We start from the raw sequence: 55006 nt of genomic DNA, 5'->3' as shown, positions 1-55006 counted from the left end.
GCCAGTGAGTTTGCGGCTGAGTTGCTCAAGGCTGTGCAGCGGGACAAGCCGCCACGCTTGATTCGTATCGGTAATGGCAGCCGCGCGTTGCCGTTGCTGGCGACGGTGTTGCCCAAGGGGTTGCTGGAGTCGACGTTGATGCGGCGGTTCGGGTTGCGTGGGAAGCTCTGAGACCGGGTTGACGCTTTCGCGAGCAGGCTCGCTCCCACACTGGATCTGTGACACATCGAAGATCCCCTGTGGGAGCGAGCCTGCTCGCGAAGGGGCCAGATCAGCCAACACTCAGCCCCAGCCCTTCATGAAATCAATGAACGCCCGCACCTTCAGCGGCAAATGCCGGGTATCCGGGTACAGCGCATACACCCCCCTGCTGAGCAAAACGGTAATCGGCCAGCAACCGCACCAATCGCCCCGCTTCCAGATCATCCTGAATCAGCCACTGCTGCTCAGTTCGCTGTTGGGCGCATTGGGCGGCAATGATTTCCGCTTACTGCTTTCTCGCCGCCGCTCTGCTGAAGCTGTTGCCGATGGTCGCCGCGCTGCGTTTCGACGCCTCCAAAGTGCTCGCCCTACTGAGCCCACCTTCCCTTCAGGAAAAACCCACATGATTGACTACAACGAATATTTTGATGAAGTGATCCAGGCCCACCTGGTCATCGAACGCTGGTTTGCCGTGGAGCAAAATTCGGCGGAACTTGCGCGCTTGCTGAGCCGGTTCTCGGCGGATTTTTCCATGGTCACGCCGCTGGGTCGGGCGCTGGATATCGAAGCCTTGCGCGGGCTGTTTCAGTCAGCAGGCGGGAAGAAGCCCGGGTTCCGGATCGAGCTCAGTGAGCTGCGCGGGATTGCCCTGCATGCGCATGGCGCAACGCTGAGTTATCGCGAGCAGCAGAGCGATGCGAGCGGGTTGCACACTGATCGCCGGTCGACAGTGGTGTTTGAAAAGAGCGAAGACGGGCGGGTGCTGTGGCGGCATTTGCAGGAGACGTTTTGCAGCGAATAGATTTCCTGAGAAACCGCGTCGCCCCAATCGCGGGCAAGCCACGCTCCCACAGATATCACGGCGTTCAAAGAATTTGCGCACGCCACAACATCTGTGGGAGCGTGGCTTGCCCGCGATGGCAGCGACGCGGTCTGTCAGTTGTCCACCGACTCTTGCTTCACCACCACCGTGCAAGTGATCCCCGCCGCCAGCAACACCCCCTCCGGCACTTCATCGATGTGAATGCGCACCGGTACCCGCTGTGCCAGGCGCACCCAGTTGAACGTCGGGTTCACGTCGGCGATCAGCTCGCGGCTTTCCGGGTTGTCGCGGTCGTAGATGCCGCGGGAAATGCTTTCCACGTGGCCCTTCAACACTTCGCCGCTCATCAGTTGCATGTCGGCTTTGTCACCCACGCGCACATGCGGCAGTTTGGTCTCTTCGAAGAAGCCGTAGACCCAGAACGAGTTCATGTCGACCACGGCCATTTTCGCTTCGCCAATGCGCGCGTAGTCGCCGCGATGCACGTTGAGGTTGGTCACGTAACCGTCCACCGCCGCGCGCACTTCGGTGCGTTTGAGGTTAAGTTCGGCGGCTTCCAGTTGCGCTTGCGCGTGTTGGTAATCGGCCAGCGCGGCGTCGGCGATGTTGCTGGCGTCGTCGCGGTTTTCCTTGGAGATCACCAGGTTGTCGAGATCGGCGCGGCGATGTGCGTTGACTTTGCGCATCTCCCACGTCGACTTGCGCGAAGCGACCAGCGACTGCGCCTGCTTGACCGCGATGCGGTAGTGCTCGGGGTCGATCTGCATCAACAGGTCGCCCTTCTTCACCAACTGGTTGTCGCGCACCGGCACATCGATGACTTCACCGGTGACGTCAGCCGCAACGTTGATGATGTCCGCCCGCACCCGGCCGTCGCGGGTCCACGGGGTGTTCATGTAGTGCTCCCACAGGGTCCGGCCAATCCACAGTGCCAGGGCCAGCACCAGCAGGGTCGCGAGCAGGCTGAAAAACTTTTTCATCAGAACGTTCTCAACGGTAGACAGTCAGCGCCATGGCGCCGAACAGACAGGTAAACAGACTCAGGCGCAGCAGCGCCGGGTGCCAGAAAAAACGGTACAGATCGAACCCCGAAAGGAACCGGTCGAGCGCCCAGGCCAGCGCCGCAGCGACAAAGAACATCAGGGTCATGGTCGGCATGTACACGCCGTGGAAGGCGATTTCACGAGGCATGGAAAAGTCCTTCTGGCTTGGCGATGGCGTAGGCAGCGAGTGGTGATTGCGGGTCGAGCAATGAGGTGCGGATGAAGTGCAGGTAACTCTTCACCCGACGCAGCGCGGAGGTGTCGAAGTGCGGCGCGAACGGCTCGTCGGTCGCGGCGACCCGGCTGATCGCGTGATCGACCGCCACCAGTGCACGCTCCAGATTGCTCGGGTTCGGTTGCAGAAACAGCCGCACCAGCGCCCGGCCCATCACCCGAATGGCCTGGCGCCACGGCTGCGATTCGGCATACGCCGGGTGCACCGGGAGAATTGCCTGTTCCTTGCGCAATTCGATGATCGCGTGGCCGACTTCGAGCACCACGAACATCCAGCGCAGCAGGTTTTTTTGTACCTTCGGCTGACCGGCAGCGAGGCCGTATGCCTGATGCAACAGATCGCGGGTGCGACTCTCGAAACTCGACGCCAGCCCCTTGAGTTTGCCGCTGATGGCGTAGACCACCTGACCGCGCAGGTCCTGCTCCAGCCGCTTCCACAACCAGCGGCTGTTCGGCGGCAGAATGATTGCCCCCGCCGCCGCGCACACCAGCATGCCCATGACCATGGCGATGTAGTCGTTGATGAAGGTGTAAGGGTTGTAGACGGTCAGGTTGTCCGGCACGGAACCTGTGCTGAAGAAGATCAGCAACCCCAGGCCGACCCCGGCATATTGCGGCCGCGACGTGAGGAACGAACCGAGCACGATCACCGGCGCGAGCATCACGCACAACAGCGGAAAACCGTCGATCCACGGGAAGATGAAAAACATCTCGACGAAGCCGATCAGCGCCCCGAGGAACGTCCCGCAGGCCATCTGGAACGCCATGCGTTTCGGGTTCGGTGTGGCGGCGGACAAACCCACGGTGGCGGCGGCAATCAAGGTCATGGTCGCGCCACTCGGCCACGCGGTGGCCACCCAATAGCTGCCCAGCACAATCAGGATGAACGACGCGCGGATCCCCGAAGCCGCCGCGGCCCACCAGTTGGTTTGCGGGGTGAACGGCTCGTCCCAGCGCTCACGCTCGTGGCGGTGATCGGCCAGCGAGGCGTGGGTCTGTGCATAACTGTGCAAGTCATCGACGAAGCGATAGAGCAATTCGTAGGCGGTGTGGAAGTCCAGTTGCTCGGCTTCACTCGGAGCGGTTTCCTGGAAAATGCCGCGCAAGGTTCGCACGCGTGTCGGCAGGCCTTCCTTGTAAGTCGCCAACGCCGTCGCCAAGCGTGCCGCGTCCGGGCTGGTCAAGGCACGGCCACTGAAGCCGTCGAGCACTTCGGCCAGGTCCTGCAGGCCCGGTTTGATCGCGGCCACCACATGTTCTTCGCCATTGCCGCGCAGGCGCTCGAGCAACTGATGCAGGGCGTTGAAGCGTGTGGTGATGCCCATGAACTCGCTGTTCAAACGACTGAGGCGACCGTTGCGCCGACGCATGTGCGGGTCTTCGAACACGGTCACGCTGCGCAGCCCTTCCAGGCCTACGGCTTCGGCGATGAAGCGCACGTTGCTCGCTTCGAACGACTCGGCCTTGCTGCGCCCGCGCAGGCCATCGGTGACAAACAGCGCGAACACACCGAAGCGCTGATACAGCGCGTTGCGCATGGCTGCGCTGGCGGTTTGCGGCAGGATCGCGGCGCTGATCACGGTCGAGCAGAGAATCCCCAACGAGATTTCCAGCACCCGCCACACAGCGGCCATGAACGCACCGTCCGGATGCGCCAGCGCCGGCAGTCCGACCATCGCCGCGGTGTAGCCAGCGAGGACAAAACCGTAGGCACGAAAATTACGGCAGCGCGCCGCACCCGCCGAACAAATGCCGACCCAGATTGCCAGCGAGCCCAGGAACAATTCGGTGTTCTGCGCGAACAGCGCGATCAGCGTGACCATCATCGCCGACCCGGCCAGAGTGCCGAGAAAGCGATAGAAACTCTTGGCGAACACCTGCCCGCTCTGCGGCTGCATGACGATGAACACGGTGATCATCGCCGTACGCGGTTGCGGCAACTCCAGGCGCATCGCCAGCCACAGCGTCAGGAACGCGGCGAGCAATACCTTGAAGATGTAGACCCAGGTCACGCCATCGCTGCGCGCCCAGTCAAAGAAGCCACGGCGCCATTCCAGGGAGGCAAGCCAGCGTAGAGGTGCGGGCAAGGGAGTCATTAAATCTGCTCAATGATTGAGGACTGAAGAGTTATCTGTGGCAAACATCAATTTTTGTGGTGAACACAAACTCTGTGGTGAGGGGATTTATCCCCGATGGGTTGCGCAGCAGCCCCAAGAAAAGCCAATGCGGTGTGCCAAGCAGAACCGGTTTGCAGGTTTTGGGGCTGCTCCGCAGCCCATCGGGGATGAATCCCCTCGCCACAAAGGTTTTGTGTAGTGAGTTGTGTGTTCACCGCAGCAGAGTCGGGGTTTTCGGGGCTGCTGTTTGCTCGGCAGTCGGCACGTCATTACCCGCCCCGAGGCCGCCACCCAACGCCGTCACCAGCTCGGCATGCGCACTCAAGCGCGCCGCCTGCACTTGCTGCTGCACTTGCTGTTGCTTGAACAGCAAGGTCTGCGCATTGAGCACGTTGAGGTAATCGGTGAGGCCGCGCTGATAGGCGATCATCGCGATGTCGTAGGTCTTCTGCGCGGTGGCCACCGACTCGGCGGCGAAGGCTTGCTGCTTGTCCATCGACTCGCGGCGGATCAACTGGTCGGAGATGTTCTTCAGCGCATTGACCAGCGTCTGGTTGTAATGCGCCACGGCGATGTCATACCCGGCGGACGCTTCGCCCAGCTCACTGCGCAAACGTCCACCGTCGAAGATCGGCAACGAGATCGCCGGGCCGACGTTGTAGTTGAGCTTCTTGCCAGTCAAAAACTCCAGCGCCCCGCCGCCGGTGGCCATGTAGCCGAGGCTGCCGACCAGATCGACGTTGGGATAAAACCCGGCGTGCGCCACGTCGATCCCGCGTGCCTGCGCTGCCACTTGCCAGCGACTGGCAACCACGTCCGGGCGTTGACCGAGCAACTCGGCGGGCAATGCCGACGGCAGTTTCAACGCAGCACCCAGGGCCAAAGTCGGGCGCTGCAACTGCGCGCCGTCGCCCGGGCCCTTACCGGCCAGCGCGGCGATCTGGTTGCGGCTCAGGGCGATGGCTTCGTCGAGCGCATCCAGTTGCCGATGGGTTTCCGGCAACGGTGTTTCGGCCTGACTGACTTCGAAGTGCGTGCCGATCCCGCCATCCAGACGCTTCTGCGCCAGATCCAGAATCTGCTGTTGCTGCTTGAGGGTCGCGGCGACGATATCGCGCTGGGCATAGTGCAGCGACAGCTCGATGTAGGCGCGCACGATATTCTTCTGCAATTCCAGCTGCGCCAGCCGCGCTTCGGCGGCGCTCATGTGCGCCAGATCCACCGCGCGTTCGCTGGCATTGCTTTCACGCCCCCAGAGGTCGAGGGCGTAGCTGAAACCCAGCGCGGCGTTGTTGTCCCAGGTGGTGGTGTTGGCCAGCTCGCCCGGGCCGTAGAACTGGTCGGTCGGCCAGTTGTGGCGCTTGAGCGTCGACTCGCCATTGATCTGCAACGACTCGGCCGCTTCGGCGACACCGGCCAGCGCCTTGGCCTGACGCACCCGCGCCGCGGCCATGGCCATGCTCGGACTGCCCTGCACGGCGAGGTCGATCCAGCGATTGAGTTGCGGGTCGCCGTAGGCTTGCCACCATTGTGCGGTGGGCCAATTGGCGTCTTTGGCGGCGTGGGCAATCGCGTCGTCGGTGGCCAGGGTATTGGCCTCCAGTGCCTTGCCCTGCGGGGCAATTCCTCCGGTACCGATGCAGCCGCCAAGACCCAAAGTAAAAGCCAGAACACTGAGCGGCAAAAGCGCTCTGTTGATGCGACGCGGCACAGCTGCGAATTCCTGAAAGAGGATAAGGCGGGACGTGTTCCCTTCTGCAGGAGCTGCCGAAGGCTGCGATCTTTGATCCTGATTCCCTTAAAACAGAATCAAAAGATCGCAGCCTTCGGCAGCTCCTACAGGGAACGGCGCAATTCTAGGGAACGCCCTGTTCGGCGATAAGCTGGGATTCCTGTGAATCTTTGTTACCGTTAACGAGATAATCCCTTGGTCGGGGGTCTCAGCCCCTGAAACTTCGTGTCACAATTTGCCATCTCCCTTGAGAGCACCCCATGGACACATTGCAAAACATGCGCGCCTTCAGTTGTGTGGCCGAAGCCGGCAGCTTCACCGCCGCCGCCGTGCAACTCGACACCACCACGGCCAACGTCTCGCGCGCGGTCTCCAACCTGGAAGCCCACCTGCAAACCCGCCTGCTCAATCGCACGACCCGGCGCATCGCCCTGACCGAGGCCGGCAAGCGCTACCTGCTGCGTTGCGAGCAGATCCTGGCCTATGTCGAAGAAGCCGAAGCCGAGGCCAGCGAAGCCCACGCGCGCCCCGCCGGCCAACTGAAAGTGCACACCATGACCGGCATCGGTCAGCACTTCGTGATCGACGCCATCGCCCGCTACCGCAAGACCCACCCGGACGTGACCTTCGACCTGACCATGGCCAACCGCGTGCCGGACCTGCTCGACGAGGGCTACGACGTGTCCATCGTGCTGGCCAGCGAACTGCCGGACTCGGGCTTCGTCTCGCAACGCCTGGGCATCACCTACAGCATCGTCTGCGCCTCCCCGGCCTACGTGAAAGCCAACGGCTGCGCGCAAAAACCCAGCGACCTGCTGAACCACGCCTGCCTGCGCCTCGTCAGCCCGGTGATCCCCCTGGAAAAATGGGCCTTCAACGGCCCCGACGGCCAGGAAATGGTCACCATCAACAGCTCGCCGTTCCTGGTGAACTCCGCCGACGCCATGAAAGCCGCGATCATCAGCGGCATGGGCGTCGGCGTCCTGCCGGTCTACGCCGCCATCGAAGGCCTGCGCAACGGCACGCTGGTGCGGATGATGCCCAACTACCGCTCGCAGGAACTCAACCTGTACGCGATCTACCCGTCCCGGCAATACCTGGACGCGAAGATCAAGACCTGGGTCGAGTATCTGCGCGGGTCACTGCCGGAAATCCTTGCCGCGCACCAGGCAGAACTGGCGGCTTATGAGTTGAGTGGCAGCCTCGCCGGAGCCCGTGTCGCCAACTGACTTAAACAAACCGCCAAACCTGTAGGAACTGCCGCAGGCTGCGATCTTTGCCTTTGATGTTTAACAATCAAAAGATCGCAGCCTACGGCAGCTCCTACAGAAGCGGTGATTTGAAGGGAGTTTTCCGACAGGTTTTGACGGTTGTGGCTCGGAAGTGGGGTGGATAGGCTCAGGGGGTCGTTGACGAATCAACGACCGGACTTGGTCGTCCGGGTTTAGAATGGCGCACTTTTTAAGCTTGCTTAATGGCGAGCTGTGCGTGGGAGGGCCTTGGCCCTGCCGGGTTTCCATTCCCTGGTCGACCAACCTGCGTACGGTTCGCCACCCTATTGCTTGGTCGCAGTACGTGGCGAACTCCACATCCCGAATGGAGTTCCAGCATGATCAAACCCACACCCAACCCGCCCCCAGCGGAAAGCACCTCCCCCTACGAATCCCTCGATTCAAAAAAGCTCCACGACGCCGCCGAACGCGCCCTCGACCACTACCTGAAACCTTCCGCCGCCGCTGTGAGATTCCACAAACCCAGCAGCATGTTCCAGGTCGCCCCCGACATGGACAACGAAAGCCTGCTGGTTCACGCCTGCGAATCACTGGCCTCGGCAAGCATCATGACCAGCGACATTGCGGCCTACGTCGACAGCCCGCAGCGACAAACGATACTGGCGATCCAGCAAATCATCATGCTCGCCGAACTGGCGGTGAACCGGGTGCTGGATAACGTGGAAATCAGCCAATCTGCAGCACACAGCTGAGCCATTGTGGGAGCGGGCAAGTCAGTTAGAGGCTGGTCGGCTGTCAGGCCGCCATCGCTGGCAAGCCAGCTCCCACAAGGACTGAGTGGATTCAGTTAGATCCAGGTCGGCTGTCAGGCCGCCATCGCGAGCAAGCTCACTCCTACAGAAAAGCAAAGCAGTTCAGGCAGACCGCATGCTTTTCACCACTCAACAGGATGAGCGTTAGCTCGGCTGCAGCTCTTGATCTTGCCGTGCCGGCCCCTTCGGCAGGCTGAGTGGAGGGGTTTATCCGGGGGTGGGAGCGCAGCGACCGTTTGGCGCAGCCAAAGGCATCGAGAGGAGGTGCAGCGAAGCAAACCGGAGGCGATGCCCCCGGATAAACCCCGCAACGAAGGAACCCGAGCCTGAGCGAGGGCCGTACGCCGGGGCCCAGCGTTTTGGTTACTTTTGGGCGTCTGCAAAAGTGACTCGCCGTAAGGGCGAAACCGCCAGCCGCAACACCCGAAGCAACGGATAAACACCCAAAACCCCAGGAGCATGGTCGGCCCGGAGGCCGCCAAGACAAGCCAAACCCCACAAAGAAATGTTAGCGTGCTTGGTAATAAAGACAGCCGAGCCCAAGCCCAATGAAAAAAACAGTCCTGGCCTTCAGCCGCATCACCCCACCCATGATCGAACGCCTGCAACAGGAATTCGACGTCATCGTTCCCAACCCGAAGAACGGTGACATCAACGCCCAGTTCAACGAAGCCCTGCCCCACGCCCACGGCCTGATCGGCGTCGGCCGCAAACTCGGCAAAGCCCAACTCGAAACCGCCACAAAACTCGAAGTGGTCTCCAGCGTCTCCGTCGGCTACGACAACTACGACCTCGACTACTTCAATCAACGCGGAATCATGCTCACCAACACCCCGGACGTGCTCACCGAAAGCACCGCCGACCTCGCCTTCGCCCTGATCATGAGCAGCGCCCGCCGCGTCGCCGAACTCGATGCCTGGACCAAGGCCGGGCAGTGGCAAGCCAGCGTCGGCGCGCCATTGTTCGGCTGCGACGTCCACGGCAAGACCCTGGGCATCGTCGGCATGGGCAACATCGGCGCTGCCATCGCCCGCCGTGGCCACTTCGGCTTCAACATGCCGATTATCTACAGCGGCAACAGCCGCAAGCCCGAACTGCAACAACAACTCGGCGCACACTTTCGCAGCCTCGACCAGTTGCTCGCCGAAGCCGATTTCGTCTGCCTGGTGGTGCCGCTCAGCGACAAGACCCGCCACCTGATCAGCCATCGCGAACTGGGCCTGATGAAGCCGGGCGCGATCCTGGTCAACATCTCCCGTGGTCCGGTGGTCGACGAGCCGGCGCTGATCGAGGCGCTGCAGAACAATCGCATCCGTGGCGCCGGTCTGGACGTCTACGAAAAAGAACCGCTGGCCGAGTCCCCGCTGTTCCAGTTGAAAAATGCTGTGACATTGCCGCACATCGGCTCGGCCACCGGAGAAACCCGCGAAGCCATGGCCAATCGCGCGCTGGCCAACCTGCGCAGCGCCTTGATGGGCGAGCGTCCACGGGATCTGGTAAACCCGCAGGTCTGGCGCGGTTAAACAAAATCGGGCAAGTGCCAAAAGACACTTGCCCGACACGTTATGCACGCCCACATACTTTGCAATTCAACCCGACACCAAAACAATAGACCCCGCTATAAACTCTCCCGACATATCGAACCCTCGACAAATGTTATGGAGAACACACTTGAACGCTCTGACCATGGATAAAATTATCCGCTACAGCAAAGTCATACTGATGGGTTACTTCAGTTTTTTTGGCTTGCTGATGATGTTCAGCAATTTCACCGACTACGGTTCAAACTACGAATATGTCGCGCACGTCCTGAGCATGGACACGACCGAACACAACCCCAACCTGCGCTACCGCGCCATCACCTCGCCAACGCTGCACCACCGTATCTACTGGCTGATCATTACCCTGGAAGTCACTTTCAGCGCATTTTGCATGTTGGGTGTCTATCAATTACTCAAGAACATCAACGGCTCCAGCGAGGAATTTCATGAAGCCAAGAAGTTTTCGATCATTGGCCTTTTAATAGCTGTTTTCATCTACTACGTATGTTTTCAAGTTGTCGGTGTCGAATGGTTCGACATGGACACTTCAAACATCTGGAACGCCAAGGATTGGGCCCGGCATATTGTCGACTTTATCTTGCCGCTGCTGATTTACATCGCGATAAAAGTCGAGCGCTGAACATCAGCGCTCGCACAGTGACAGGCTCAAGCCAACTTGCCCTGACGGGGCAAAGCCAGGGCACGAGGTTTGCGAAACACCAAGACGTTGCCAAGCATGACCAACACCAGGCCGAGCAGCGCCGGAGCCGTCCACTGGTAGCCTTCGGCAAACGCCGAAACGTTCAGCGCCACCACCGGGAACAACACTGTGCAATAGGCCGCGCGCTCCGGGCCCATGCGCCCGACCAGCGTCAGGTAGGCGGTGAAACCGATCACTGAACCCGGGATCACCAGATACAACAGCGCGCCGACGTAACGTGGCGACCAGTCCATGTCGAACGCAATGCCTTTGACCAGGCACCACACCGACAACATCGCCGCCCCGTAGGCCATGCCCCAGGCATTGGTGGTCAACGGTTTCAGACCGGCCTTCTGCTGCAGACTCGACAGCATGTTGCCCGCCGAGAAACACAGCGTGCCGCACAGGGCCAACGCCAGACCGAGCAAGGTCTGCGGACTGGCTTGATGGCCGGACAGTTCCGGCCAGAACAACATCCCCAGCCCGAACAAACCGAGCGCGCCCCCCATCAGCACATTGCGCGCAATGCGCTGACCGAAGAACACCCGCGCATTGAGCGCGTTCCACAAGGTGGCGGTGGAAAACACCACCGCCACCAGACCGCTGGGAATCCACTGACTGGCCGTCAGAAAGCACATGAAGTTGACACAGAACAGGCACAACCCCTGCGCCACGCAGATCAAATGACCACGGCGATTCATCGGTTGCAGGCGCCGACTGAGCAGCAACAGCACGAACAGCACCAGCGCGGCGAGGCCGAAGCGATAGACGATCGACACCGGAATCGCCACCACCCCCAATTGCCATTTCAGGGCAATCCAGGTGGTGCCCCAGATCAGCACAGTCAGCAGATACAGCGAAAGGTTCATGACGAGACTCCTGAGGACACCGGACACTCTGTGGCGAGCGAGCTTGCTCGCGCCGGGCTGCGCAGCAGCCCCGTTCATGAGTGCTGCGCACTCGACGGGAGCAAGCTCCCTCACCACAGGGTTGTGTTGTATGGAGATTCAGGGTGCGGCAGCAACGATCGGGGCGCTTGCAGATTCTTGCGCTTTTGTCGCCCGACAGGCTGGCAGCGCCAAGGCTACGGAGTAGGATGCAAGGCGTTGGAGAGAACCGCACATGGCCGCTATCGATACCCTGCAAGTCTTTCAAGCCCTCAACCGCTCGCCGAACGCACGCCTTGTGCACAGCGCCGAGCTCGGTGACGGCTTGTCTGCGGCTTTGTGGACCAACCATCATGATGCCCAGGAATACGAAGCGCCGAGCCACCACACGCTGTCCTGCTACATCGCCGGTGGCACCGGCACCTTTCGGCGCGGGCAACCGGGGCACAAGGGCGGGCCGGACAAGTTGTGCATCCTGCCCGCCGATCACCAATCCGGCTGGGTGATCAACGGTGACATTCGCCTCGCTCACCTGTATTTCAGTGCTGAGCAATTTGCGTTGGGCTGCGTCACCTTGCTCGATCGCGAGCCGCGAGAAATGCAGTTGCGCGAGCAGACGTTTCTCGAAGATCCGCAACAGGCACAGCGCTTTCGGCAATTGCTCACGCTGAACTGGGACGAGCCGGCCGAACGTTTGCTGACCAGCAGCCTCGCTCACGAATTGATCAGCCACACCCTGCTCAGCCAGGTCGGCGCCCGTCAGGGTGTGCGCCTCAAGGGCGGACTGGCGCCCCACCAGCGCCGGCAGTTGGTGGAGTTCATCGACAGTCAATTGGCCGAACCGATCAGCCTCGGGCAACTGGCCGGTCTGTGTGCGTTGTCGGAATACCACTTTGCGCGGATGTTTCGCGTGAGCTTCGGCTTGCCGCCGCATCAGTACGTGCTGGCGCGACGCATGAGCCGGGCGCGGGAGTTGCTGCGCGGGACGGCGTTGCCGCTGGGGGAAATTGCGCTGGCGTGCGGGTTTGCCAGTGCCAGTCATTTCACCAACCGGTTTCGCCAGGTGTTGGGTGGGACACCGGGGGAATATCGGCAGGCGTTTTTGCGTTAGAGCCGAATGTTTCCGCTATCTGTCAGGGCCTTATCGCTGGCAAGCCAGCTCCCACAATGTCTCCGCCCGTTCAAGACGTCTGTGTCCCGACCGAGAACCTGTGGGAGCTGGCTTGCCGGCGATGAACGATGACGCGGTCCCCGATCAGAACTCCAGCGTGCTGGAGAGCGAAATCTGCCGCGAATCACCCATCGACACAAAGAACCGGCTCGCCGCCGAGGTGTAGTACGTGCGGTCGAACAGGTTCTTCACGTTTAGCTGGAACTTGACCTTCTGCCCTTCGAGTCGGGTGTCGTAAGTGGCGAATGCATCGGCCACGGTGTAGCTCGGCAGGTCGAAATCATTCACCGCGTTGCCCGCGCGCTCGCCGACATACCGCGCCCCGGCGCCGACCCGCAGTTGGTCGCCACCGATCACGCTGCCGAAGTCATACACCGCTGACAATGAGCCGCTGTTTTTCGCCACGTTCTGCAGGCGATTGCCTTTGTAGTCCGGGTCTTCGGTGACCTCGGCATCGGTGTAGGCATAGGCGCCGATCAGGCTCCAGCGATCGCTCAACTGGCCGGTCAGGTCCAGTTCCAGACCACGGGAACGCACCTCGCCCGCGGCGCTGTAGATCGTGGTCGGGCCTTCGGCGTTGGCCACCAGCACGTTACGTTTCTTGATGTCGAACAGTGCAATGTTGCCGGTGATGCGCCCCGGCATATCCAGACGCGCCCCCAATTCCCACGACTTGGCTTCTTCCGGCGCAATACTGCCGTCGAGCACAGTGCTGCTGCCGCTGAGCGGGGCGATGGTCGAGTTGGGTTTGAACGATTCGGTGTAGCTGCCGTAGAACGACAACTCGTCGGTGTAGCGATACACCAGACCGGCGCGCGGTACGAACTTCTGCCCGTTGCTGTCGGTGTTGGCCTTGAACGGCACGCCTTTGCCGGCATACTGGTCGTACTCCTGGAAGCGCCCGCCGGCGACCAGAATCCACTGATCATTGAGATGGATCGAGTCCTGCAGGAACACCGAATCGCTGCGCAGCAGATCGGTCTGCGCGCTGTCCGCCGGGCTGACCGTGGTGCCTTCGACTTCACGGCCATACACCGGATTGACGTAGCTGAAGGTGCTCAGGCTTTTCTGGCGGATCAGGTCGGCGCGATAGATTTTGCGGTACTCGTCGTCGACGCCGAACACCAGGTCATGTTGCATGCCCAGCAGGTTGACCTTGCCCTCAAGGCTGGCGGTGGTGAAGCGGTCGGTGCTGATCGCGCCTTGCGTGCCGTCCATGCTGCGGGTCAGCGTGCCTTTTTTGGTATCGATGGCGGTCACGCGCACCTGGCTGGCGTCGTAGGTTTCGCGGTTCCAGCTGTAGCCGAAGTGGGCTTTCCAGTCGTCGTTGAGTTCGTGGTCAGCCTCGAAATGGTACAGATCCGAGCGGCCTTCCATGTCGTTGAACGGCTCGTCCAGACGCTCGTTGCGCGAGATGTCCAGCGGATGGTTGGTGCGCGGATCGATGACCGTGCCCCGGTCGAACGGGGTGAGAAACTCGCGGTGTTCATAGCCGAATGACAGCTTGGTACGCTCGCCGAACCAGGCCAGCGAAGGCGCGATCAGCGTCTCGCGGTGGGTGCCGTAGTTGCGCCAGTAATCTTCGTCTTCATGGTCCAGCACCAACCGGTAGGCCAGCCCGGATTCACCCAGTGCCCCGGTGCTGCCGAAGGTGCCGCCGCTGCCATTCTTGCCGTCGCCGTAGCTCGAACCGCGCAGGGTCAGCGCGTTGTATTGGGTCAATTCCGGCTTTTTGCTGACCAGGTTGACCACCCCGCCCGGGTCCTGAATGCCGTAGAGCAACGAGGCCGGGCCCTTGAGCACTTCGACCCGATCGACCGTCGCGTTCATCCCGCGGCCCTGCACGATCGGCATGCCGTCGCGCATGATCGAGCCGTTGCGGTTGTCGCCAAAGCCGCGGGTCATCACCGAGTCCTGAGTGCTGCCCAAGGTGTTGCCCTGGGTGATGCCGCTGACGTTGGCCAGCGCATCGTCGAGATTGCGCGGGGTCTGATCGCGGATGACCTGGGCCGGAATCACGTTGACGGTCTGCGGAATCTCCTGCAGCGAAGCCGAGGAGCGCATCACCGAACTGGTCTGCGGCGGCTGGTAGCTCATCGACTCGTCGCGGGTCGAGGTGATGGTGGTGGCGCCGAGGTTAAGCGCACCGGCGGTGGGCTGCGGTTCCAGCGCCAGGGTGTGGCTGTCGGTGCGGCGGAAGGTCATGCCCGAACCGCTGAGCAGGCGTTGCAGCGCTTGTTCGGCGCTCATCTGGCCGCTGACGGCCGGGGCGTTGATGCCGTACGGTGCCTCATCGGTGTAGACCACGCTCTGCCCGGTGACGCGGCTGAAATCGCTCAGGGCCTGGGGCAGCGGTTTGGCGCTCAGGGAAAAATTGAACTGCTTCTGCGCGGGGCTGCTGACGGCTTCCGCGGCGAGTGCAACGCTCATCGGCAACAGCGCCAATGCGGAAAAACTCAATGCCGAAACGCCTAACCACTGTTTGACCGAACCCGATTTTGCCCTGGACTTCATTGCTCAATGACCTGTGTAGAACCGCAACGGATGCGAATGAATCGCAGTTTCAGTCACTACACGGATGGGGCTGTGGTTTACCTCACCACAATTTTGAAAATTTTTTTGGAGATCAAAAGATCGCAGCCTGCGGCAGCTCCTACAGGTTACGCGATCCCCTGTAGGAGCTGCCGCAGGCTGCGATCTTTTGACGTTGATTCAACGCAGAATAATCAGATGCCCCAACACCTGATGCTGCTCAAACCCCATCACCCCTTGCAGCGAACTCAACACCGCCTGCGGATCCTTGCTCGGAAAACTGCCGCTGACCTTGCGCGCAGCCAACTCATCGTTGAGCACAACAATCCGCCCTGGGTAATAGCGCCGCAAATCCTGCACCACATCGGCCAGCGACGCCTTGTAGTACGTCAGCCAGCCTTGCCGCCAGGCCAATTGTGCTTCGCTGTCCACGGCGTGCAGTTTTTCTGCGCGGCCTTGTCCGTAAGCCACTTGCTGGCCGGCGGTCAGAATCTGCTGTTGCGCATTGCGATCCGCCGTCACGCCAACGCGCCCGGACAACACCGTGACCTGCGCGCCCTGCGGTTGCAGACGCACTTCGAACTGCGTACCGAGGACCCGCGCCTGGCCTTTCTCGGCTTCGACCACAAAGGGATCACCGGTGTGCGTCACATTGAAAAAACCAGCGCCACGCCGCAACTGCACATGCCGCTCACCTCGACTGAAATCCACGGCAATAGCGCTGTCGGCGTCCAACGTGACTTGCGATTGGTCGGCCAGGGTCACCGTGCGGATTTCCCCCGGCGCCGAAACGTAATCGGCGCCCAGATCGTCGATCCAACGCTGCGGCTGCCAGCCCGTGCCGAGGCTGAGCATCAGCAACAGACACGCGGCCATTGCCAGCGCGCCCGACCAGCGCAACAGCGGCGAGCGACGCGGACGCTCCATTGCGTTGAGGTAGCCCTGCAACGCAAACGCGTCCTCATCGGCCAGGGCGCGCGCCGGACTTTCGCTCAACTCCCACACGACTTGCGCCTGGGCGTAGGCCTCGGCGTGGGCCGGGTCGGCGCGCAGCCACTGGCTGAAGGTCAGTTGACCGCCAGTGCTCGGGCGGTCGTGCAACAGGCTCAGCCAGGCGAGTGCGGCCTGTTCCTGAGCGGGTGTAGGGATGATGCGGTCGATGGCTTTCACGGTGCTTTCCCTGGCAGGCGTGGTGCGGGTTCGCGCAGGCTGGCCTTGCAGGCCTCGAGGGCGCGCATCATATGTTTTTCCACGGCACTTTGAGACAGGCCCATCGCCTTGGCGATGTCTGCGTACTTGCGACCGTGAATGCGATTGAGCAAAAAAATCTGCCGGGTGCGCTCGGGCAAGGCGCGCAACGCCGCTTCGACATGGCGCAGGTCATTGCCCGCTTCGAGCGCGGCTTGCGGTTCGCAGCCGTGGCTGTCCGGCGCATCCGGTTGCCAGCCCTCGTTGACCCGCACCCGCGTGCCTTCGCTGCGCAAATGATCAATGGCGATGTTGCCGGCGCAACGCAACAGGTAGGTGCTGAGTTCTTCGACCTGCACCAGCGGCCTGCGCCAGAACCGCAGGAACAGGTCCTGCACCAGATCCGCTGCCGTGGCCCGGCAACCGACGCGCCGGTTGACCAGCGCTTCCATTTGCGAGCGCTGCGAGAGGAACACCTGAAGAAAATGCGCACGCGCGCCATGGGGCTCGTCGTCGCGGGACTCCGGCGGATGACCGATCAGCATATCAGCACCGCGCCCAGGCGGCGACCGGGCTGGCGAGCAGGCTCAACCCGGCCAGTGCGAGGGCCAGACGTGGCCGATAGGGCAGCAACAACACCAACGCCAAGGCGCTGAGCATGAGCACCGCGAACCAGTCGACCAGACCGAAACCCCAGCCGTTTGCCCCGACAGCTGACCAGAGCGATAACCCGAGCAACAGCCACCCGGCGAGTTTCAGAACCCGTGCACGTCGGGCCGAGGGTTTGTTGCCGAGCAGCTCATCGTGATGCCGAGGCATCGACAGACACAACGCGCTGAACCCGGCATAGCACAGCAACAACGCCAGCAACATCAGCTCACCTCCTGCTCAAGCGTGATCGGCCGCGGCTTTTCGCGGGGAGTTTTTTTCACGCTGACGGCGCTGCCGGCACGCTGCATTTTCCAGGCGGCCCAACCAAGGAACAGGCCTGCGCCCAGGCACGTCAGATCGAAACCCGCCAGCGTCCAGTCGCCTTGCGCCAGCGTTACGCCGAGACTCCATGGCGTGGCCAGATTGATCAGTGGCACCGCGATAAACAGCACGCCAGCCAGCCCCAGCTGTTCGACCCAGGCCGTTCGCCCCTTGCGCAGCAGCGCATGCACCACGCTCAAGGCCCAGGCGATAAAAAACGCATTCACTTCTTGATCGGCGCGCCCGGCCAGGTCCGCCGGCAACAGGCGATTGGCCAAAAAGAACACCGCCACCGCCGCTGTCAGCCCGGCCATGCTGGCGATGTTCAGCACCTCCACCACGCGCAATTCGAATGGGAGCACACCGCTTTTGGCATGTTTGAGCTGGCGCTTGCCGAGCCAGATCACCAGCCCGGTGCCGATCATCGCGGTACTCGCCAGACCGCAGATGAAGTACAGCCAACGCAGGATCGGGCCGGCGAAATGACCGATGTGCAAACCGTAGAAACCACTGGCGATCGTCATCGGCAGCGACTTGTCGGGCGTGGCGCCGAGCATCTGCCCGGTGACGCCGTTGAAGGTCAGGTTGCTGCCGTACTCATAGGCGATCCGGTCGGAACTCGCGCGCGACAGTTGCACCGTGGCATTGGCGTCGCCGGGGTTGATGACGCTGACCCGCGCCGTATGCCCCCCCGCCCACTGCTCGCTCGCCCGTACCAATAAGGGTGCCAGCGGTGGCAGCGAACTCGCTTGAGCGGCGCGTTGCGGGGTTGGCGTTTCGGGAAACATCTCTTGGTAAAACGCTTCGCGATCAGTGCCGTAGGACGCCAGAATGCTGGCCGGCATGACCATCGCCATGAAAATCACCAGGCTGCTGTAAGTGATCATCAGATGAAACGGCAGCACCAGCACGCCGACCGCATTATGCCCGTCGAGCCATGAACGCTGGCCTTTGCGCGGGCGAAAGGTGAAGAAGTCTTTGAAGATTTTCTTGTGGGTGATGATGCCAGTGATCAGCGCAATGAACATTACCATCGCGGCCGTCGTCGCCAGCCAGCGGCCCCACGGATACGGCATTTGCAGCTGGAAATGGAAGCGGTAGAAGAACTCGCCGCCCCGGCTGTCCCGGGCCTTTATTTCTGCACCGGTCTGCGCATCGAGCGCTTTTTGCGTGAAACCTCCGCGCTTGCCGGCTTCGACCGGTGTGTTTTGCCAACGCACAGTCAACGCAGGATCACGGGCATTCGGCAAATCAATCAACCAACGCGAAGCAGCCGGCGCGTGCTGCTGCAGATAGCCTTGCGCCAGGCTCAGGCTGTTCGCTGAATCGATGGCGTGCACGGGAATTTCCGGCTGCATCCAGTGGCTGATTTCAGCCTTGAAATAGGCCAGCGTTCCGGTCAGGAAAATCGCAAACAGCAGCCAGCCAAACACCAGTCCCGTCCAGGTATGCAGCCAGGCCATCGACTGACGAAAGCCCTCCTTCATGCGTAGCCCAAGCCCCGCGCGGCGCCGGACACTGTCGCCAGAATCACGCTGGGCACCAGCAGACCGACCCACGCCGACCACGCCGTGCGACAGGCGAAGCACCAGAGCACCGCGACCAGATAAACCAGAAAGGAAATGGTCATGCCGGTCACCACCGCTTCGGCACGACTCAACGGTAGCCACAGCGTCAGGGCGACACTGGCCAGCGCCGCAACCAGATAGCCGCCGAACACCGCCGCCAGCACCCGCGAGGTGATGGCCAGACGATAGGACATGGGAAGTGAGGCGAGTTTGCCTTTCATGTTTCGACCCTGAAACGAAAAAACGTCCAGCCGATAAAGCCGAACCAACAGGCGAGCAATATTAATGATAAATATTCTCATACGCAAAAGCATCTGATTGCCGGGCAGCGCTACACACCCCTACAATGCGAACAGTTCTTGTTCTCTAACGCATCGATCATGCGCCCGGAGTAATACCCTTGTCGTCCGCCCATCCCGTCGAATCGCTCTACCTTGACCACCACAGCTGGCTCACCGGCTGGTTGCGGCGCAGACTCGGCTGCCCGGACAGTGCGGCGGATCTGGCGCAGGACACCTTCATCCGCGTGCTCAGCGCTCGTGAACAACCGGTGATCATCGAGCCGCGCGCCTTCCTGACCACCCTCGCCAAACGCGTGCTGTTCAATCATTACCGTCGCCAGGACCTGGAACGCGCCTATCTCGAGACCCTGGCGCAGATGCCGGAAATGGTTGCGCCATCGGAAGAAGACAAAGCGATCATCCTGCAAACCCTGATCGAACTGGATCAGTTGCTCGACGGCTTGCCGCGCCTGGTCAAACGCGCCTTTCTGCTGGCGCAGGTTGATGGCCTGACCTATCCGCAAATCGCCGCCGAACTGGGCATCTCCGTAGCCACAGTCAAACGTCATCTGCACAAAGCCGCCCTGCGCTGCTATTTCGCCCTATGAACCGCAACCCGGATTTCTCTGCGCAAGTGGCCGAGCAGGCCGTGCACTGGTTGATGGAAATGCAGCAAGGGTCGCTCTCCCCGCGCCAGCAACACGCCTGGCAGCAATGGCTGGACGCCCACAGCGAACACCGTCGGGCGTGGGAGCACATGCAGCGGGTCAACCAGCGCTTGCGCGGTGTTTCTTCGCCATTGGCCCATACCGCGTTGAACGGGCCGAAGTCCTCCAGCCGCCGTCAGGCGCTCAAATTGCTGCTGCTTCTCGGTGCCGGTTCCGCCGTCACCTGGGGCATGCGCGAGCACAATCCGCTGCCGACACTGCTCGCCGATTACCGCAGCCCGCTGGGTCAGCGCCGCAAGGTGGCGCTGGGTGCGGGCAGCCAGTTGCAGCTCAACACCGCCAGTGCAGCGGACGTGGACAGCACGCAACGACTGATCCGTCTGCTGGAAGGCGAGATCCTCCTGAGCACCGCCCAAGCGTTCGAAGTGCGCACGGCGCAAGGCACTCTGCACACCCGGGCGGCACGCCTCAACGTGAGGCAGTTCGCCGATCGCACGCAGGTGGCAGTGTTTGAGGGTCAAGTGGAGTTGAATGCCCAAGGGCGTGCGCCGATGTTATTGCCCATCGCCCGTCAGCTGAGCTTCAGCGCCACCTCGATCAGCGAAGCCAGGCCACTGGACGCCAACAGCGGCGCCTGGGCCGACGGCATGTTGATCGCCGCGCACATGCGCCTGGGCGACTTCCTTGAAGAGCTCGGGCGCTACCGGCGCGGCCAGTTGCATTGCGATGCAAAAGTGGCCGATCTGCTGATCTCCGGGACTTATCCACTGGACGACAGCGAGCGGATTCTGGATCTGCTGCAAATCAGTCTGCCGGTGAACGTGCGGCGGTTTACCCGCTATTGGGTGAGCGTCGAAGCGCGGGTTTAAAACAAAACTGTGGCGAGGGAGCTTGCTCCCGCTGGCCTGCGCAGCAGGGCCTCAATACAGGGGCCGCTTCGCGCCCCGACGGGAGCAAGCTCCCTCGCCACAAAAATCAGTCATTCGAAAAATATTCGTAAACCATGAGCCGTTTTTCAGATCTGGCGTGACAGAGAAGGAAAGCCCCCTTGATTCAACCTTCTCAGGATCACCCTTCATGCACCCCACCCGCCTCACGCCACTGGCCCGCCACCTGCGCAACCTCGTACTGGGCGCCAGCCTGAGCTTCAGCGCTCTGCCAGCCATGGCCGCCGAAACCAAGGTTTACCACATCGCCCCGGCCTCGCTGGAAAACGCCCTCAACCAGTTTGGTCGTGAAGCCGGCGTGCTGATCTCCTTCGGTTCGCAGATCACCAGCGGCGTGCAAAGCCGTGGCCTGGAAGGCAGCTACACCGCCGCCCAAGGTCTGGAGGCACTGCTCGAAGGCACCGGCCTGCAAGCCCGCGCCGAAGGTAACAACGCGTTCAGCCTGCAACCGGTCGGTGACACCGCGCTGGAGCTGGACGCCTCGAAAGTCGTCGGTGACTGGCTCGGTGACGCGGCGCAGGTCAACGTGTTCGAGCATCCGGGCGCCCGCGACGTGATCCGCCGTGAAGACTTCGAACGCCAAGGCGCGACCCAGGCGCGCGATGTACTCAACCGCACCCCCGGGGTCAACGCGCCGGAAAACAACGGCACCGGCAGCCACGACATGGCGCTGAACTTTGGCATTCGCGGTCTTAACCCGCGCCTGGCGGCGCGCTCGACGGTACTGATGGACGGCATTCCCGTGCCGTTCGCCCCTTACGGCCAGCCACAGTTGTCGTTTGCGCCGATCAGCATGGGCAACATGGACGCGGTGGATGTGGTGCGTGGCGGCGGCGCGGTGCGTTACGGCCCGCAAAACGTCGGCGGTGTGGTCAACTTCGTGACCCGCGCCATCCCCGATGAGCCGACGGTCAAGGGTGGGTTCCAGACAGAAACCAGTCCGTCGTCGAGCCATGACGGCTTCAAGACCAGCGCCAATCTGCTGGCCGGCGGCACCAATGCCAACGGTCTGGGCGGCGCGTTGCTGTATTCCGGGACTCGCGGTGGCGACTGGCGTGAACACAGCGACAGCGAAATCGACGACCTGATTCTCAAGGGTAAATACCAGCTCGACGAGGCCAACAGCTTCAACGCCATGGCCCAGTATTACGAAGGCAAGGCCGACATGCCCGGTGGCCTGAGCGTCGCCGATTACGATGCCAATCCGTACCAGTCGACGCGATTGAAAGACCAGTTCTGGGGTCGCCGGACGATGTTCAACTTTGGCTATCGCTATCAGGAAGATCGCCGCGAATTCACCGCCAACACCTTCTTCACCAAAACCCTGCGTAGCGGTTATCTGGATCAGGGCAGCTTTCTCTCGCTGTCGCCGCGCGAGTATTGGGTACGCGGTTTCGAAACGCGCTTCGCCCAAGGTTTTGATCTCGGCCCGACCAGCCATGAAGTCGGCGTCGGTTATCGCTACATCAACGAGGCTGGCCACGAGTTGCGCTATCGCACGCCGATCAGCAGCAACCAATACCCGACCACTAACAGCCGCAACGACCGCGACACCCGCGGTGGCACCGAAGCCAATGCGTTGTTCGTCGACGATCGCATCGACCTCGGCAAATGGACCATCACCCCGGGCGTGCGCTACGAGATGATCGAGTCGCAGCAGACCAACAACCTGACCAACGTCAAATACCAAGGCGACTACAACACCGCGCTGCCGGCACTGAACGTGCTGTATCACCTGACTGACAGCTGGAATCTGTACGCCAACACCGAAGGCTCGTTCGGCAGCGTGCAGTACAGCCAGATGCCTAACCGCGTGAGCAGCGGCGAAGTGAAACCGGAGAAGGCCCGCACCTGGGAACTCGGCACCCGTTACGACAACGGCGCACTGCGCGCAGAAATTGGTGCGTTCCTGATCAACTTCGACAACCAGTACGAAAGCAACCAGACCAATGATTCGGTGATCGCCCGTGGCGAGACCCGCCATCAGGGAATCGAGACCAGCGTCAATTACGCACTGGATGACTTGAGCCCGGCACTGGCCGGTTTCGATGTGTACGCCACTTATGCCTATGTTGACGCGACCATCCGCGAAGACGGGCCGAACAAGGGCAACCGCGTACCGTTCTCCTCGAAACACAAAGGCACAATTGGCGTCGGTTACACCGAAGGGCCGTGGAAGCTCAACGTTGACAGCAGCTTCCAGAGCGACCAGTTCGCCGACAACGCCAACACGTCCAAGGAAAGTGCCGACGGCAGCACCGGCAAAATCCCCGGCTACATGCTGTTCAGCAGCCGCGCCGGTTACGACTTCGGCCCGCAACTGTCGGATCTGAACGTGGCAGTGGGGGTGAAGAACATCTTCAACACGCAGTACTTCACCCGCTCGTTTGATGACAACAACAAGGGCAACTACGTGGGTGAACCGCGCACGGTGTATGTACAAACGTCTGTAGCTTTCTGAAAAACTGTGGCGAGGGAGCTTGCTCCCTCGCCACACTGCTCAGCAACACAAACAAAAACGGGCCTGCTTGCGCAGGCCCGTTCTCATGGGGTGGCTTGAAAAATCAGCGCATCAACTGTTGATCGCTGCCTGTTCGTTCTCCAGAAACTCTTCTTCCAGCAGTGCGTCGTTCGCCTTGCTGAATGGCACGATGGCAGCGCGCGGTTTACCCCGCAGTTTGCCAAACAGGTGCTCCAGCGCATGTTCCAGTTTTTCGGCTGCACCGTCGATCGCCTGTTCCAGCGAATCGGCTTTATGGGTGACGGAAATCGGTTGATGGCCTTTTGGCCGCGCTTCCAGTTGGCAGCGCAAGTCATGGGGACCTGGTTTGTCGCCGTTCTCGTCGCTCAGGTGGACTTCGACACGGGTCAGGTCTTCTTCATAACGGTCGAGCGTGCTCTCAATGGTTGTACGTACCCACTCCTCCAGTCGTTTACTGCTTTGAATATGGTTATCGCTGTTGACTTGGATTTGCATAGTTCATCCCTTATTTCAGCTAGCTCGCGAGAGGCCTTGAATTGAATTTCCTGACCCCTTGGTTACAACAATCGGCCCGACTGACGAACATTTCAACCCCTGAAAAAAGATAAATATTCATTCGCAAAAAAAGCCGGACAACCGAGCAAGTCACTGGTAAGGTCGGGAGTTGGGTTGCCTCGCAACCCTGCAAAATCTGCTCACAATTGCCCGTCGTTCAACGGATGTAAACTGCGGAAAATCCCCGCTTCCTCCACCAGCCAGTCATGCACCGCACGCACGCCCGGATGGCTCAACGCCCCCGGCGCATACAGCAGCACGTAGCGTTTGTGGTTGGGCACCGACAGGCCGAATGGAACAATCAACGTCCCACGCTCCAGCTCATCGTTGAGCAACGTGCGCCGGGCAATCGCCACGCCCATGCCGGCGATCGCCGCTTCGATGGTCAGGTGATTGCGATTGAACGTGTGCCCCCGCCGTACGTCGGCGCCTTCAAAGCCAATCGCATTCAGATAGAACTCCCACTCCGCGTATTCATAACTGCCGCGCCAGGCGGTGATGTCGTGCAACAACGGGAAATGCACCAGATCCGCCGGCCCATGCAGCGGCGGGCGCCCGCGCAACAGGCTCGGCGCACACACCGGAAAAATCTGCTCATCGAGCAAGGCTGTGGATAACAGCCCCGGATAGCTGCCGTCGTTCAGATCGATCGCCAAATCGAAGTCACCCTCGTGCAACGGCACGCTGCTGTCCTCGGCCACCAGCCGTAACTGGATGTCCGGATAGCGCTGTTGCAGGCGCGGCAGACGCGGAGTCAGCCATTTGCTCAGGAACGACGGAATCGAACGCACGCGCAAAATCCCGCTGATCATCCCGGCATCCAGACGACGCAATTCAGCATCGATGTTGCCGTAGGCCTCATTGACGGTGATGGCCAGCCGCTGGCCTTCCGCACTCAACTCGACACCCCGCGCCCGGCGATGAAACAGGCGAAAGCCCAGACGCTCTTCCAGCTGGCGAATCTGCTGACTGACCGCCCCCGGGGTGATGTGCAGCTCTTCCGCGCAACGGGTGAACGACAGGTGCCGCGCGGCACAGGAAAACACCTGCAGCCAGACGTAGGTCTGGGCGTGCAATTGACGACTCATCGTTTAGTCCTGCTAAAGGCTTTCTTAGGAAGTTTCGTTGGTCACGTAGGACCGAGGTAGGCAGTATCGCCGACATTGCGCTTGTCCTACAAAAAATGGCAGCGATTCCTACTCCATTGCTTGTAAGGGTTTAGCATGGCTATCAGTGTTTTTGATCTATTCAAAGTCGGCATCGGTCCGTCCAGTTCCCACACCGTCGGCCCGATGCGCGCTGCTGCGACCTTCGCCCAGGCGCTGATCGAGCACCGCCTGCTCAACGATGTGCGTCGGGTGGAAATCCGTTTATACGGCTCGTTGTCGGCCACCGGCGTCGGCCACGCCACCGACCGCGCCACCGTCATGGGCCTGATGGGCGAATGGCCGGACAGCATTGATCCGGCGACCATCGACCCACGCATCCAGCAACTGCGCGAAAGCGGCCAGTTGCTTCTGGCGGGTCAGAGAGAAATTTCCTTCAACTGGCAGCACGATCTCCTGCTACTGGACGAAAGCCTGCCCTACCACCCCAACGCCATGTCGCTGACAGCCTTTGGCGAAAGCGCCGAGCTGTTCACGCAAACGTACTACTCGATTGGCGGCGGTTTCATCATCGAAGCGGCGCAAGCCGAGTCCGGTGTGGCGCCGGCCGGCGACGTGGTGCTGCCGTACGATTTTTCCAGCGCCGCCGAATTGCTCAGCCTGTGCAAGCAGTACAACTTGCGCGTATCGGAGCTGATGATGGCCAACGAACGGGCCTGGCGCAGTGACGCTGAAATCCGTAACGGTTTGCTGCACATCTGGTCGGTGATGCGCGAGTGCGTCGAACAGGGCCTGCGCCACGAAGGCGTCCTCCCCGGCGGCCTGAATGTGCCGCGCCGGGCGGCGAAACTGCACCGCAGCCTGCTGGAAATCGGCAAGCCGAACGTGATCAGTTCAACGCTGTCGGCGATGGAGTGGGTCAACCTATTCGCCCTTGCCGTTAACGAAGAGAACGCGGCCGGCGGGCGCATGGTGACCGCGCCGACCAATGGCGCGGCCGGGATCATTCCGGCGGTGCTGCACTACTACATGAAATTCAACCCGGACGCGTCTGACGATGACGTGGTCGCGTTCTTCATGGGCGCCGCCGCTGTCGGCATTCTGTGTAAGAAAAATGCCTCGATCTCCGGCGCTGAAGTCGGCTGCCAGGGCGAGGTCGGTTCGGCCTGTGCGATGGCCGCGGCGGGCCTCGCTGAAGTGCTGGGTGCGACTCCGGAACAACTGGAAAACGCCGCCGAAATCGGCCTGGAACACAACCTCGGCCTGACCTGCGACCCGGTCGGCGGCCTGGTGCAGGTGCCGTGCATCGAGCGCAATGCCATCGCCGCCGTGAAGGCGATCAATGCCACACAAATGGCCCTGCGCGGCGACGGCAAACACTTCATTTCTCTCGACCGGGTGATCCGCACCATGCGCGACACCGGCGCCGACATGCACGACAAATACAAAGAGACTTCACGGGGCGGCCTGGCCGTGAGCTGGGTGGAGTGCTGACGCGCATTCCCTGACCGCCCCGGCAGGCCGCAACTTGCGGCCTGCCAACCGTGAGCCCGAGCAAAAATAATAACGAGGCAAAAACGATGACCGATGTACGTACACCTGCTGCCGAAAATCCCGCTGTAGATCGCACACGCAACACCGACGTTGCCCACAAGGGCTGGAGCAAATCCGACACCACCTGGATGCTCGGTCTGTACGGCACCGCGATTGGTGCCGGCACATTGTTTCTGCCGATCAATGCCGGCGTCGGCGGTTTCTGGCCGTTGCTGATTCTGGCGCTGCTGGCCTTCCCGATGACCTTCTTCGCCCACCGAGGCCTGACCCGCTTCGTGCTGTCCGGGCGTTCCGGCGACATCACCGAAGTCGTCGAAGAACACTTCGGTATCGGCGCCGGCAAGCTGATTACCCTGCTGTATTTCTTTGCGATTTTTCCGATCCTGCTGGTGTACAGCGTGGCGCTGACCAACACCCTGAGCAGTTTTCTCGAACACCAGTTGCACATCGCCCCGCCACCTCGGGCAATCCTGTCGCTGGTGCTGATCCTCGGCCTGATGGCGATCGTGCGCTGCGGCCAGAACGTGATCGTCAAAGCCATGAGCGTGCTGGTTTACCCGTTCGTCGCCGCGCTGCTGTTACTCGGCCTCAGTCTGATTCCGAACTGGAATGGCGCGTTCTTCGCCAGCGCACAAGAGGCAATGCCGCTGTCGACATTCCTCAAGACCCTGTGGCTGGCGATCCCGGTGATGGTGTTCTCGTTCAACCACTCGCCGATCATCTCCGCCTTCGCGGTCGATCAGAAACAGCGTTACGGCGCGGAGGCCGAACGCAAGAGCAGCGGCATCCTCGCCATGGCCCACGGCATGATGGTGGTGACGGTGATGTTCTTCTGCTTCAGTTGCGTGCTGGCGCTATCGCCGGCCGATCTTGCAGCAGCGAAGGCGCAGAACATTTCGATCCTGTCGTACCTGGCCAACCACTTCCAGACCCCGGTCATCGCCTACGCCGCGCCGCTGATCGCGCTGGTGGCGATCACCAAATCCTTCCTCGGCCACTACATCGGCGCCAGCGAAGGCTTTCAGGGCATGATCGTCAAGAGTTTGCGTGGCCATGGCAAGGTGATGTCGGCGAGCTGGCTGAACCGTGCGACCGCGCTGTTCATGATCCTCAGTTGCTGGGCCGTGGCCACCTTCAACCCGAGCATTCTGGGCATGATCGAAACCCTCGGCGGGCCGGTGATCGCCTGCCTGTTGTTCCTGATGCCGATGTACGCCATCCGCCGGGTGCCAGCCTTGCGCCAGTACTCGGGACAGGCCTCCAACGTGTTCGTGGTGCTGATCGGCCTGATTGCACTGTCGGCGATCATCTACTCGGTTCTGCCCTGAAACGGGCCATAAATGACGAAGGCGAGCCAGGGGCTCGCCTTTTTTACGCCGTATCCATTGTCCAACAATTTTCCCGGCACAGCCCTTGCTATGACCTGTGCAGGAGCTGCCGCAGGCTGCGATCTTTTGATCTTTGTGACCGAAATCAAAACACTGAAGATCAAAAGATCGCAGCCTGCGGCAGCTCCTACACGAAGCAACAACACAGGCCACGGAATGGCCGATGGTCCGGTATGGCGAACCAACCCGATCACGGCCGGTCAACAACTGCACGTTCAATCAGGCGGTGACGCATCATGGACAACCCTTTTCAGATCATTACCGATGCCTTCGCGCCGGACTATCAGATCAACCTGAGCATTCAGGGGCTGGACGGCAGCATCATGCTGACCCTGTCCAACAGCGGCCGGATCGTGGCCAAACGGATGATCAGCGCCGAACAGCGCAACGACCCGTTACGGCTCAAGCGGCTGGTGCAAAGCATTCAATTCGGCATTGCAATCGAACAAGGCCACAGTGCCATGGCGATCCTCGAAGCGATGACCAGCGGCGACGGGCTGCCCCCGCCACCGCAGCAGAACAACGGCCAGCCTCGGCCGTCGATGGGACTTTAAAGCTCGCCCTTCTCGATCTCGGGGTGTTCACCGGAACCGGCGCCGAGTTTGCGTTGCGGTTTTTCGATCTTCACCGACGGGAATTGCGACGAGGCGTAGCGCACCACCAGAATCGAGAACGCCAGCAGCAGAATGCCGCCGCACAGGTAGATGATGCCCATGTCCGGCGGGTTGTGGTGCGAGACGTTGGAGATCAGCAGGCGGGTCAGCGCAGTGATCGCCACGTAGATCAGAAAGCGCACTGGCATGTGGTTGGTCTTGAAGTAAATTCCGACCATTGCGCCCAGTTCCAGATAGATGAACAGCAACAGAATGTCATCGATCTTGATGTGGCCTTCTTCGAGCATGCCGAGAAATTCCATCACCGCCGCCCACGCGGTCACCGCACCGATGGCGAACAGCGCCAGGTAGTGGAAGGTTTCGACAAACAGGTTGCCCAGGGACTCGGCCAGTTGATGCACGTTTTGCCGCAATTTCTCGGCCCAGTTGATTTTCACGATGATGTTCCTTAGCCCGATGCGAGCGGATGATGCCGGTTGGACGTGACGGTTTTCCGTATGCGCTGTGCGCCATGCAGAAACGAGGCCACGCATCATGGCGAGCCGGCATGAAACCTGCGCCGTGGCGTTTGGTCGCACCGTTGAACAGACACCGTCGACAGGAATGATTGTGACGATCCAACTAAAGTTTCTTGATAAGTTCGTTACGCTGAAAAGGCATTAGCTTATAAATGAAATATTATTAACCGGGTCATTCTGTGAACTCGCGCACACCCTCCCCGGTAATTCACCAGTTAGTTATCGAATAAATTACTCGTGTAATTATTTCCAGAGCAGACCCATCAACGAAGCTTTAACGGCAGCAGCAATCTTGTTTTGGCAACCGAGTTTCTTCAGGCAATGGTTTATATGGAAGTTTACGGTCCTTTTGCTGATGCCGAGGATCACCGAAACATCGTCCGATGATTTTCCGTCAGCGGTCCATTGCAGAATTTCCTTTTCCCTTTGCGACAGTTCTATGGGTACCGGGATTACCGAATCGGCGCCGCGCATCTGCAGGCGCGTCAGGCCCAGATGGGTGATCTGGGCCAGCCATGAAAGCGCTGCCTGCTTGGTTTCGAGTTCCAGTGCGGTGATCGCTTCGCTGCCCCGGGCAAACGTCACCAGCCCTTGAGTTTCGCTGTTCAGCAGCGTCTGCCCCCAACCTTCGCAGATTCCATGAGCATGCGCTTCCTGCCAGAATTCGGGCGCTTGAGCCTTGAGTTCAGCATCCCACAACACCGGTCTCACGCTGCGCATTGCGCGCATCACGTAAGGGTCGATGTCCAGGTAACGATTGGCGGAATAGGCAGCTTGCCAGGCCGGCGAATAGTTATTGGCGAGAAACAGGCAAGGTTTGGTGATGGGGAAAAGCCTGCGTGAACCATAGGCCACATAATCAAACTCCAACTGCCTGGCAACGGTCTTGATATTGTCGAACAACAACTCGACATCCGTTACAGACATGGCGTTTTCCAACAGTTCAGCCTGCCAATACGACATAGAGATTCCTTTCCCACAGTTATTGCTGTCGGCCTCTTGCCAACATGCCTAGCATATTTCCAAATGTTTCCGCTAGCTGTCAAGGGTGACAGGTAGTCTGCGAGCGCAGTGTGCACTTTAATCGCCACCCAACCAATCACTAAACGGAATCTGTGATGGATTACTTGTCAGGACGTTATGACCAGTTGACGACAGTAAAGCGTCAACGCTTGGCTCAATATCGCTATCAGGTCTTTGTCGAACGCCTCGGCTGGCAATTATCAACACCGGACGATTTCGAGTTTGATCAGTTCGACCACAGCGGCACCCATTACATCGTTGCGCAAGAACAAGACGGCAACATCAAAGGTTGCGCACGCCTGTTGCCGACCACCCAGCCGTATTTGCTGAGTGAGGTGTTCACCGCGTTGCTCGGTGACCAGCCTGCACCGTGCGGTGATGACATCTGGGAGCTGTCGCGCTTCACCTCACTGGACCTCGATGCCGAGGGCGGCAAAAACGAACAAGTGATGTCCGACGAAAATACCGTCGGCCTGTTCATGGCCACGCTCGAGTACGCCCGAACCTGCGGTGTTTCACATCTGGTGTCGGTGTCCCCGATCGCCATCGGCCGCCTGCTCAAACGTGGCGGCATCGACTACAAATGGCTGGCACCGCCACAGGTCCTGGACAACCGAACCCTCGGCGCCTGCTACATCACGGTGCAGTAAAACTGTCCGACACGCGATAACAAAAAACACATCAACTGAAGCTGCTGACACGCGTCGAGCAGCACCTTTCGGTGTGGGTCGATTTCACGCCATGGATAGCAACTGCCTTAAACCAACGTTCAACACAGAGGGATGATCATGATCGACATGCACAGGAAAGTTGCCAAAGACATCGTCCACAAGGGCCACGACGACGATGTGCTGATTTACGACGCTCACCACTTGCTGCCGGCCTGGTTGCCTGCGGCCATCGTGCAACGGGCCAACCTTGATCCGATGGATCTGGAGGTTATCAATCAGGCCTATCGGCTGGACAGCGAGCGTCTGGTGCTGCGTTCACTGCCAACCATCATCGACCTGCAGGCGCTCGAACAGGCGGGCCTGTCGGACTGTCTGCCGGAGTTGCTGACCCACTACGAAAAGACCACCGACCACCTGATCCTCAGCGGCGTCTGGGTGCTGGAAAGCACCGAAGCCAAACTGGCTCGACTGCCCGGTTGCGGCAATGGCCTGAGCCTCGATCAGCGCCGACAGGTGCATGACGTCCTGAAAACCCTGGACGGCTGCCCGCAGCAGGGCCTGCTGTATTTCACCCTGTTCAACGACACCGCCAATTACTTTTTCTACCGCAAGCATCACGAGCACGTGCCGGGCCTGATGCTGATCGAAGCGGCACGCCAGGCCATGTACGCGCAGTTCTACGAGCACAGCGGTTACGCCCGCGGCGAGGTGTCGATTTCCATCGTTGATCTGCTGTCGAGTTTTCCCCGTTACACCGAGTCTTCGTTTCAGGTGGATGTGCTGGTCGGCGACTACGAAGGCATGGCGCAGCCACGGGCGCGCAAGGTCGACAAGCGTGCACGCTTCTTTCAGCGCGGCGAACTGGTGGCCGACATTCGCCTGCATGGCGAAGTGATCAAGATGCCGGTGTTCAAGCGCATGCGGAATATCAACATCGACCCGGCCTGCTGGTTCCGCCCGCTCAAGGGCATAAGCCATGAAGTGCTGGTGCGCCTGGATTCCGGGCGTCACCTCTCCGCCCGTCTGGAGCTGCTGTCGATGGCCGGCCTGCAAGTGCAATGCGACAGCCCGCTCGACGCCTCCGAGCGCGGCCACGTTTACCTGTATCTGGAAAGCGAAGGGATGCTCAGTCTGCCGCTGCAATCGCTGCACGCCAGCGACGCGACAAAGGCCGGCACGCTCAAACTGCATCTGGCAGAGCTGGATTCGCCGTTGCGCTTCAAGTGGCGCGAAGTGCTCAAACAGTTCGCTTACTTCTCCCACGAAGAAACCGCTCCGGCCCCGGCGCCCGCTCTCGGACAACCGGTGTGGATGACCTTCGATCAGACCAGCGCAATGCCCGAACACAGGAAGGAAGCATGATGACGCGCTATCCCCACGTGCTGGAGCCGCTGCGGCTGGCCGGCGGGCTGGAGTTGCGCAATCGGCTGTTCTTCGCGTCGATGGGCGTGGACCTGGCCGATCACAGCGGGTGCGTGACACCCGCCATGATCGAGTTTTATCAGGGCATCATGGAGGGCGGCTGCTCCATGGCGTTTCTGTGCAACGCCACGGTCTCGCCGCAGTCACGCTTGCAGAGCACCGGGCTCGGCCTGTTCGAGGCGCATCAGGGCGAATCGCTCAGGGCGATGTTCGCCATGGCCGAGCAGGTCAACACGCCGGTGGGTGTACAACTGCAGCATTACGGTGGTCAAGGCACCACCACGCACACCGGGGTTGCCGTGTTGACCCCGAGCGGCGTGCCCTGCCCGCGCGTGTCGAAACTTGATCCGGATTATCGCGTGCGGATCATGGACGAAACCGACATCGCCTTGGTGATCGAGCAGTTCGCCCATTCCGCCTGGTTGGCCTGGACCAACGGCGCACGTCTGGTGCAGTTGCAGGCGTCCAACGGCTACCTGCTGAGCAGCTTTCTTTCACCGCACACCAACAAGCGCACCGACCGCTATGGCGGCAGCGAAGAGAACCGCGCGCGGCTGTTGCTTGACGTGGTCAGGGCCATTCGCGAGCGCACCCAGGGCCAATTGATCGTCACCATTCGTCTGGGCATCGACGACCGCCTGGGCGCGGAAGGGCTGCAATATCCGGACATCAAGGAAACCGTTCAAGCGCTCTGTCAGGCCGGCGTTGCCGCGCTGGAATGTTCGATGTGCATGGGTGCGACCTTCGGCCAGTTGATCGTGCACTCCGAGACCATGGACCACTACCTGCAAGCCGGCGTGCGGGCGATCAAGTCCGTGGCGACAGTGCCGGTGGGTTACGCCGGTTTCATCGACGGTCTGGACAAGGCCGAGCAGTTGCTGGCCGACGGCGTATGCGATTGGGTGGGCATGTCGCGGGCGCTGTTTGCCGACAACGACCTGATCAACAAAACCCTGCAGGGCCGCTCCGCCGATATCCACAAATGCCGGTGGGACAGCCAGTGCTTCAGCGACAAGAGCAATCCGCGACTGGATAGGGTGTATTGCTGCGTGAACCCGAAATATTTACGCCCCGCGTTGGCATAAGGAGATGCGACATATGTACGATTTTCTGGGAAAAGTATGCCTGGTCACCGGCGGCACCAGCGGCATCGGCGAGACCGTCAGCGAACGCCTGATCAAGGCCGGCGCCGAGGTGATCGTGTTCGGCCGGGACGAGGAAAAAGGCGCGGCGCTGGCCGATCGGCTGGGTGAACACTGCCGCTTCATCGCCTGCGATGTCGGGGATCCGGCGCAGGTCGAGCAGGCGTTCGCGAGCATTCGTTCGGCCTACGGCCGCCTCGATTGCGCGTTCAACAATGCCGGCGTGACCGCCAAGTACGCAGCGCTCGCGCAATCGTGCCCGGATGACTGGATGAAGGTGATGAACATCAACGTCAACGGCACCTACCACTGCATGCGCCATGAACTGCAACTGATGCTCGACCGCGGCACCGGGGCCATCGTCAACACCTCGTCCTGCGCCGGCGTGGTACCGATTGGCGGCCAGGTGGCCTATGTCGCCAGCAAGCAGGCGATCAACGGCATGACCCAAGTGGCGTCGATCGAAAATGCGCGGCTGGAAGACGGTGGCTGCATTCGCGTCAATGCGGTCGCCCCGGGACCGATCCTCGGCGGCATGAACAGCGAGGCACGCCTGAAAGCCGCACCGGAAAACACCCAGCGCAAAATCAACGTGACGTCGATGAAACGCTTCGGCACGGCGGACGAAGTGGCCAACGCGGTGCTCTGGCTGCTCAGCGATCAATCCGCTTACGTCACGGGTGTGATCATGCCCATCGATGGGGGGTACGCCAGCGGCAAGTTCTGAAATCAAACAAACCAACGACCCGCCGCGTGCGGGTCGTTTTGTTTGAGGGGCGTGAATCAGGAAAATCGCCGAATCCGGTCTACATTGAAAAGCCACTACCCAAAGCGCAGGGATTCGCTTATCCTTTCGCTGTATATAAATACAGTAGTCGCTAAGACAACTAAATGTGAAGGCATGTGAGGTGGTGAATGGCCGTCGAAGTGGTATACCGCAGCAGCCGAGATCTGGAGCGCTTGTTCATGGATAAAGCCGAAGCTGACCGTCATGACAAAATGCTCGAACTGGCCGAGATGCTGTCCGAAGTGTTGCAAAAAGCCGTGCCGTCGCTGAACGAGCAACAGGTTGAAGAAGTCGGGATCTACATGGCGAAGAACCGCGATGTGTTCGCCAAGGCGTTCAAGAGCCAGCCTGATGCGCTGTCGGAGCTGATCAATGCACCGGCCGAGCCAGTGGCTGAAGAGACTGGGCCGGCAGAATCCGATGAAGCGCCGGTCAAACCGGCAAAAGCGGCGAAAGCTGCCAAGTAACAACGTTTTAATCGAAAAGATCGCAGCCTGCGGCAGCTCCTACAGGGAATACGCATTCTATTGCAGGAGCTGCCGCAGGCTGCGATCTTTTGCTTTTCAGCGATACAGGACTTTCTCCGCCAACTCATCCGCTACTCGCGCCGGCGAGCGTTTCTCGGCCTGCGCATGGGCAAACACTTCGGTCAGTCGCGAGGAAATCTTCGACAGATGCGCAGTGATCGTCCCCAGCTCCTCACCGCGATGCTTGAGCGAAACATAAATCAACCCACCCGCGTTGATCACGTAATCCGGCGCATACAGAATCCCCCGACGCTCCAGTTGATCAGCCACATCCAGATGCGTCAGCTGATTGTTCGCCGAACCCGCCACCGCCGAGCAACGCAGTTGCGTCACTGTGTGGCTGTTGAGTACCCCGCCGAGGCCGCACGGTGCAAGGATGTCGCACGGTGTGCTAAGCAACGCATCGTTGGCGATCGGATGCGCGTTGAGTTGCTCCATCGCCAGTTGCACCTTGCCGTGATCGATGTCGCTGACCAGCAATTCGGCGCCCGCCGCATGCAGTTGTTCCGCCAATGCATAACCCACATTCCCCAGCCCCTGAATCGCTATGCGCAATCCTTCGAGATTGTCGCTGCCCAGCCGCGCCATGGCGGTGGCGCGAATGCCGGTGAACACTCCCATCGCTGCGTGCGGTGCCGGGTCACCGGCCGAGGTGGTGCTGGTAACATGCCGGGTCTGCTGGGCGATGCAATCCATGTCCGCCACCGACGTGCCGCTGTCGATGGCGGTGATGTAGCGACCGTCGAGCTGCTCGATACAGCGCCCGAAAGCCTCGAACAGCGCACCGCGGTTTTCCACATGCGCCGGGCGTACGATCACTGCCACCCCGCCGCCCTGGGCCAGTCCGGCCAGCGCCGCTTTGTAGCTCATGCCCTGCGCGAGGCGAATGGCGTCCTCGACTGCGGATTCGTCGTTGGGATAGGCAAGATAACGGCAACCGCCCAGGGCAGGCCCGAGGCGACTGTTATGAATGGCAATGACCGCCTTCAACCCGGTGACCGGGTCAACGCTGAGGTGCAGCGATTCCAGGCGAGTGCTTTGCATGAGAGCGAACATCGGCAGGCTCCCGAATCACTTCTGGTAGTCGCCAGTATAGGCTTGCGCCCAAAAATTGCTGAAGCGCACCGGAATAAGCGTCGGCGCCAACGGCGACTTTGCGGCATAACCTGGCCGGTACTGGACGAATGGCACGGACGGGGCTAAAACGAGGCATGCCCCGGAGATTTCGATGAGCCCGCGCCAACGTTTTTTCGAGTGTCTGCACCGTTCACCGCCCGCACTGTTCGAAGCGGCGTTGTGGATGGCTGCCGAGCACGAAAAAGGCCTGGATATCGAAGCGCTGCAACAGGACTTCAAGGAGCTGCAACAGCGCGTCAGCTACGGCTTGCCGATGCTGCCAGTCAGCGAACTGGCGCAACCGTTGCTGCGGCGGATGAATGATCTGGGGTTCGCCCAGGATGATTTTTTGCCGTTGCGCCCGCAGGTCGCGTTGCTGCACAAGGTGTTGCAGACCCGTCGCGGCCAGCCACTGAGCCTGTCCCTGATAGCCCTGGAACTGGCGCGCAGCCTGGAGATTCCGCTGGTCGGCGTGAACTTTCCCGGGCATTTCCTGCTGCGGGTGCCCGGCGCTGATCACTTGCTGGATCCCTGCGGCGGTCGGCGGCTTTACCCGAATGATTGTCGTGAGTTGTTGCAGCGTCAGTACGGCGCGCACATGAAACTCAACGCCGAGCATCTATTGGTCGCCAGCCCGGTCCAAATGCTGCAGCGCCTGTCACGCAACCTGCGCCAGCTGCATCTGGCGCACGAGGATTACATTCCAGCGTTGATCGATGCCGAACGCGTGCTGGAACTGGGCGGTGCCAGCGCTGCCGATTATCTGGCCCGCGCCAGCCTGTATCAGCGCCTCGACTGCCCGAACGCCGAGCGTTTCGATCTGGAGCATGCACTGCTGCTCAGCGACGATCCGATCCAGCGCCTGCGCCTGACGGAACGGCTCGGGCACCTGCCTCCGAATTCCGTCGTTCATTAATCCCTGTGTGGGAGCGAGCCTGCTCGCGAAGCAGGCGCCTCGGTTTATCCTTTAAACCGCGTTATCGTTCTTCGCGAGCAAGCTCGCTCCCACATTGGGTTGCGGGATATCTGAGGGCGAACGCACCTGGATGATCAGCAGTGCCGCAATGACCGCCGGAATCGCGCAGAAGAAGAAAATCTGCGCCACCGGAATGTGCATCGCCAGCAGCAGGCTGCCGAACAGCGGCCCGAGGATCGAACCGAAGCGCCCTACCCCCAACGCCCAGCCCGTGCCCGTGGCACGCACCTGCGCCGGATAGAAGTTACTGGCGAAGGCGTTCAGCGTCAGTTGCCCACCAATGATGCAAAACCCGGCGGCAAACACGCAGGCCACCAGATAGCGCGGATTGTCGTGATTCAGGCCCAGCAGAATCGTGCACACAGCCGCCCCGGCCAATACCGCGCAGAGCAGGCGCACCTTGCGCTTAAGCCGGTCGGCGAACCACGCCATGCACACCGCGCCCAAGGTGCCGGCGAACAGGAACATCGAGGTCACCAAGTTGGCTTCATTGAGTTTCAGACCGCTTTCGAGCAACAGCGTCGGCAGCCAGCTGATCATGAAATACAGCAGAATCAGGCTGACAAAAAACGTCGCCCAGATCAGCAGGGTCGGTCGTGCATAACCGTTGCGGAACAGCTCGATCACGGTCAGTTTGCTGCCCTGCTCGCGCTCGTTCTGCTCGACCGAGGCGGCCGGTGGCTGCCAGTCCGGCAGCATTCGCGCGGTGACTTTGCGCAGGCGCGCATACGGCGGTGCGTCACGCAGCAGACGCGGCAGCGATTCCGGAAGCATCCACCACAGGAACGGGAACAGCAGCAACGGCGTGACACCACCGGCGAGGAACACCGCTTGCCAGCCAAAGCGATCAATGAAGCCCGCCGCAACAAAACCACCCGCCGCACCGCCAAAGGAAAAGCCGCAAGCGGCCAGCGTGACCATCAAGGTGCGCAGGCGCGGCGGCGAGTACTCCGACATCAAGGCCATGGCGCTGGGCATCGCGCCACCCATGCCGATGCCGCAAATGAAACGCGCGATCATCAGGGTATTCAGGGAATCGGCGAACACCATCAGCACCGTGAGGGTGGCGTAGATCAGCACGCACGCCAGCAGAATCCGCCGCACGCCGAAGCGGTCAGCCAGCGGCGTCACCGCAAGCGAACCAAGGGTCAGGCCCAACAGGTTGGCACTGAAAACCGGCCCGAAGGCGGCTTTCTCCAGGCCCCAGTCCTGCGCCAGGGCCGGCACCACGTAACCGAGCACCTGGGCGTCGTAGCCGTCGGTGACCAGCAACAAGGCGAGCAGGATCAAGAGCAACCACTGATAGCGGGACACAGGACGGGCGTCGAGTGCCGCCCGGAAGCTGGCAATCTGGTTGTGCATCGCAAGGTACCTGTTTTGTTTTTATGATTTTTTAGGGGCAACACGGACCTCCTGTGGGAGCGAGCCTGCTCGCGAAAGCGGTGTGCCAGCTAAAAGAATGTCTGCTGATACGACCTCTTCGCGAGCGGGCTCGCGCCCACAGGGTCTTACGGTGTATCGGGCTGGTTGGCCGGATGCGCCTTGATGAACGCCGGATGCTCGGCCGCCAACGCGGCTACGCGACAAATCCGTGGATAAGCCTCCAGCGAAACACCGAAGCGCTCCGCCGCGTACAACTGTGGAATCAGGTACACGTCCGCCACACACGGCCACTCGCCGAAACAGAAACCGCTGTCGCCGATCAACTGCTCGACGGTCGCCAGCCCCTGACTGATCCAGTGCGCAATCCACTCCACCACCTGCGGCTCTTCGTGGCCCAGCTGGCGCAGACGATTGAGCACGCTGACGTTGTGCAGCGGATGCACGTCGCAGCCAATCACCGCCGCGACGCCACGCACATGGGCGCGGGCGGCGAGGTCTTCCGGCAGCAGCGGCTGCTGTGGATAACGCTCTTCCAGGTACTCGATGATCGCTGGCGACTGAATCAGCAACTCGCCGTCATCCGTACGCAAAGCCGGCACCCGGCCCTGCGGATTGATCGCCAGATACGCCGCCTGCCGATGCTCGCCCCCGGACGGCGCAATCAGGTTGACCGGCAGCGCGTTGTAGTCGAGCCCCTTCAGCGCCAGAGCGATACGCACCCGGTACGACGAGGTGGAACGGTAATAGGTGTAGAGATCCATGAGCCGCTCCTGTCAGCGCGCCGCCAGCACTGTGCCGCGGCATTCGCCGAAGCCGATCGAGGCAAAACCGTCCCGGGCGCAACGGGCGCGCAGGATGATTTCATCACCGTCTTCGAGGAATTTGCGCACTTCGCCGGAAGCCAGTTCGATCGGCTTTTTACCGCCCTCGGTGATTTCCAGCAGGCTGCCGAACTGACCGCTTTGCGGACCGGACAAAGTGCCCGAACCGAACAGGTCGCCGGCCTGCAACTGGCAGCCGTTGACGCTGTGATGCGCGACCATTTGTGCGACGGTCCAGTACATGTAGCGCGTGTTGCTCAGGGTCAGGCGATGAGCCGGCAGATTCTGCTCGCGCATGGCTTCGGTGAGCAGCAGCACTTCCAGTTCGATGTCAAAGGCACCGCCCTCCTGATCGCGCTTGTCGAACAGGTAAGGCAGCGGCTGCGGATCACCTTCAGGGCGCGCCGGTTGTGCCGTGCGGAAAGGCTCCAGCGCTTCGGCCGTCACCACCCACGGTGAGACGCTGGTGATGAAACTCTTGGACAGGAACGGGCCCAGCGGCTGGTATTCCCAGGCCTGGATATCGCGGGCCGACCAGTCGTTGAGCAGGCAGAAACCGGCAATGTGATCAGCCGCGTCACCAATGGCAATCGACTCGCCCATCTCGTTGCCCTGACCGATCCAGATGCCCAGTTCCAGCTCATAGTCCAGACGGGCGCAAGGACCGAAGGTCGGCTCGCTGGCACCGGCTGGCAGGGTCTGGCCTTTCGGGCGGCGCACGTCGGTACCGGAGGCGCGCACGGTGGAGGCGCGACCGTGATAACCGATCGGCACGTGCTTGTAGTTCGGCAACAACGGGTTGTCCGGGCGGAACAGTTTGCCGACGTTCTGCGCGTGTTCGATGCCGACGTAGAAGTCGGTGTAATCGCTGATGCGGGCCGGCAGGTGCATCTGGCAATCGGCAGCCAAGGGCAGCAGTTTTGCGCCTTGGGCTTCGATGGCGCCGCGATGGCTGCTGCCCTCGCTGAACAGTTCCAGCAAGCGCGTACGCAAGGCGACACGGGCTTCGCGACCGAGGTCGAAGAAGGCGTTCAACAGGCCGCCGTGCATGGCCTCGACCGCACTGCGCGCGGCGCCGTCAAACAGACCGGCTTCAAGCGCCACTTGCAGATCGAAAATGTGTTCGCCAATCGCCACGCCCGCGCGCGGCGCCGAGCCGTTGATGCTGAATACGCCCAGCGGCAGGTTCTGCAACGGGAAATCCGCGTGGCCGTTGGCCGAAGCGACCCAGCTGCGGGTGATGGAATTCTGCGTCATGGGTTATCTCCGGGTCGGGTCGAACGTGGCGGGCAGCGTGGCCCAGCAGGCGTCGTAATTGGATTGCAGTTGCGGGCAGTCGAGGGCGAAACGGCTTGGGCGCAGCACCTGACTGGTCTCGAACATGAAGGCCATGGTGTTGTCGATCTTCGCTGGTTTGAGTTCGGCGTTGATCGCTTTGGTGCAGGTTTCGCCGTCCGGGCCGTGGGCACTCATGCAGCTGTGCAGCGAGGCACCGCCGGGCACGAAGCCTTCAGCCTTGGCGTCGTATTCGCCGTGGATCAGGCCCATGAACTCGTTCATCAGGTTGCGATGGAACCACGGTGGACGGAAGGTGTTCTCGGCGACCATCCAGCGTGGCGGGAAGATCACGAAGTCGAGGTTGGCCATGCCATGCACGCTGGTCGGCGAGGTCAGCACGGTGAAAATCGATGGGTCAGGATGATCGAAACTCACGGTGCCAATGGTGTTGAAACGGCGCAGATCGTATTTGTACGGCACGTTGTTGCCGTGCCAGGCGACCACGTTCAGCGGCGAATGATCGAGTTGGGTGCCCCACAACTGGCCAAGGAATTTCTGCACCAGCGTCGTCGGCTGCTGCAGGTTTTCGTAGGCAGCGACCGGCGCGAGGAAGTCCCGTGGATTGGCCAGACCGTTGCTGCCGATCGGCCCCAGGTCCGGCAGGCGCAGCGGCGCGCCGTGGTTCTCGGCAACGTAGCCGCGCGCCTGCGGATCAAGCAGTTCGACGCGGAATTTCAGACCGCGTGGCAGCACAGCAATTTCCAGCGGCGCGACTTCAAGCACACCGAGTTCGGTGGCAATGCGCAGTCGCCCGAGTTGCGGCACCAGCAGCAGTTCGCCGTCGGCGTTGTAGAACACCCGCTCCATCGAGCGGTTGGCGGCGTAGTTATAGATGCTGATGCCGGCCGGTTTTTCCGCTGCCGAGTTGGCGACCATGCCGACCAGGCCGTCGATGAAGTCGGTTGGCTCGGCGGGCATCTGCAGTGGATTCCAGCGCAGACGATTCGGGGTTATATCACCCAGCGGGCCGCCGGCCAGTTGCCGCTCCAGTTTGACGAACGCCGGGTGATTGGCCGACGGTTGAATCCGGTACAGCCACGTACGCCGCGCTTCACTGCGGGTCATGGTGAACGCCGTGCCGGAGAGCAATTCGGTGTAGAGGCCGTAGGGCGCTTTTTGCGGGGAGTTCTGGCCGATGGGCAAGGCGCCGGGCAACGCTTCACTGCAAAATTCGTTGCCGAAACCGGACTGGTACGCCAGCGCCGACGCGTTTGAATCGAGGTTCATGGAGCCTCCTGAACAGGGAGTCGGCAGTGGCCCATCGCTCTGGCTCAGAGCTTTGCGCACGCCGGGGTTGTTATTATCGTAATTCGATTACGCATAACGTAATTTGCTCGCTAACCAGCGTCAAGCTATAAAGACGCCCATTCGTTTTCGGATCCCGGCCGCACCATGGAAAAAACCAGCGACAGCAACGGCAAACAGAAAGTCCGCTCCGCCGAGGTCGGCACCGACATCCTCAAGGCGTTGGCCGAGTTGTCGCCCTCCACCTCGTTGTCGCGGCTGGCCGAACATGTGCAGATGCCGGCGAGCAAGGTGCACCGTTATCTTCAGGCCCTGATCGCCAGTGGTTTCGCCGAGCAGAACGCCGCCACCAACCATTACGGACTCGGCCGTGAAGCGTTGCGCGTGGGCCTGGCAGCCCTGAACAGTATGGACGTGCTGAAAGTCGCCGCCCTGCCGCTGTCGGAGTTGCGTGATGAACTGAATGAAACCTGCTTTCTGGCGGTGTGGGGCAATCAGGGCGCGACCGTGGTGCACATCGAGCCGGCGGTGCGCGCGGTGACGGTGGTCACGCAATTGGGTTCGGTATTACCGCTGCTCAGTTCATCCACTGGCTTGGTGTTCAGTGCCTATCTGCCGCATCGCGAAACCGATGAACTGCGCGTACTGGAAACCGCCATCGCCGACCATCCGCTGGCCGATGAAAAAAACTACGTCAGCCTGTGTGAACAGATCCGTGAACGCGGTCTGCATCATGTGCACGGTTTGTTGATGCCGGGCGTGGATGCGTTGTCGGCGCCAGTGTTCAACGCCGTCGGGCAGATCGCAGCGGTACTGACGATTGTCGGCCCGACTTCATTGTTCCACGCCGATGAAAACGGCCCGGCCGCCCGGCGATTGCTGGCGGCGGCACGCGCCGTCAGTTGGCGCATGGGCTATCAGGCCGACGACCTGCGCCCTTGAAACAACAGCCACAATCCCTTCAGTGACCCAATAGCGTAGCCGGACACGACTGTTGCATGCCCCGTAACAGTGCATGTCCGGAATCGCTCTGTTTCCTTCGATCTCAAGTGCTTATTCTGAGCGGGCTTTCACGGCACACGCCGCAAAGCCCCGGCCTTGGCTGCCGAGCAACTCGCGCCAGCGCTGACCGATTTCAGATGAGTCGATGCTTCGATTGATCGCCCCGGTGTTCACTGACGTTGATTTGTAGCTCCTTGATCCAACGTCTTACCTTGGCCGCTGCGTTTGCAGCGGCCTTTTTTATGGGCGGTATTTATGCCGGCGGGACAGGTCGCTTGACGGTCATGGCAGATGTCACAGTGAATACTTCTGCAGATTCGCCATCATTTCCTTCAGCGCTTCAATGTTGTCCTTGGGATGCGCCGCCCCTTCGAAATCGCAGATCTGCTGCCAATGCGCCGCGACGTCTTCCGGAGAGAAACCGCTGCGTGGATCGAACCCGGCGCCGAGGCTGCGCTCCCAGCGCACCTTGCCCATCCAGCCACCACCGACTTCAAACAGACCGGACGTTTCCTGGCACTGTTCACTGGTCAGGTACACCACCAGCGGGCTGACCAGTTCCGGTTTCAGCTGTTCGAACACTTGCGGCGGGATCAGCCCCTCGGTCATGCGTGTGCCGCCAGTGGGCGCGATGGCGTTGACCAGAATGTTGTTCTTGCGCCCTTCGATGGCCAGCGTCCGGGTCAACCCGTACAGGCCGAGTTTGGCCATGCCGTAATTGGACTGACCGAAGTTGCCGTAGATGCCTGAGGTCGATGCCGTGAAGATCACCCGGCCATAGTTCTGCTCGCGCAGGTGCGGCCAGGCGGCGCGGGTCACTTTGTAAGCGCCTTCGACGTGAACGCGATAGACCAGATCCCAGTCGGCGTCGTCCATCTTGTGAAAGGTCTTGTCGCGCAGGATCCCGGCGTTGTTCACCACCACGTCGACACGGCCAAAGGCGTCGAGGGCGTTCTGCACCAGTTTGTCGCCGTCGGTGACCGAGTCGTGGTTGGCCTCGGCAATGCCGCCGGCTTCGCGAATTTCCGCCACCACACGGTCGGCGGCGGAGGCGTTGGCGCCCTCACCCTGGGTCGAGCCGCCGAGGTCGTTGACCAGCACTCTGGCGCCGTGCCGCGCGAACAGCAAAGCATGCGCCCGGCCCAGGCCACCACCGGCGCCGGTGACGATCACGACTTTATCTTCGAAACGTACGGACTCATTCATCGCAGGAACTCCAGCAGGCCAGTATTGAGTCCGAGTGTCAGGCACAGGGCTTTGGGTCACAACAAATACGGCTGAGGCTGAATGGTGCGCGATAAGGGTGGGGGATGATGAGGGCGTCAAAAGATCAAAAGATCGCAGCCTGCGGCAGCGCCTGCATTAATTTGTGCAGGAGTTGCCGCAGGCTGCGATCTTTTGATCTCTCAGGAGCACGCCACCTTGCGCGGCGGCAACGCCAGGCGGTCACGAAACGCCAGATAATGTTTGAGCACCTGCACCGGCGCCTCGATCTGTGGATAGTGGCCGATGCCCGGCAACAACACCGTGTCGGCGCCCGCGATCAACTGGCGGTAACGCTCGACCATGTGCGCACCGGAGACCGGATCGACTTCGCCATCAATCACCCGCAACGGGATGTCATCACGCTGCATGGCCGCTACCCAGCGGTCGCGCTGCGCCCGGCGCTCGGGGATGTAGCCAATCAGTTTGTGCAGGATGCGCGGACCGCGATGGGTCTCGATCAGGCTCCAGAAATCATCCAGCTCACTTTCGCTGGGGCCGGTCTGCGGACCGAAAATCTGCCGAAAGCTTTTCACCAACGCATCACGGCTGAAGGCCCGGCCAATCATCCAGCCCAAAGGGCTGAGCAACAGCTTTTGCATCAACACCGGGCGATGGGTTTCCGGGAACAGCCCGCCGTTGAGGAACACGCAACTGGCGACGGCGAGCCGGTTTTCGTAATGCCGCGCGAGCAGTTCCTGGGCGACGCTGTCGCCGTAATCGTGAGCCAGAATATGCAGGGGTTGCTCGACCTGCAGATGGGCCAGCAGTGCCTGTTGCAAATCGGCCTGTTCCAGCAGGCTGTAGCTGTGACTCAACGGTTTGGCCGAATCACCGAAACCGAGCATGTCACAGGCGATCACCCGATAGCGCTGGGCCAGCGGCTGCCACAAGTAGTGCCAGTCCCAACTGGCCGTTGGAAAGCCATGGATCAGCAACAGCGGCTCACCCTGCCCCGCCGTCCAGTAACGGATCGACTGGCCGCGAAAGACAAACGTCCGGCTGCGTTTGCGCCAGACACACAGAGGAATCTCGGCAAGAGGCATCAGAGTTTATATCCGGGGTCTTGTTTATCGAGTTTGCGCAGCAACGCCGGCCAGGCCAGCGCGCCGCCCATGCCTTGAGCGCTTTTGGTCACGCCGGCGATCATCGCCTTGGCGCCCGCCAGAATTTGCGGTTCGATGGCGATCAGTTCAGTACCGCCGGTCTGCGCCATGACCTGGATATCGCAGGCGCGCTGGAAGGTGAACATCATCAGAAAAGTGTCGGCGATGGTGCCGCCACAGGTCAGCAGACCGTGGTTGTGCAGCATCAGGAAATTGTTCTCGCCCAGGTCGGCCTGCAAGCGCGCTTTCTCTTCGTGATTCAGCGCCACGCCTTCGTAGCCGTGATAGGCCAGGCTCGACAACACGAACAGCGACTGCTGGCTGATCGGCAACACGCCCTGTTTCTGCGCTGAAACGGCCACGCCGGACGCGGTGTGCGTGTGCAGTACACACACCACGTCATGCCGCACTTCGTGCACGGCGCTGTGGATGGTGTAACCAGCGGGGTTGATGTCGTAGGGACTGTCCATGAGCTTGTTGCCGGCCTGATCGACTTTGACCAGGCTTGAGGCGGTGATCTCATGAAACATCAAGCCGAACGGATTGATCAGGAAGTCTTCGGTGCCCGGGACCTTGGCGGAAATGTGGGTAAAGATCAGGTCGTCCCAGCCATGCAGGGCGACCAGTCGATAACAGGCGGCGAGATCGACCCGGGTCTGCCACTCCGCAGCACTGACCTGGTCTTTGACATTAACGGGCGACTGGACGGGGGCTACGCTCACTGTATGCACCTCTGCGTTCTTATTGTTTGGCACGTGTCAGCAGTCTAGTCAGCTCCCGGGGCTCACGTAGTTGCATTGCCAGCCAGCTTGATGACTGAGCGGGTCAGCCATGCAAACAGCTTGGATCCATGTCAAAGCAACGACGCCAACAAAGGCGCGGCGAACAGATTGAGCAGTCCCGTCAGCACCATCACCAGCCCGGCCACCGAGCCCTCTTCACCGCCCACTTCATGCGCCCGACTGACGCCGGCACCGTGCGCGCCAACCCCAAACAATGCACCGCGCGCCAAGGCACTGCGTAGCGGCAGCCACTTGAGCAGCACGCCGCCGAGCATCGCACCGAACACACCGGTGAACATCACGAACACGGCCGTCAGTTCCGGCACGCCACCCAGATCCTGCGCCAGCGGCATGGCGAACGGCGTGGTGATCGAACGCGGCACCAGCGACATCGTGACTGAGATATCCAGCGCCAGCGCCCTGGCCAGGCCAAACGAGGTAGCGATCGATGCCGCGCTGCCGGCGAGCATGCCCAGCAACAGCGCTGACCAGTGCCGCACCAGCAGACGTCGCTGCTGCCAGATCGGCACCGCGAAAGCGACCGTCACCGGCCCGAGCACCAGCATCAGCCAATGGGTGTTGCTGGCGTATTCGGCATAGGCCGTGTGCAACGGTATGGCGAGCGCCAGCAGCAGCGCCGGCACCAGAATCAGCGGCGACAGCAGATAACGCCCGGTGCGTCGATAAATCCAGCGACTGAACAGATACGCCAACAGAGTGAAAGCGAGCCAGAACATCGGCATCCATTCAAGCTTCATGAGACCGCCTCAGGCGCACAGCCAACTCCACGGTAAAGGCCGTCACCAGCATCACCATCAGGGTGCTGGCGCCAATCACCAGCAGAATCCGCCAACCGTCATCACGCAGCAGTGCGCCGTAGTCGAGCAGACTCATCAGTGCCGGAATAAAGAACAGCAGCATCTCGGCCATCAGCAAGCCGGCACCCAGTTGCAGCGCCGCCGGTTTGACCCAGCCAAACGCGAACGCCAGCAGCAACAGGGCCATGCCGATAACGCCACCGGGGATTGGCCAGGCCAGCCACGCGGCGATCTGGCAGCCGAGCAGATAGAGACCGAGCAACACGGCCAGTTCTGCTATCAGACGGGAAACATACGTGAGGGACGCAGCGTTCATGATGGGCTCCTTACAGGGGCTTATTTTACGAAGCGGCCTGCCATCCCAGAAGCGAATTGTTAGACTCATGGCTATTCCAAAACGGAATCGGACAATGGAATTCAAACAGCTGCGCAGTTTTGTCGAAGTCATGCGTCAAGGCGGCTTTACCCAGGCGGCGAAAACCCTGCACGTCAGTCAGTCGGCGGTGAGCAAACAAGTCGCGCAACTGGAGCAGAGTCTCGGCACGCCGTTGCTCGAACGGCTCGGCTCCCAGTTACACCTGACCGCTGCGGGCAGCGTGGTGCTGTCACACGCCGAGGGCATGCTGCGCTTGCGTCAGGAGTTGCTCAGCGAACTGGATGATCTGAGCCAACTGGCGCGCGGCGAATTGCGCCTCGGTCTGCCGCTGCTGGGCAGCGATGCGTTGTTCGCCGGGTTGTTCGCCGAATATCGACGGCGCTATCCGAACATCAGCATTCAATTGCTTGAGGGCGGCAGCCGTAACGTGGAACAGGCGGTGCTCAGCGGAGAACTGGAGTTGGGTGGCAGCTTGCAGCCCAAGGATCCGCAGTTCGATTTTCAGCCGTTCTGCGATGAGAAGCTCGACGCGTTGCTGCCGGTGGATCATCCACTGGCGGCGCGCGGTGAAATTGCTCTGGAGGAGTTGGCCGAAACACCGTTCCTGCTGTATCAGCGCAGCTTCGTGCTCAATGACCGTCTATTGCAGGCGTGCCAGCAATTGGGCTTTACCCCGAAAGAAGGCGGGCGCAGTGGCCAGGCGGATTTTCTCGTGGCGCTGGTGGCGGCCGGGCAAGGCGTGGTGCTGTTGCCGAGCGTGGTCGCCCGGGCACTGGAGCGTCCGGGCGTGGTGCGCCTGACCTTGCGCGCGCCAGATTATCTGCGTTGGGATATCGCGTTCATCTGGCGTCGCGGCGCCTACCTGTCGAAAGCCGCGCAGGCCTGGCTGGCCCTTCTGCGCGAGCGCGCGATCAGCCCTTGAGCGTGGCGATCAACTGCGCCAGCCAAGGCTCGGCATCGGTTTCCGGGGTCACGCTTTCGCTGGCGTCCAGACGCAGCATCTCCTGTACTTCGCGCAGGCCCAGCTCGGCGAACAACTCACGCATCAGCTCGCCGCCACCGCAGAACGTATCGCCGTAACTGGCATCGCCCAAACCGATCACCGCGCCGGGCAAACCGCGCCAGGCCATCGGCAATTGATCGCGAAGGCTGAAATAGAGCGGCTGCAGGTTATCCGGCAACTCGCCCATGCCGGTGGTCGAGGTCACCGCGAGAATCGCTTCAGGGCCGAACGCCTGTATATCCGCCAGGCTGGCGCGCGAGTTGTAGAAGGTTTCAAAACCGGCGTCTTTCAGCAGGTTCTGCGCGTGACGGGCGACTTCTTCGGCCGCGCCGTAAACCGAGCCGGAGAGGATGGCGACTTTCATCAATCTGATCCTGAAGCTGAAAAAAAGAGCGGCGATAGTAGCAGTCCGACGTAAAAGCCGCGATCCAGGCCCGAATAGCCGTGATGGCCAGTAGACAGACTGGCTGGAACTTCTAGAATGCCAGCCAATATCGACACTGAAAGGATTCATTGATGATCAACGCCAGTCTGCTGCAAATGGTGATCAACGCTTCGAACGACGGGATCGTGGTTGCAGAAAAGGAAGGCGAACAGGACAACATCCTGATTTACGTAAACCCGGCCTTCGAGCGCCTGACCGGTTATAGCAGCGAAGAAATTCTCTACCAGGATTGCCGTTTTCTGCAGTCCGGCGACCGCGATCAGGCAAGTCTGGAAAGGATTCGCGAAGTGCTGCGCGCTGGTGGCGCGTGTCGCGAAACATTGCGCAATTATCGCAAGGACGGCACGCCTTTCTGGAATGAACTGTCGCTATCGACGGTACAAAACGCCGATGATGGCCAGACTTATTTCGTCGGCGTGCAGAAGGACGTCACGGTTCAGGTCAAGGCGCAGCAACGCGTCGCGCAACTGGAAGCACAGGTTGCCGCCTTGCAAGCCGAACTCTCTGCCCTGAAAGCGACGAACGGCGCAAACAAAACGGCGAACTAAGTGTCAGTAACTACAATCACCAATGACTTTGTAACTAATTCTTTCGAGCCAGGCCATGCAACGCGACGCCCTCCTGACCCAGGATGAGCTGGATTTCATCCAGACCATGCAGCACAACCCGCAACTCAATGTGCGGGATGCGACGTCGAGCCTGTTGGTCAATGGTGGCTCGCAGATCCGTGACCTGCTCACGCGCCTGGCGGCTCATGAGCAAGTGACCATCCAGGCCAACTTCGAAAATCAGCAGATGACCTTCCCGTTGCACCTGGTGGAAGACGAATTTCACGCGTTGCACCTGCGTCTGGGCGTACCCAGCATTTACGAAGACGGGCCGATGGTTCGCCCATGGCGTCTGACCCTCGAAGAGCCGGTCGCGCTGGAAAACGCCAAGGGCCAACCGGGGATGATGTGGGTGCACGAGGTGTCGCACAAAGGCGTGCTGCTGGAAATGCGCAACAAGACCAAGCCGCCCAAGCATTTCGCCCTGTGGTTCAGCCCTTCAGGTTATGAGCGGATCTCCCTGCGCGGCAATTTCGAGCGCGAAACCGAGCATGGCTTCTACGCTTACGAGCTGAGCCAGACCGATGCCGATGAAACCGAACGCCTGCGTCAGTTCATCCTGCAACAACACCGCCTGACCCACCCCGCCCTGCACACCTGATATTCAGGTATCCAGCGTCCCCGCGAGAAACTGCGTCATGCGCTGACGCATCGTCGCCCCTTCATTGCCCAGACAACCGATTGACGATCCGGCCAGACTATCCTGTGCCAGATCGGCAGCGTCGCCCGCGAGCATTACCTGACAGTCGAGACTCAAGGCCAGCCGATTCAGACGGCGCGGCAAATCCGGGGTGGGGGCGTGATTGGAAAACAGCACCAGCGCCTGTGGCTTGATCCGCTCGCAGACCAACGCCAATTCATCGAATGGCTGACCAGTGGTCAGCACTCGCACCCCCGCATCATTGCCACTGAGAAATAACGCGGCAACCAGTAACTCGAGTTCACGGCACTGACCGGCGAGCGCACTGACAATCACCTTGCGCGGTTGCGTGCCGCGCAGCGTGACAATGCGTTGCAGAACCCGCGCCCTCAGGAACCCGTCGAAAAACAGCCACTCGCTGGTCTGCCCAAAGGCATCCTGGCGTTGCAACATCTGCAGCCACAACGGCATGAGAATGTCCTGGAACACCACTGACAGCGAATATGAAGAGAAAATCTGGTTGTAGACCTGATCCAGCGCGCGGTCATCGAACGCGCTGACTGCAACCTGCACCTGTAGCTGCCACTGCGCGTAATCAGCCTGCACCAGATCATCAGGAATGATATGCGCCAGCACTTTCAGCGGCTCGGTCTTGGCGAGGATCTTGCCGACCTTGCTCACCGCCACGCCGCGGTCGATCCAGTCGACGATGCTGCGCACGCGCTCGATTTCGGTCATCGAATACAGCCGGTGCCCGCTTTCGGTGCGCGTCGGCTGAATCAAACCGTAGCGACGCTCCCATGCACGCAGCGTTACCGGGTTGACGCCGGTCAGGCGCGACACCTCACGAATAGGGAACAACTCTTCGCGCTCAAATGCGACAGAGGCCTGCAAAGCAGAGTCAGCGTCCGTGATAACAGCCATTGTGCAGGTGCATCCACTCGGTAGATTTGGATCCCATTCTACCTCCGATGCCCTGTATCGGTTCAACCCATCAATAGAGACGAAAGTCTCTGAAACGGCGCGCAAAATCAGGAATAATCCTTGCTAGTCGAAAAACGCAGGCCCTTACCCCGGGCCTGCGCATCGCGAAACTTCTACCCGAAGCGACGCACTCGGAAACATGGAGATACATAATGTCTACTTCCCCCGTCACACTGATGGTCGCGCGTCGCGTCGCCGACGGACGCTATCAGGACCTGATTGCCTGGCTGCGCGAAGGCGAACAACTGGCCACTGACTTTCCCGGTTACCTGGGCTCCGGCGTGCTCGCTCCGCCACCCGGTGACAACGAATTCCAGATCATTTTCCGCTTTGTCGACGAACAGACCCTGCATGCCTGGGAGCACTCGGTCTCGCGTACCGCGTGGCTCGCGCGGGGCAGCGATCTGTTCGCGCATCCCAAAGAACATCGGGTCAGCGGCATCGAAGGCTGGTTCGGCGCGGCCGGTCAGCGGCCACCGCGCTGGAAACAGGCCGTGGCCATCTGGCTGGCGTTCTTTCCGGTATCGCTGCTGTTCAACTTTGTTCTCGGGCCGTTGCTCGGCGACATGAGCCTGCTGCCGCGGGTGTTGATCAGCACGGCGTGCCTGACGCCATTGATGGTGTATTTCTTTATTCCGCTGTCGACGCGGCTGCTGGCCAACTGGTTGAACGCTGTGCCGGCGCGACCTTTGCCTGCAACACCCTCTACGCAGAATCGCTAAAGATCGCAGCCTCGTTGCACTCGTCAGCTCCTACGGATGAAGGCGCCCCTGTAGGAGCTGCCGAAGGCTACGATCTTTTCGCCAGCGTCGCTGTTATAGTTTTTGCTCCAACCGCGACGCGAGCCATGCATGACCAATTCCTCCGCCCCGATTCTCATCACCGGTGCCGGCCAGCGTGTCGGTCTGCACTGCGCGCAGCGTTTGCTTGAAGACGGCCATCAGGTCATTTTCACCTACCGCAGCGAACGTCCCGGCGTGCAAGCGCTGCGGGATCTGGGCGCGATCGGAGTGTTCGCCGACTTCTCCAGCGAAGCGGCCATTCTCGCCTTCATCGATGAACTGAAAACCCATACCGACCGCCTGCGCGCCATCGTCCACAACGCCTCCGAATGGCTGGCGGAAACCCCGGGCAACGAAGCCGAAGCCTTCGTACGCATGCTCAACGTGCACCTGCTCGCGCCGTATCTGATCAACCTGCACTGCGCCGACCTGCTCAAGCGCTCGACACCGGCCGACATCATCCATATCAGTGACGACGTCACGCGCAAGGGCAGCAGCAAACACATCGGCTATTGCGCCAGCAAGGCCGGGCTCGACAGCCTGACCCTGTCCTTCGCCGCGCGCTATGCGCCGGCAATCAAGGTCAACGGCATCGCGCCAGCCCTGCTATTGTTCAATCCCGACGACGACGCGGCGTACCGCGCCAAGGCGCTGGCCAAATCCGCGCTGGGCATCGAACCCGGCAGCGAAGTGATCTACCAGAGCCTGCGCTATCTGCTCGACAACCCCTATGTCACCGGTACGACCCTGACCGTCAACGGCGGACGGCACGTCAAATAAGTTGCTGCGCGAGGATCTCCCATGAGCCGTACCCTGCCCGAGAATTACCGCGAGATCCTCATCGGCCTCGGTGAAGACCCCGACCGCGAAGGCCTGCTCGACACTCCGCTGCGCGCGGCCAGGGCCATGCAATACCTGTGTCACGGCTATGAACAGCGTGTGGAGGAGATCGTCAACGGCGCGCTGTTTGCCTCTGACAGCGATGAGATGATCATCGTCGCCGACATCGAGCTCTACTCGTTGTGCGAACATCACCTGCTGCCCTTCATCGGCAAGGCCCATGTGGCATATATTCCGACCGGCAAGGTGTTGGGACTGTCGAAGATTGCGCGGCTGGTGGACATGTTCGCCCGGCGCCTGCAGATTCAGGAAAACCTTACCCGGCAGATTGCCGACGCAGTGCAACAGGTCACCGATGCCGCTGGCGTCGCGGTGGTCATCGAGGCCCGGCACATGTGCATGATGATGCGCGGTGTCGAGAAACAGAATTCGACCATGAACACCTCGGTCATGCTCGGCGCCTTTCGCGACTCGAGCAACACTCGCCAGGAGTTCCTGCAATTGATTGGACGGAGCAAGTAAATGTCACAACTTCAACCGGGAATGGCGCGCATCCGGGTCAAGGATCTGCGCCTGCGCACCTTTATCGGGATCAACGAGGACGAGATCCTCAACAAACAGGATGTGCTGATCAACCTGACCATCCAGTACGCCGCGCAGGAAGCGGTGCGCGACAACGACATCGATCACGCGCTGAACTACCGCACCATCACCAAGGCGATCATCGCCCACGTCGAGGGCAATCGCTTTGCACTGCTCGAACGCCTGACCCAGGAGCTGCTGGATCTGGTGATGAGCAATACCGCCGTGCTTTACGCCGAAGTCGAAGTCGACAAGCCGCATGCCCTGCGATTTGCCGAATCGGTGTCGATCACCCTCGCGGCCAGCCGCTGAGCGCGTCTGGCGCATTGCTCGCCAGACTTTTATCATCCGCGCCACGAATAGACTGCACAGAGCCCATCATGACCGAGCAACAACGCCTCGAACTCGAAGCCGCCGCCTTCCGCCGGCTGGTCGCCCATCTGGACAGCCGCAAGGACGTGCAGAACATCGACCTGATGAACCTTGCCGGGTTCTGCCGCAACTGCCTGTCCAAGTGGTACAAGGCCGCCGCCGATGACCGTCAGATCGAGGTCAGCCTCGATGACGCCCGCGAAGTGGTTTACGGCATGCCGTACGCCGAATGGAAAGCCCAATACCAGCAAGAAGCCAGCGCCGAACAACAGGCGGCGTTCGCCAAAGGAAAACCGTATGAGTGATCTGAACACCCTGCGCGCCAGCCTCAACAGCGGCAAACACGCTTTCGCCGATACCCTGGCCTTCATCGCTGCCGGTTATGACTACCAGCCGCAAGCGTTCAACAATGGTGGCGTGGAAAACGCTGCCGGGCAGAACGAAGGTTCGTGCAAGACCCTGGGTCTGGCACTGCTGGAAGGCTTGAGCGATGAAGAAGCGCTGCTGGCATTCGGCGAGCATTACCGCTCGGTGCTGGCGACGCCTGAAGGCAGTGACCACGGCAATATCCGTGCGCTGATCAAGCACGGTCTGGCCGGTGTGAAGTTCGAAGCACAGCCGCTGACCCGCCGCTGATTCAAGATCAAAAGATCGCAGCCTGCGGCAGCTCCTACACTGATCCCTGTAGGAGCTGCCGCAGGCTGCGATCTTTTGACTCTCATAAAAAAACCGGCCGAAGCCGGTTTTTTTGTGCCTGCGGTCTTAGAACGAAGCGTTCTGCAGACCGTCCAGGTAACGCTCGGTGTCCAGTGCCGCCATGCAGCCGGCACCGGCCGAAGTGATGGCCTGACGGTAAACGTGGTCTGCGACGTCGCCGGCAGCGAAGATGCCTTCGACGCTGGTGGCAGTGGCGTTGCCATCACGACCGCCCTGCACCACCAGGTATCCGTCTTTGAGAGTCAACTGGCCTTCGAACAGCGAAGTGTTCGGAGTATGGCCGATGGCGATAAACACGCCGTCGACCTTGATTTCGTCGAAGCTGCCATCGTTGTTTTTCAGGCGCGCACCGGTCACACCCATGTTGTCGCCCAGCACTTCGTCGAGGTTGGCGTTCAGCTTGAGGATGATCTTGCCTTCGGCCACACGGGCGTTGAGCTTGTCGATCAGGATCTTCTCGGCGCGGAAGGTTTCGCGACGGTGGATCAGGGTCACGGTGCTGGCGATGTTGGCCAGGTACAGTGCTTCCTCTACTGCGGTGTTGCCGCCGCCGACCACAGCCACTGGCTTGTTGCGGTAGAAGAAACCGTCGCAGGTCGCGCAGGCGGAAACACCTTTGCCCATGAACGCCTCTTCCGACGGCAAGCCCAGGTAACGAGCGCTGGCACCCGTGGCGATAATCAGGGCGTCGCAGGTGTAGGTCGCGCTGTCGCCAGTCAGGGTGTACGGCTTGACGGCGAAGTCCACGGCGTTGATGTGATCGAAAACGATCTCGGTTTCAAACCGCTCGGCGTGCTCGCGCATGCGCTCCATCAGCGCCGGACCGGTCAAGCCGTGCACGTCGCCCGGCCAGTTATCGACTTCAGTGGTGGTGGTCAGCTGACCGCCAGCCTGCATGCCGGTGATCAGCAGTGGCTTGAGGTTGGCACGGGCGGCGTAGACCGCAGCGCTGTAACCGGCAGGGCCGGAACCGAGAATAATCACTCGCGAATGACGGACTTCAGACATGACCTGCTCCTGTTGACCGGGCCGAAACACTGGCGCGGAACGCCGGACTGCCGGCGGGAATAAAAAAGGACTGTGGATAACCTTGGGGAAGGCATGAGCTCGACAGTCCTGTAAAAAGTTGGGTGCAGCGTATCGAGGGGGGCAAGATTAAGGAAATACGGTTTAACAATCCAGCTCATAGGTGGTCTCTATGCGCAGACTCCGACCGGATCGACGTCTTTGTTACAGTGAATGTCGATCGCTCTGCCGCGCTTTCGCACCGGTTGCAAAGTCGGTAAGGTCGGCGCGTTTTCCCTTGCTCGGAGCACCTTATGCCCGCCCCTGTTCTGTCCGGCCCGCAATACCTGCGCGAAGGCCTCAA

The 55006-nt window shown here is 60.9% G+C and carries 57 protein-coding genes and 2 pseudogenes (2 of these 59 running past the window's edge); 30 read left to right on the top strand and 29 right to left on the bottom strand.

Annotated elements, in window-relative coordinates; translation table 11 throughout:
* A protein-coding gene (locus GTQ41_RS04775; RefSeq protein ID WP_217325425.1) for an SDR family oxidoreductase crosses the window boundary here: on the top strand, positions 1-171 show its 3' end. 654 nt of this gene lie to the left of the window's left edge; only the last 171 of its 825 coding nucleotides appear in the window; its start codon lies off the left edge, out of view; the stop codon is at positions 169-171.
* Between the two features lie 111 nt (positions 172-282).
* On the opposite strand, the pseudogene GTQ41_RS04770 reads toward GTQ41_RS04775, so the two are convergent.
* Positions 283-442 (bottom strand): annotated as a pseudogene (locus tag GTQ41_RS04770) (LysR substrate-binding domain-containing protein); the annotation flags it as partial.
* Positions 443-604: 162 nt separating this feature from the next.
* On the opposite strand from GTQ41_RS04770, the gene GTQ41_RS04760 reads away from it, so the two are divergent.
* On the top strand, positions 605-1003 hold the full coding sequence (locus GTQ41_RS04760) for a DUF4440 domain-containing protein (RefSeq protein WP_047292655.1): 399 nt from the start codon (positions 605-607) through the stop codon (positions 1001-1003).
* 134 nt (positions 1004-1137) lie between these two features.
* On the opposite strand, the gene GTQ41_RS04755 is transcribed toward GTQ41_RS04760, so the two are convergent.
* The 4 genes from GTQ41_RS04755 to GTQ41_RS04740 all read right to left on the bottom strand — a co-directional run bounded on the left by GTQ41_RS04755 (position 1138) and on the right by GTQ41_RS04740 (position 6129).
* Positions 1138-2004: an HlyD family secretion protein gene (locus tag GTQ41_RS04755; RefSeq protein WP_047292653.1), complete on the bottom strand. Its 867-nt coding sequence runs from the start codon at positions 2002-2004 to the stop codon at positions 1138-1140.
* Between the two features lie 10 nt (positions 2005-2014).
* Positions 2015-2215: a DUF1656 domain-containing protein gene (locus GTQ41_RS04750; protein ID WP_003221811.1), complete on the bottom strand. Its 201-nt coding sequence runs from the start codon at positions 2213-2215 to the stop codon at positions 2015-2017.
* Positions 2205-4397, bottom strand: a complete 2193-nt coding sequence (locus tag GTQ41_RS04745) for an FUSC family protein (protein ID WP_047292652.1) — start codon at positions 4395-4397, stop codon at positions 2205-2207. The genes GTQ41_RS04750 and GTQ41_RS04745 overlap by 11 nt, the downstream gene beginning before the upstream one ends.
* Before the next feature lie 232 nt (positions 4398-4629).
* Positions 4630-6129, bottom strand: coding sequence for an efflux transporter outer membrane subunit (locus GTQ41_RS04740; protein ID WP_047292649.1), 1500 nt, complete (start codon positions 6127-6129; stop codon positions 4630-4632).
* 281 nt (positions 6130-6410) lie between these two features.
* Here GTQ41_RS04740 and GTQ41_RS04735 point away from each other — a divergent pair, with 281 nt between their 5' ends.
* From GTQ41_RS04735 to GTQ41_RS04720, 4 genes are all read left to right on the top strand, one after another.
* Positions 6411-7379 (top strand): LysR family transcriptional regulator, encoded by a 969-nt coding sequence (locus tag GTQ41_RS04735; protein ID WP_025112118.1) that lies wholly within the window; start codon positions 6411-6413, stop codon positions 7377-7379.
* Between the two features lie 380 nt (positions 7380-7759).
* Positions 7760-8134 (top strand): DUF6124 family protein, encoded by a 375-nt coding sequence (locus GTQ41_RS04730; protein ID WP_047292646.1) that lies wholly within the window; start codon positions 7760-7762, stop codon positions 8132-8134.
* A 608-nt stretch (positions 8135-8742) separates the two neighbouring features.
* Positions 8743-9717 (top strand): D-glycerate dehydrogenase, encoded by a 975-nt coding sequence (locus GTQ41_RS04725; protein ID WP_047291838.1) that lies wholly within the window; start codon positions 8743-8745, stop codon positions 9715-9717.
* A 148-nt stretch (positions 9718-9865) separates the two neighbouring features.
* A complete protein-coding gene (locus GTQ41_RS04720; protein ID WP_217325424.1) occupies positions 9866-10375 on the top strand; it encodes a DUF2165 family protein in 510 nt (169 codons plus the stop codon).
* Positions 10376-10401: 26 nt separating this feature from the next.
* On the opposite strand, the gene GTQ41_RS04715 is transcribed toward GTQ41_RS04720, so the two are convergent.
* On the bottom strand, positions 10402-11304 hold the full coding sequence (locus tag GTQ41_RS04715; RefSeq protein ID WP_047291834.1) for a DMT family transporter: 903 nt from the start codon (positions 11302-11304) through the stop codon (positions 10402-10404).
* Between the two features lie 253 nt (positions 11305-11557).
* Between GTQ41_RS04715 and GTQ41_RS04710 the strand changes: the two genes are divergently transcribed.
* Positions 11558-12433, top strand: coding sequence for an AraC family transcriptional regulator (locus tag GTQ41_RS04710; RefSeq protein ID WP_047291832.1), 876 nt, complete (start codon positions 11558-11560; stop codon positions 12431-12433).
* Between the two features lie 144 nt (positions 12434-12577).
* Here GTQ41_RS04710 and GTQ41_RS04705 read toward each other — a convergent pair whose 3' ends face one another.
* From GTQ41_RS04705 to GTQ41_RS04680, 6 genes are all read right to left on the bottom strand, one after another.
* Positions 12578-15007, bottom strand: coding sequence for a TonB-dependent receptor (locus tag GTQ41_RS04705; protein ID WP_217325423.1), 2430 nt, complete (start codon positions 15005-15007; stop codon positions 12578-12580).
* A gap of 198 nt (positions 15008-15205) precedes the next feature.
* The gene (locus GTQ41_RS04700; RefSeq protein WP_047291828.1) at positions 15206-16195 is read right to left on the bottom strand and encodes a FecR family protein; all 990 of its coding nucleotides are present in this window, start codon (positions 16193-16195) and stop codon (positions 15206-15208) included.
* Entirely contained in the window at positions 16192-16758 is a 567-nt protein-coding gene (locus GTQ41_RS04695) for an RNA polymerase sigma factor (RefSeq protein ID WP_047291826.1), read from the bottom strand. The genes GTQ41_RS04700 and GTQ41_RS04695 overlap by 4 nt, the downstream gene beginning before the upstream one ends.
* A 1-nt stretch (position 16759) precedes the next feature.
* Complete coding sequence (locus GTQ41_RS04690) at positions 16760-17086, bottom strand: DUF3325 domain-containing protein (protein ID WP_047291824.1); 327 nt, start codon at positions 17084-17086, stop codon at positions 16760-16762.
* A complete protein-coding gene (locus tag GTQ41_RS04685) occupies positions 17086-18672 on the bottom strand; it encodes a PepSY domain-containing protein (RefSeq protein WP_047291822.1) in 1587 nt (528 codons plus the stop codon). Before GTQ41_RS04685 ends, GTQ41_RS04690 begins: the two co-directional genes overlap by 1 nt.
* Positions 18669-18974 (bottom strand): DUF3649 domain-containing protein, encoded by a 306-nt coding sequence (locus GTQ41_RS04680; protein ID WP_041073980.1) that lies wholly within the window; start codon positions 18972-18974, stop codon positions 18669-18671. The genes GTQ41_RS04685 and GTQ41_RS04680 overlap by 4 nt, the downstream gene beginning before the upstream one ends.
* Before the next feature lie 179 nt (positions 18975-19153).
* Between GTQ41_RS04680 and GTQ41_RS04675 the strand changes: the two genes are divergently transcribed.
* The 3 genes from GTQ41_RS04675 (at position 19154) to fecA (ending at position 23110) form a co-directional block, all read left to right on the top strand.
* Positions 19154-19642 (top strand): sigma-70 family RNA polymerase sigma factor, encoded by a 489-nt coding sequence (locus GTQ41_RS04675; RefSeq protein WP_047291817.1) that lies wholly within the window; start codon positions 19154-19156, stop codon positions 19640-19642.
* A complete protein-coding gene (locus tag GTQ41_RS04670) occupies positions 19639-20571 on the top strand; it encodes a FecR domain-containing protein (protein WP_047291815.1) in 933 nt (310 codons plus the stop codon). The genes GTQ41_RS04675 and GTQ41_RS04670 overlap by 4 nt, the downstream gene beginning before the upstream one ends.
* Before the next feature lie 208 nt (positions 20572-20779).
* Positions 20780-23110: a TonB-dependent Fe(3+) dicitrate receptor FecA gene (fecA, locus tag GTQ41_RS04665; protein WP_217325422.1), complete on the top strand. Its 2331-nt coding sequence runs from the start codon at positions 20780-20782 to the stop codon at positions 23108-23110.
* Between the two features lie 111 nt (positions 23111-23221).
* Here the strand turns inward: fecA and GTQ41_RS04660 are convergent, their stop codons facing one another.
* Together GTQ41_RS04660 and GTQ41_RS04655 are read right to left on the bottom strand one after the other, a co-directional pair.
* Positions 23222-23626, bottom strand: a complete 405-nt coding sequence (locus GTQ41_RS04660; RefSeq protein ID WP_007968091.1) for an HPF/RaiA family ribosome-associated protein — start codon at positions 23624-23626, stop codon at positions 23222-23224.
* Between the two features lie 200 nt (positions 23627-23826).
* Positions 23827-24774 carry a LysR substrate-binding domain-containing protein gene (locus GTQ41_RS04655; protein WP_047291811.1) on the bottom strand — a complete coding sequence of 316 codons (948 nt, stop codon included), beginning with the start codon at positions 24772-24774 and terminating at the stop codon, positions 23827-23829.
* Positions 24775-24909: 135 nt separating this feature from the next.
* On the opposite strand from GTQ41_RS04655, the gene GTQ41_RS04650 reads away from it, so the two are divergent.
* The 3 genes from GTQ41_RS04650 (at position 24910) to GTQ41_RS04640 (ending at position 28288) form a co-directional block, all read left to right on the top strand.
* A complete protein-coding gene (locus GTQ41_RS04650) occupies positions 24910-26286 on the top strand; it encodes an L-serine ammonia-lyase (protein ID WP_047291809.1) in 1377 nt (458 codons plus the stop codon).
* A gap of 86 nt (positions 26287-26372) precedes the next feature.
* Complete coding sequence (locus GTQ41_RS04645) at positions 26373-27674, top strand: HAAAP family serine/threonine permease (RefSeq protein ID WP_047291807.1); 1302 nt, start codon at positions 26373-26375, stop codon at positions 27672-27674.
* Positions 27675-27970: 296 nt separating this feature from the next.
* Complete coding sequence (locus GTQ41_RS04640; protein ID WP_047291805.1) at positions 27971-28288, top strand: DUF3509 domain-containing protein; 318 nt, start codon at positions 27971-27973, stop codon at positions 28286-28288.
* Here GTQ41_RS04640 and GTQ41_RS04635 read toward each other — a convergent pair.
* Both GTQ41_RS04635 and GTQ41_RS04630 read right to left on the bottom strand, forming a co-directional pair.
* Positions 28285-28785, bottom strand: a complete 501-nt coding sequence (locus GTQ41_RS04635) for a phosphate-starvation-inducible protein PsiE (protein ID WP_003221775.1) — start codon at positions 28783-28785, stop codon at positions 28285-28287. The genes GTQ41_RS04640 and GTQ41_RS04635 overlap by 4 nt on opposite strands.
* Positions 28786-29109: 324 nt before the next feature.
* Positions 29110-29829 carry an autoinducer binding domain-containing protein gene (locus GTQ41_RS04630; RefSeq protein WP_047291802.1) on the bottom strand — a complete coding sequence of 240 codons (720 nt, stop codon included), beginning with the start codon at positions 29827-29829 and terminating at the stop codon, positions 29110-29112.
* Positions 29830-29984: 155 nt separating this feature from the next.
* On the opposite strand from GTQ41_RS04630, the gene GTQ41_RS04625 reads away from it, so the two are divergent.
* The 5 genes and pseudogenes from GTQ41_RS04625 to GTQ41_RS04605 all read left to right on the top strand — a co-directional run.
* Complete coding sequence (locus GTQ41_RS04625) at positions 29985-30539, top strand: acyl-homoserine-lactone synthase (protein ID WP_047291800.1); 555 nt, start codon at positions 29985-29987, stop codon at positions 30537-30539.
* Between the two features lie 138 nt (positions 30540-30677).
* Positions 30678-31922, top strand: a complete 1245-nt coding sequence (locus GTQ41_RS04620) for an AfsA-related hotdog domain-containing protein (protein WP_047291798.1) — start codon at positions 30678-30680, stop codon at positions 31920-31922.
* The gene (locus GTQ41_RS04615) at positions 31919-33067 is read left to right on the top strand and encodes an NADH:flavin oxidoreductase (protein WP_047291796.1); all 1149 of its coding nucleotides are present in this window, start codon (positions 31919-31921) and stop codon (positions 33065-33067) included. Before GTQ41_RS04620 ends, GTQ41_RS04615 begins: the two co-directional genes overlap by 4 nt.
* 13 nt (positions 33068-33080) lie before the next feature.
* The gene (locus GTQ41_RS04610; RefSeq protein WP_047291794.1) at positions 33081-33851 is read left to right on the top strand and encodes an SDR family NAD(P)-dependent oxidoreductase; all 771 of its coding nucleotides are present in this window, start codon (positions 33081-33083) and stop codon (positions 33849-33851) included.
* Positions 33852-34039: 188 nt separating this feature from the next.
* Positions 34040-34279, top strand: a pseudogene (locus tag GTQ41_RS04605) (YebG family protein); the annotation flags it as partial.
* A gap of 195 nt (positions 34280-34474) precedes the next feature.
* Here the strand turns inward: GTQ41_RS04605 and GTQ41_RS04600 are convergent.
* The gene (locus GTQ41_RS04600; protein ID WP_047291790.1) at positions 34475-35494 is read right to left on the bottom strand and encodes a Glu/Leu/Phe/Val dehydrogenase dimerization domain-containing protein; all 1020 of its coding nucleotides are present in this window, start codon (positions 35492-35494) and stop codon (positions 34475-34477) included.
* Between the two features lie 172 nt (positions 35495-35666).
* Here GTQ41_RS04600 and GTQ41_RS04595 point away from each other — a divergent pair, with 172 nt between their 5' ends.
* A complete protein-coding gene (locus GTQ41_RS04595) occupies positions 35667-36470 on the top strand; it encodes a SirB1 family protein (RefSeq protein ID WP_047291788.1) in 804 nt (267 codons plus the stop codon).
* Positions 36471-36521: 51 nt separating this feature from the next.
* On the opposite strand, the gene GTQ41_RS04590 is transcribed toward GTQ41_RS04595, so the two are convergent.
* The 4 genes from GTQ41_RS04590 to hmgA all read right to left on the bottom strand — a co-directional run bounded on the left by GTQ41_RS04590 (position 36522) and on the right by hmgA (position 41299).
* Complete coding sequence (locus GTQ41_RS04590) at positions 36522-37892, bottom strand: aromatic acid/H+ symport family MFS transporter (protein WP_047291786.1); 1371 nt, start codon at positions 37890-37892, stop codon at positions 36522-36524.
* Between the two features lie 146 nt (positions 37893-38038).
* Positions 38039-38674, bottom strand: coding sequence for a maleylacetoacetate isomerase (maiA, locus tag GTQ41_RS04585; protein WP_047291784.1), 636 nt, complete (start codon positions 38672-38674; stop codon positions 38039-38041).
* 12 nt (positions 38675-38686) lie between these two features.
* Positions 38687-39991, bottom strand: a complete 1305-nt coding sequence (fahA, locus tag GTQ41_RS04580; protein ID WP_047291782.1) for a fumarylacetoacetase — start codon at positions 39989-39991, stop codon at positions 38687-38689.
* A gap of 3 nt (positions 39992-39994) precedes the next feature.
* Positions 39995-41299 (bottom strand): homogentisate 1,2-dioxygenase, encoded by a 1305-nt coding sequence (gene hmgA / locus GTQ41_RS04575; RefSeq protein WP_047291780.1) that lies wholly within the window; start codon positions 41297-41299, stop codon positions 39995-39997.
* 165 nt (positions 41300-41464) lie between these two features.
* Here hmgA and GTQ41_RS04570 point away from each other — a divergent pair, with 165 nt between their 5' ends.
* Positions 41465-42259 carry an IclR family transcriptional regulator gene (locus tag GTQ41_RS04570; protein ID WP_047291777.1) on the top strand — a complete coding sequence of 265 codons (795 nt, stop codon included), beginning with the start codon at positions 41465-41467 and terminating at the stop codon, positions 42257-42259.
* A 354-nt stretch (positions 42260-42613) separates the two neighbouring features.
* On the opposite strand, the gene GTQ41_RS04565 is transcribed toward GTQ41_RS04570, so the two are convergent.
* From GTQ41_RS04565 to GTQ41_RS04545, 5 genes are all read right to left on the bottom strand, one after another.
* On the bottom strand, positions 42614-43525 hold the full coding sequence (locus GTQ41_RS04565) for an SDR family oxidoreductase (RefSeq protein ID WP_047291775.1): 912 nt from the start codon (positions 43523-43525) through the stop codon (positions 42614-42616).
* Between the two features lie 200 nt (positions 43526-43725).
* Positions 43726-44628 (bottom strand): alpha/beta fold hydrolase, encoded by a 903-nt coding sequence (locus tag GTQ41_RS04560; protein WP_047291773.1) that lies wholly within the window; start codon positions 44626-44628, stop codon positions 43726-43728.
* Positions 44628-45410, bottom strand: a complete 783-nt coding sequence (locus GTQ41_RS04555) for a class II aldolase/adducin family protein (protein WP_047291770.1) — start codon at positions 45408-45410, stop codon at positions 44628-44630. Before GTQ41_RS04555 ends, GTQ41_RS04560 begins: the two co-directional genes overlap by 1 nt.
* Positions 45411-45541: 131 nt before the next feature.
* Positions 45542-46228, bottom strand: a complete 687-nt coding sequence (locus tag GTQ41_RS04550; protein ID WP_047291768.1) for an LrgB family protein — start codon at positions 46226-46228, stop codon at positions 45542-45544.
* Entirely contained in the window at positions 46218-46604 is a 387-nt protein-coding gene (locus GTQ41_RS04545; RefSeq protein ID WP_041073952.1) for a CidA/LrgA family protein, read from the bottom strand. The genes GTQ41_RS04550 and GTQ41_RS04545 overlap by 11 nt, the downstream gene beginning before the upstream one ends.
* Positions 46605-46698: 94 nt before the next feature.
* On the opposite strand from GTQ41_RS04545, the gene GTQ41_RS04540 reads away from it, so the two are divergent.
* Positions 46699-47586 carry a LysR family transcriptional regulator gene (locus tag GTQ41_RS04540; RefSeq protein ID WP_047291766.1) on the top strand — a complete coding sequence of 296 codons (888 nt, stop codon included), beginning with the start codon at positions 46699-46701 and terminating at the stop codon, positions 47584-47586.
* Here GTQ41_RS04540 and GTQ41_RS04535 read toward each other — a convergent pair.
* The gene (locus tag GTQ41_RS04535) at positions 47576-48031 is read right to left on the bottom strand and encodes a flavodoxin (protein ID WP_041073948.1); all 456 of its coding nucleotides are present in this window, start codon (positions 48029-48031) and stop codon (positions 47576-47578) included. The two genes, GTQ41_RS04540 and GTQ41_RS04535, sit on opposite strands and share 11 nt — an antisense overlap.
* A 152-nt stretch (positions 48032-48183) precedes the next feature.
* Here GTQ41_RS04535 and GTQ41_RS04530 point away from each other — a divergent pair, with 152 nt between their 5' ends.
* Together GTQ41_RS04530 and GTQ41_RS04525 are read left to right on the top strand one after the other, a co-directional pair.
* Positions 48184-48660, top strand: coding sequence for a PAS domain-containing protein (locus GTQ41_RS04530; RefSeq protein ID WP_047291764.1), 477 nt, complete (start codon positions 48184-48186; stop codon positions 48658-48660).
* A 55-nt stretch (positions 48661-48715) separates the two neighbouring features.
* A complete protein-coding gene (locus GTQ41_RS04525) occupies positions 48716-49321 on the top strand; it encodes a hypothetical protein (RefSeq protein ID WP_025109427.1) in 606 nt (201 codons plus the stop codon).
* A 3-nt stretch (positions 49322-49324) separates the two neighbouring features.
* On the opposite strand, the gene GTQ41_RS04520 is transcribed toward GTQ41_RS04525, so the two are convergent.
* Positions 49325-50284 (bottom strand): MerR family transcriptional regulator, encoded by a 960-nt coding sequence (locus tag GTQ41_RS04520; protein WP_047291763.1) that lies wholly within the window; start codon positions 50282-50284, stop codon positions 49325-49327.
* 212 nt (positions 50285-50496) lie between these two features.
* On the opposite strand from GTQ41_RS04520, the gene GTQ41_RS04515 reads away from it, so the two are divergent.
* The 6 genes from GTQ41_RS04515 (at position 50497) to GTQ41_RS04490 (ending at position 53556) form a co-directional block, all read left to right on the top strand.
* Complete coding sequence (locus GTQ41_RS04515; RefSeq protein ID WP_047291761.1) at positions 50497-51066, top strand: antibiotic biosynthesis monooxygenase; 570 nt, start codon at positions 50497-50499, stop codon at positions 51064-51066.
* Positions 51067-51195: 129 nt separating this feature from the next.
* Positions 51196-51906 (top strand): dihydromonapterin reductase, encoded by a 711-nt coding sequence (folM, locus tag GTQ41_RS04510; RefSeq protein ID WP_047291759.1) that lies wholly within the window; start codon positions 51196-51198, stop codon positions 51904-51906.
* A gap of 21 nt (positions 51907-51927) precedes the next feature.
* Positions 51928-52488 (top strand): GTP cyclohydrolase I FolE, encoded by a 561-nt coding sequence (gene folE, locus GTQ41_RS04505; protein ID WP_047291757.1) that lies wholly within the window; start codon positions 51928-51930, stop codon positions 52486-52488.
* Positions 52489-52860: a dihydroneopterin triphosphate 2'-epimerase gene (folX, locus tag GTQ41_RS04500; protein ID WP_041073935.1), complete on the top strand. Its 372-nt coding sequence runs from the start codon at positions 52489-52491 to the stop codon at positions 52858-52860.
* A 68-nt stretch (positions 52861-52928) separates the two neighbouring features.
* Positions 52929-53225: a DUF1244 domain-containing protein gene (locus GTQ41_RS04495; protein ID WP_047291754.1), complete on the top strand. Its 297-nt coding sequence runs from the start codon at positions 52929-52931 to the stop codon at positions 53223-53225.
* Positions 53218-53556, top strand: coding sequence for a HopJ type III effector protein (locus GTQ41_RS04490; protein ID WP_047291751.1), 339 nt, complete (start codon positions 53218-53220; stop codon positions 53554-53556). Before GTQ41_RS04495 ends, GTQ41_RS04490 begins: the two co-directional genes overlap by 8 nt.
* A 126-nt stretch (positions 53557-53682) precedes the next feature.
* On the opposite strand, the gene trxB is transcribed toward GTQ41_RS04490, so the two are convergent.
* Positions 53683-54645, bottom strand: a complete 963-nt coding sequence (gene trxB / locus GTQ41_RS04485; protein WP_047291749.1) for a thioredoxin-disulfide reductase — start codon at positions 54643-54645, stop codon at positions 53683-53685.
* Positions 54646-54956: 311 nt separating this feature from the next.
* On the opposite strand from trxB, the gene cysZ reads away from it, so the two are divergent.
* A protein-coding gene (cysZ, locus tag GTQ41_RS04480) for a sulfate transporter CysZ (protein ID WP_047291747.1) crosses the window boundary here: on the top strand, positions 54957-55006 show its start. The gene runs 703 nt beyond the window's last position; 50 of the gene's 753 nt are visible here — the first part of the coding sequence; its start codon is at positions 54957-54959; its stop codon lies beyond the right edge, outside the window.

This window comes from Pseudomonas sp. AN-B15 (genome assembly GCF_019056475.1).
GTDB lineage: Bacteria > Pseudomonadota > Gammaproteobacteria > Pseudomonadales > Pseudomonadaceae > Aquipseudomonas > Aquipseudomonas parakoreensis.
This window is presented reverse-complemented; position numbering and strand designations above follow the sequence as displayed.

Bases quoted from the DNA above. Each gene is read 5' to 3' on its own strand.
- GTQ41_RS04535 (WP_041073948.1), bottom strand. From the start codon at position 48,031: ATGAAAGTCGCCATCCTCTCCGGCTCGGTTTACGGCGCGGCCGAAGAA.
- folE (WP_047291757.1), top strand. From the start codon at position 51,928: ATGAGCCGTACCCTGCCCGAGAATTACCGCGAGATCCTCATCGGCCTC.
- GTQ41_RS04530 (WP_047291764.1), top strand. From the start codon at position 48,184: ATGATCAACGCCAGTCTGCTGCAAATGGTGATCAACGCTTCGAACGAC.
- GTQ41_RS04640 (WP_047291805.1), top strand. From the start codon at position 27,971: ATGGACAACCCTTTTCAGATCATTACCGATGCCTTCGCGCCGGACTAT.
- fahA (WP_047291782.1), bottom strand. From the start codon at position 39,991: ATGACGCAGAATTCCATCACCCGCAGCTGGGTCGCTTCGGCCAACGGC.
- GTQ41_RS04745 (WP_047292652.1), bottom strand. From the start codon at position 4,397: ATGACTCCCTTGCCCGCACCTCTACGCTGGCTTGCCTCCCTGGAATGG.
- GTQ41_RS04755 (WP_047292653.1), bottom strand. From the start codon at position 2,004: ATGAAAAAGTTTTTCAGCCTGCTCGCGACCCTGCTGGTGCTGGCCCTG.
- trxB (WP_047291749.1), bottom strand. From the start codon at position 54,645: ATGTCTGAAGTCCGTCATTCGCGAGTGATTATTCTCGGTTCCGGCCCT.
- hmgA (WP_047291780.1), bottom strand. From the start codon at position 41,299: ATGAACCTCGATTCAAACGCGTCGGCGCTGGCGTACCAGTCCGGTTTC.
- GTQ41_RS04680 (WP_041073980.1), bottom strand. From the start codon at position 18,974: ATGAAAGGCAAACTCGCCTCACTTCCCATGTCCTATCGTCTGGCCATC.
- GTQ41_RS04610 (WP_047291794.1), top strand. From the start codon at position 33,081: ATGTACGATTTTCTGGGAAAAGTATGCCTGGTCACCGGCGGCACCAGC.
- GTQ41_RS04670 (WP_047291815.1), top strand. From the start codon at position 19,639: ATGAACCGCAACCCGGATTTCTCTGCGCAAGTGGCCGAGCAGGCCGTG.
- GTQ41_RS04730 (WP_047292646.1), top strand. From the start codon at position 7,760: ATGATCAAACCCACACCCAACCCGCCCCCAGCGGAAAGCACCTCCCCC.
- GTQ41_RS04690 (WP_047291824.1), bottom strand. From the start codon at position 17,086: ATGTTGCTGGCGTTGTTGCTGTGCTATGCCGGGTTCAGCGCGTTGTGT.
- folM (WP_047291759.1), top strand. From the start codon at position 51,196: ATGACCAATTCCTCCGCCCCGATTCTCATCACCGGTGCCGGCCAGCGT.
- GTQ41_RS04685 (WP_047291822.1), bottom strand. From the start codon at position 18,672: ATGAAGGAGGGCTTTCGTCAGTCGATGGCCTGGCTGCATACCTGGACG.
- GTQ41_RS04705 (WP_217325423.1), bottom strand. From the start codon at position 15,007: ATGAAGTCCAGGGCAAAATCGGGTTCGGTCAAACAGTGGTTAGGCGTT.
- GTQ41_RS04545 (WP_041073952.1), bottom strand. From the start codon at position 46,604: ATGAACGCTGCGTCCCTCACGTATGTTTCCCGTCTGATAGCAGAACTG.
- GTQ41_RS04695 (WP_047291826.1), bottom strand. From the start codon at position 16,758: ATGCTGATCGGTCATCCGCCGGAGTCCCGCGACGACGAGCCCCATGGC.
- GTQ41_RS04525 (WP_025109427.1), top strand. From the start codon at position 48,716: ATGCAACGCGACGCCCTCCTGACCCAGGATGAGCTGGATTTCATCCAG.
- GTQ41_RS04710 (WP_047291832.1), top strand. From the start codon at position 11,558: ATGGCCGCTATCGATACCCTGCAAGTCTTTCAAGCCCTCAACCGCTCG.
- GTQ41_RS04615 (WP_047291796.1), top strand. From the start codon at position 31,919: ATGATGACGCGCTATCCCCACGTGCTGGAGCCGCTGCGGCTGGCCGGC.
- fecA (WP_217325422.1), top strand. From the start codon at position 20,780: ATGCACCCCACCCGCCTCACGCCACTGGCCCGCCACCTGCGCAACCTC.
- GTQ41_RS04655 (WP_047291811.1), bottom strand. From the start codon at position 24,774: ATGAGTCGTCAATTGCACGCCCAGACCTACGTCTGGCTGCAGGTGTTT.
- GTQ41_RS04620 (WP_047291798.1), top strand. From the start codon at position 30,678: ATGATCGACATGCACAGGAAAGTTGCCAAAGACATCGTCCACAAGGGC.
- GTQ41_RS04520 (WP_047291763.1), bottom strand. From the start codon at position 50,284: ATGGCTGTTATCACGGACGCTGACTCTGCTTTGCAGGCCTCTGTCGCA.
- GTQ41_RS04550 (WP_047291768.1), bottom strand. From the start codon at position 46,228: ATGAAGCTTGAATGGATGCCGATGTTCTGGCTCGCTTTCACTCTGTTG.
- GTQ41_RS04540 (WP_047291766.1), top strand. From the start codon at position 46,699: ATGGAATTCAAACAGCTGCGCAGTTTTGTCGAAGTCATGCGTCAAGGC.
- GTQ41_RS04515 (WP_047291761.1), top strand. From the start codon at position 50,497: ATGTCTACTTCCCCCGTCACACTGATGGTCGCGCGTCGCGTCGCCGAC.
- GTQ41_RS04650 (WP_047291809.1), top strand. From the start codon at position 24,910: ATGGCTATCAGTGTTTTTGATCTATTCAAAGTCGGCATCGGTCCGTCC.
- GTQ41_RS04495 (WP_047291754.1), top strand. From the start codon at position 52,929: ATGACCGAGCAACAACGCCTCGAACTCGAAGCCGCCGCCTTCCGCCGG.
- GTQ41_RS04660 (WP_007968091.1), bottom strand. From the start codon at position 23,626: ATGCAAATCCAAGTCAACAGCGATAACCATATTCAAAGCAGTAAACGA.
- GTQ41_RS04760 (WP_047292655.1), top strand. From the start codon at position 605: ATGATTGACTACAACGAATATTTTGATGAAGTGATCCAGGCCCACCTG.
- GTQ41_RS04735 (WP_025112118.1), top strand. From the start codon at position 6,411: ATGGACACATTGCAAAACATGCGCGCCTTCAGTTGTGTGGCCGAAGCC.
- GTQ41_RS04645 (WP_047291807.1), top strand. From the start codon at position 26,373: ATGACCGATGTACGTACACCTGCTGCCGAAAATCCCGCTGTAGATCGC.
- GTQ41_RS04750 (WP_003221811.1), bottom strand. From the start codon at position 2,215: ATGCCTCGTGAAATCGCCTTCCACGGCGTGTACATGCCGACCATGACC.
- GTQ41_RS04590 (WP_047291786.1), bottom strand. From the start codon at position 37,892: ATGCACAACCAGATTGCCAGCTTCCGGGCGGCACTCGACGCCCGTCCT.
- folX (WP_041073935.1), top strand. From the start codon at position 52,489: ATGTCACAACTTCAACCGGGAATGGCGCGCATCCGGGTCAAGGATCTG.
- GTQ41_RS04490 (WP_047291751.1), top strand. From the start codon at position 53,218: ATGAGTGATCTGAACACCCTGCGCGCCAGCCTCAACAGCGGCAAACAC.
- GTQ41_RS04565 (WP_047291775.1), bottom strand. From the start codon at position 43,525: ATGAATGAGTCCGTACGTTTCGAAGATAAAGTCGTGATCGTCACCGGC.
- GTQ41_RS04595 (WP_047291788.1), top strand. From the start codon at position 35,667: ATGAGCCCGCGCCAACGTTTTTTCGAGTGTCTGCACCGTTCACCGCCC.
- GTQ41_RS04570 (WP_047291777.1), top strand. From the start codon at position 41,465: ATGGAAAAAACCAGCGACAGCAACGGCAAACAGAAAGTCCGCTCCGCC.
- maiA (WP_047291784.1), bottom strand. From the start codon at position 38,674: ATGGATCTCTACACCTATTACCGTTCCACCTCGTCGTACCGGGTGCGT.
- GTQ41_RS04600 (WP_047291790.1), bottom strand. From the start codon at position 35,494: ATGTTCGCTCTCATGCAAAGCACTCGCCTGGAATCGCTGCACCTCAGC.
- GTQ41_RS04725 (WP_047291838.1), top strand. From the start codon at position 8,743: ATGAAAAAAACAGTCCTGGCCTTCAGCCGCATCACCCCACCCATGATC.
- GTQ41_RS04625 (WP_047291800.1), top strand. From the start codon at position 29,985: ATGGATTACTTGTCAGGACGTTATGACCAGTTGACGACAGTAAAGCGT.
- GTQ41_RS04630 (WP_047291802.1), bottom strand. From the start codon at position 29,829: ATGTCGTATTGGCAGGCTGAACTGTTGGAAAACGCCATGTCTGTAACG.
- GTQ41_RS04560 (WP_047291773.1), bottom strand. From the start codon at position 44,628: ATGCCTCTTGCCGAGATTCCTCTGTGTGTCTGGCGCAAACGCAGCCGG.
- GTQ41_RS04715 (WP_047291834.1), bottom strand. From the start codon at position 11,304: ATGAACCTTTCGCTGTATCTGCTGACTGTGCTGATCTGGGGCACCACC.